The organism is Streptomyces sp. NPDC058000, from assembly GCF_042886435.1.
GTDB lineage: Bacteria > Actinomycetota > Actinomycetes > Streptomycetales > Streptomycetaceae > Streptomyces.
On sequence record NZ_JBHVQS010000013.1, the window covers coordinates 1 to 54403 of the forward strand.

The window sequence follows — 54403 nt, forward strand, 5'->3', positions numbered from 1 at the left end:
ACAAACGCGACTACATCTTCCACGGCACCCTGACCACCGCAGCCATCGTGATCTGGCTCCGTGATCTCGTCAAAGAGCCATCAGACACTGCCTAGGGGGCACTAGCCAGGCACATGAACTGGCCGTTCACCCCTCAGGCGTGCTCAGTCTTCGTCACCCTGGCCCATCTCGTCGTCATCGTCGTCGTCATCCGCAGAGATGACCTGCTTGGAATGGGTCGAGGGAGCGGTGTGCGAAACGGCAGCAGCCGCGCCTGCTCCGTGGAGTACGGCTGTCGTGACCAGGGCTGCGGCAGCAATTGCAGTGCGAATGCGCATGGAAATCTCCAAGGGTCGAAGCGGAACTACGTGCTGGGAACGTCCCCTGGTGGATGTCCTTCGATCCGTTCACGTAAGGCAGTTAACCCAATCAGGCCCCGTTGCTTCACCTAACTGTCCGGCCGGGGCACCTGGGGCCGGACTGCACATCGAATCCTGACAACACCGAGGGGAGGTTCCGCATGGAGACCACCCCCACCACCTCTGAGTCGGCCGACGTTCCGGCCGACGATGGACAGGCCCCGACCGAGGCCGCGAACGGCCCCGAGGAGCCGGCTCGGCCGGAGGAGCAGGGCGACGGCCAGGAGCTGGACGCCGACGCGCTCCGCGCGGAGCTGAAGGCAGTACGGGCGGAAGCCGCCCGCTACCGCACCAAGGCGCGGGAGACGGCGGAGTCCCTGAAGGCGGCTCGTTCGCCGGAGGAGTTCCAGGCCGTGGCGGACCGGGCCACGGAGCTGGAGACGGAACTGCACCGGGAGCGCCTGGCGCGCCGCTACCACCTGCCGAACGCCCTGGCCGCCCGGATCACCGGGGCCGACGAGGACGCCCGAGAGGCGGACGCCAAGGCCCTGGCAGAGCTGTTCCACAGCCGGGCCAACGGGGTGGGCCGGGGCGGCCTGGACCCGTCGACCACGCCGGCTCCCAGCGATCCGGGAGAGCTGGCAGCGAGCATTCCGCGCGCCCGCCGATAGACGGCTTATAGGGCCCTCGTCGTCACCTGCTGGCTTCGAGGGCCGCGTCCGCCGCGCTGTGCGTGAGGCTTGACGGAGCGACGACGCCCCACACATGGCCGACGAGAGCGAAAGCGTGATCGGCGAGGGGGCCAGTCGATGCTTGGGCCGGCGTGGCGAGGACCCCGAAGAGTGCCACGGTCCCGACGATGACAGAAGCGATGCGGCGCATTAACTACTCCTCGTTGTACGACAGTTGGCTAATCTGGCGACAACTTTCCCCGGCTATGAGTCGATAGGCCCAAGGTCCTCTTTGTGGGTGGTGCTGAAACGATCTATCGCTTCCTTGCTCGATGCTTGAGGCTCTGACGCTGGTACCACACACCCCAAACTTCCCCAGGAACACCACCTCATGTTCTTGGGCCTTCAAGCAACACCAAAACCAAGGGTTCCTGTACAAAGCCCTTGGCTGCGCTGCGTGCTAGCCCGGGGCCCAGCCCTGAGCGGAGCACATGGCACACGCATTTCTGAAGTCGGAGACCATCGCGGCCACGGCCCTTGGGCTCCTGGAACGAGAGCTGGTCCTCTCCAACCTGGTCTGGTCGAACGCCGGGTTCGACTTCACCGGAGCCAAGGCCGACTCGGTCACGGTCCGGATTCCGGCCCAGCTCAACGCCCGTGAGTACGACTGGCGAAACGACCGGTCGGAGGACATCGTCCTGGACGAGCTGGTGGAGGACTCCATCACCGTCCACCTCAACAAGGACATCTATTCCGCGGTGGCGGTCACGGACGAGGAGCTGACCCTGGATATCCGGGATTTCGGTTCCCAGGTTCTCCAGCCCCAAGTCAACGCCGTGGCCAAGGCCATTGACGCGGGTGTGGCCAACATGATCGAGACCGCGACCTATAGCTTCCCGACCATCGTGGTTGATGAGAAGGACCCGTTCCCTGCCTTCATCGACGCCCGCGCGGCCCTCAACAAGAACGAGGTGCCGACCAACGACCGGACGCTCCTGATCGGCGCCGACGTGGGAACCGCGCTGCTGAAGTCCGGGCGCCTGAACGACGTGTCCAAGTCCGGTTCGGACTCGGCACTCCGACAGGCCATGGTCGGCAACCTGGCCGGCTTCAACCTCGTGACCTCCAACGCGATCAACCCGCGCGCTGCGTACGCGTTCGTCCCGTCCGCGTTCGTCCTGGCCACCCGCGCACCGGCCATTCCAGCCGGTGTCACCAGCGGCTCCAGCCAGTCTTACAACGGCCTGGCCATGCGCTGGGTGCGCGACTACGACGCAGCCAAGCTGCGCGACCGCTCCATCGTGAACCTGTTTGCCGGGTTCAACGTCATGACGGACCCGGTGGGCGGAGGCAAGAACCCCACCAAGCGCCTGGTACGCGCGGTGAAGCTGGACATGCCCACCGCGACGAAGCCCCCGGCCGACAAGTAGGGGGCCGTGTGAAGCCCCTGGCGGACGTGGCGGCCCTGGAACAGCGTCTGGGCCGTGAGCTGGTCGGGGAGGATCGGGCGCAGGCGGAGGCGGCTCTAGCGGACGCCTCCGCTCTCGTGCGGGCGTACGGGGATGCCTGGCCCGACCCGGGCAGGGCCCCGGCCGTCGCGGTGGCCATCACCCTGGCGGCTGCGGAGCGGCGGGTCCGCAACCCGGAGGGGTACCGGTCGGAGCTGCAAGGCGCCTACCAGTACCAGCTTCCCGCGTCACTCCCGATCGGGGTCGGCCTGACCGATAGCGAAGCGCGGATGATCCGGGCGACCGTCGGGGCCTCCGGCGTGTTCGCGATGCCCGTGGAGTCCCTTGGGGGTTCGCTGTGAGCCTCCTGGACTCCGGACCGGACCTGGTCACGGTCTACCCCACGGTGGACGTGGACGACGGGTACGGCGGCACGAAGCCGGGCCCCGGCGCCCCGGTGACGATCCGGGCTCGCGTTCTTCCGGCGACCGCCGACGAGAGCGGAGAGGCCGGCTACCTGACCGGCACGGAGTACCGCGTGTACGCCCGGTCCCTGCCGGCCGGCCCCTGGTCCCGCGTCGAGTGGGCCGGTCAGGTCTGGGCCGTGGTCGGCGAACCTCAGCGGTTCGGCGGGAGCCAGCGCCTGGCCCACGACGTGGCGACGATCCGGAAGCGGGGATGACGTGGCAGAGGTGAAGCCCAACCTGGACAGCATCGTGGCCCACATGCGCGGCGTGCGTGACACCGTGGCGGACGAACTGGACCATCGGGCGGACCGGGTTCTCGCCGTGGTCGAGGCCCACCGGCACATCGGGGCGTTGGCCGCCCACACCAAGGTCCGCACCAACCGGACGGACTCCACGGTGACCTTGGAGGATCCGGCAGTGTACGCGATCAACTACGGGCATTGGGCCCGTGACGGCCTGACGTGGGTGTCCGGCATCCACGCCATTGAGGCGGGCCTATGAGACCAGTACTACCCGACATGGACGCCCTGGTGACCGACGCGCTCCGCGCCGGACTGAGCGGCGCCACGGTCCGCGTGCTGTGGCCCGACGACTGGGCCGACCGGCTCCCGCTGATCGTGGCTCGCCGGGTGCTCGGCGGCTCCTCGAACCCTCTCGGTATCGACATGGCCCTGATCGACGTGCAGTGCGCGGCACCCGACCGGCGCGACGCGTCCCGCCTGGCCCGCACGGCCCGGGTCGCCCTTGCAGAGGCGTGCAGAGCGCAATTCCGCGGTGCCGACGGTTACCTGATCCGGTTCGAGGACGTGTCGGGGCCGGCGGAGATCCGCGTGGGTCAACCGCAGCCCTGCCCGCACCTGTTCCGGTTCCAGGCCACCTACCGCGTGACCGCGCGGCCCCTCTGACCTACCCCTGGAGAAACAGTTTGGCTCTGATCGACAACGCCGCCATCGTCCCGGCTGGCGGCTATATCTTCATCGCTGACCCCGACACCGTGAAGCCGACCGACTTTGCCGACCCGACCAACCCAGGGAGCGGGTGGGAGAACGTCGGGCACACCAAGCTTGACGCCCTGCCGGAGTTCGGTCGGGACGGCGACGACCCGGAGATCAAAGGGAGCTGGCAGAACGCCAAGCTCCGCGCGACGACGCCGGACGTGACGTACAGCATCACGTTCCAGTCCATCCAGGCCACAGCCCTGACCTACCAGCTCTACTTCGGCGCGGGCCCGGCGGCCGTCCAGGCTGACAAGTGGTTCCGCATCCCGGCTACGCCGACGCCGCAGACCAAAGCGCTCCTGGTGGTCCTGGTGGACGGCACCAGCTATCTGCCGCTGTACCACCCGCGTGTCTCCCTCTTGGGCTCCGACGCGGTGGGCATGTCGTCGGACGACTTCGTGTTCTTCCCGATCAAGGGCACGTTCCTGGGCTCCGGGAAGCTGGGCGGCGCCATTGGTGAGTGGGCCCAGGTCGCGGCTCCGACGCCCCCGCCTCCGCCGCACAGCGGCGACTAGCGAACCCGTCTGCCGACGGGTTCGCGGGCCTCTTCCGCCTGGCCGGTCCCTCCGGGCGAAGGACTCATTCCTGGGACCACCAACACGACTTGTGGGGATGACCCTTGGCACTTTCTTGCGCGGAGATGATGGCGGATGCTGCGGCGGAGTACACCGCTCTGCCGATGGAGACACGGGCCGGCGAAACGGTTCATCTCCGCAACATCCTCATGCTTCCCGACGACGGCCTGAAGGCCGCCCGCGCCATCCTGGCGCGCTTCGGTGAGACCGGGTCGAAGGAGCTGGAGGAGCTGGTCCCGGCGATTCGTGACCTGCTCCTCCTGGTGGCCGACGCCCCGGCCGCGCTGAAGGCGGAGATGGAGGACTGGCCGCTGGCTGTGTTCGTCCGCACCGTCGGTGAGTGGCAGGAGGAGACCCAGGTGGGGGAAGCTCCGCGCTCGGAGAACTGATAGTCCAGGGCCACGGCGGGGCGCTGCGGGCGGACCTCCAGCGGTTCTACGGCCTGGACCTGGCCGACCTGTGGAGGGGCGCGCTTACACCCCGCCGGGCCTGGCAGCTCACCGAGCATCTGCCCCCAGGCTCCGCCCTGGCCGCTTCGCTGGCCGGCGGGGCCGAACATCGCGGTTGGACGGTGCAAACGCATCTGCTGGCTGCCCTGTTGGACGCCGTGCGCTTCGCCGACGCCAACAACGTCCGCGTCTCCGGCGGGCGACTCAAACGGGAACCGGTTCCCGTTCCCGTTCCACAGGTCAAGGCGGACAAGCACGAGCGGCCACGCCTTGACCTGTCCACGCACCCCTTGGCCAAGCCCATTGCACCAGGGGGTAATTCATGGCCGGCCCCGGAGACCGCGAGGTAGGGCGCCTTTCGATCCGTGTCCTTCCCGACACGTCGAACTTCGCCGTCAGCCTCCAGCGCTACCTTGACCGCATCGAGCGGCGGGCCCGCGTCCAGGTCCAGGCCGTCCCGGACCTGGACGGGTTCCGGGAGAGGTTGAACGCCAAGTTGGTGCGGGTCCGCGCTCGGGTCCGCGTGAACGTGGACCCGGACCTGTCCGAGTTCCGTTCCCGACTCCGTGAACGCCTTCAGGGAGCGAACGCCGGCCTCGGCGTCCGTCTGGAGGTCTCCGAACGCGAGATAGCCAGGCTGCGCCGGGAACTGGCGCGCATCCGGCCGCCGATGACGATCCCGGACCGCGTCGAAGCGGACCGGGACCGGCTGGCCACGCTGGCCCGGGACGTATCCAACGTGGGGCACAGCTCCGGCGGCGCCGGCCGCAAGGTGCTGTCCCTGGTAGGGACGTTGGGCAAGTTGTCCACGGCCGCCTCCAGCATCCCGGCGGTGGCGGGACTGTCGTCCTCCATTGCGTCCATGGGCCCCGCGGCTGCGGTTGCTGCCCCGGCCGTCCTGGCCCTGGCGTCGGCGGGCGTGGCCCCCTTGCCCGTTCGCCTGGCACGACATGGAACCCCTTGGCGACCACGCGTTCCGTTGCGACATCCACGGCGCGACTCTGATCGTTCACCCCCCGGGGCCGACGAAACGGAGGCCGTTCCGGTGGGTGGCCGCGACGTGGGACGCCGCGCGGGCATGGACGGCCAGCACATCCGGTAAGCACCGCAGGAGTTACCCATGAAGCGCTCGCGCAACGAGATGGACATGGTGCGGGCCGCTGTACTCGCGGAGCGAGACAGTGTGATCCGGCTGTACCGCGCCGGCTGGTCCATAGCGCGGCTGAACCGGGCCCACGATCACCCCGGCGAGCAGTGGATGGCCGCGCAGCTCGACAAGTGGCACGAACCGCGAGGAGTGGCCGCCGGCCGCTCTGGCGGCTACCGCCCTCGTCGGGTAGCCGGCAGTTCCCCATCGGCCGCCTGACCACCAACTCCCGGCGCTTGTACGAGCGCCGGGCGCGCTCCCCGCGGTTGAGCCCATCACCCCAGCCCATGGGCTCCCGGTCTCCTACCGCCGGAGTCGAAGGGGAGCACGGGGTCCGACTGACCGGGCCTGCGTCCGGCAGTCCGACCTCCACGCCGCCCAGGCCCACCCCCGCCCGGGCCTGGGCGGCCCACCTTCCCTGCCCCGGCACCTCGGTGCACACGTCAGCCGGGGCGGGCCCTACCACCGCAGGAATGACCCATGACCTTGCCGTTCGGGAGATCGTTTACGACGCCACACGAGGACGCGTAGGCCGGATCGCCGCCATCAACGGGGACTGCCTTGTCCTCACCAGGCCGCACCACGCCCCATGGGATGCCCTCACCTCTTGGTGCACGCCTGCGACCCCCGTCGAACGCCAGGACTTCGAAGACCAAGAGCTGGAGGTCGCCGCAGCATGAACAGAGACCAGTTCACCGACCCCGACGGCCGCCGCATCGGGGCGTTGGCGCTCTTCCGCAACGCCGCCGGCTTCCCTCTGCTGCTGCGGAAGCACAACCGGGAGCACCAGCCGTGGTGCCTCCCCGGCGGCTGCGCCATCGGCAACGAGTCACCCACGGCAGCACTCCGCCGCAAGGTGCACGAGGAGACCGGCCTGTTGGCCGTTCCTGGCCTCGTCCTGGCCGTGCACCGGATGCCAGCCAGCCCCAAGACCGTGGAGGGGCACAACCTCGTCTTCGACTGCGGCGAACTCCCTGTGAGTACCCATTTCCTCCTGAAGGACGACGAGTTCGACGCTCACGGCTTCGTCCCTCCAGACCAGATCGCCGTCCATACCCAGCCGCACACAGCCGCGCGCATCCTGTCCGCCCTGCGGACGCTGAACGCCGGCGGTGGCATCGAATTGCTGCAAGGCGTCCCAATCGGCTAGCGCCGATACCCCACAAGCCCCGTCCGGGTGAAGTGAGCGGCACCCGGACGGGTCCGGCTCGGCAGCCGGGAACCGCTCCGCGCATCCTCATCAGTCACGTGCGGGATGCGCGGAGCACAGGGGCCGCCCCGCTGAGAACTGGGGAGTCGGGTAGGGCGGCCCCACCACAATCACCGCTTCCTTGCCGGTGGCTTTGTCCACGAGGCCCCCCGCCATGTGAGATGCCGGCAAGGGAGCGGTCCCTCGATATGCAGGCAAGTTCGGGCAAGTTCCTGTTGCCTGAGGGCAGGACGCGGCAAGCTCGGCCACAGAGGCCGTCAGCTCCAACGAGGAGGACAGCATGGCTCTGCTCAAGCTCGGCAAAGACCCGGAAAGCCCCAGCGGAGGTTCGCCGACGATCTACCTCGACGACGAGAAGGACACCTACCTGGTGCAGGGGCTCAAAGTCCGGGAACCGGAGCGTCTCTCGGAAATGGAAATCCCCAGTCATGAGACGGTAGTTGAGATCCCTCGTCGCATGGTGCAGTTCTTCTTGGAGGTGAAGGATGGCGGAGGCTCCGACGTTTGAAGCGCTGTTCGGGAGCTGCCGACGGTCGGCGGTTCATCTGGAGATGCGGGACGGCTACATGCGGTCAGACCCGGCCTTCATCGACTGGGCCGCAGATAAGGTCATCGACCCGGCCGAACGGTGGCGCGACTGGCTGGACACGGTAAAGCAGGCCACGGAGCGAGGCGTCTCCGTCCGCCGAGCCCGCATCGTCTCCGAACCCGTGTCCGACTACATTCGGTTCGAGCACTCGGTCACCGAAGGACTGAACATCAACGCGGGGGAGATGGTGGGGTGGCTGCCCCGCCGCGAAGCAACGTCCCTGGCACTGCCGGGCAACGACTACTGGGTCTTCGACGACAAGACGGCACTGGTCAACCACTTCGACGGCAACGGCGACTCGCTACATCACGAGTACAGCGAGGACCCACATCTGGTCTCGTTCCTCGCTTCCGCCTTCGAAGCAGTGTGGGAGAAGACCATCCCCCACGCTGAGTACCGGTTGGCCTAGCACCGGGTAGACCTCCAACAGTGTCCACTCCACCTACCTCCTCCGCAGTCAAGGAGGCACGCATTTCCTTCGGCCGGCGCCTGCGCGAGATACGGAAAAACTCCGGACTCACCGCGCGGGCGCTGGCCACGCTCGCAGGCTGGCATGAGTCCAAGTGCTCAAACCTCGAACGCGGCTCCAGGCCCCCATCCTTTGGTGACATCCGCACCTACGCAGAACACTGCGGAGTCCCACACCTTGCCAACGAACTCATCGACACGGCACACGGCATCGATGGGATGTACGTCGAGTGGCGCCAACTCGAACAGTCGGGCCTTTGTCGCGCACAGGAGTCCGTACTACCCATCTGGGAGCGCACACTCCGCTATCGCATTTACTCCTCGTGGCTCATCCCTGGCCCCGTGCAAACCGAGGCATACATTCGAGCGCTCCTGACCTCCATCCGCGATCGACGCAAGCTCGTCGATGACGTGGAGGAAGCCGTGCGCGTCCGCGTTGATAAACAACGCATCGTTCACCAGGGCAACCACAGGTTCGCGATCATCTTGGAAGAGGCCGCGCTTCGGTACCGCATCGGAGGAGAAGAAACGATGGCGGGCCAGCTCGGCCACCTGCTCACGGTCGCGACGCTGCCCTCCGTAAGCCTCGGGATCATCCCCTTGGCTGCTGACCGCTCGGCCCTGTGGCCCGTTGAAGGGTTCTTCCTATTCGACGACGCACAAGCCAACGTCGAACTTGTCTCGGCACACCTAACCGTCGTGCAAAAGCACGAACTCAACCTGTACTCAGATACGTTCGCCCGCCTTGCACAACAGGCCGAATACGGAGCAGGCGCACGCGCACTCATCGCGCGGGCGATTGACGCTCTGGAGTGATCGCGGGCAAGTTCCGGCACACTCGTTGAGCCCCTACAGCCCACCGTCGTTGACTAATCCGACACGAATCGAGGCAACCGCGGAGATGGCATGACGACCCCGAGCCGGTACAGCGCTGAACCCGTCGAACTGACCCTGGACTCCTGGCTCCTGGAAGGAACACCCGCCCCCGGCTGCGCTCCCTGCGCCACGCGAGCCGCGAAACGGGACCAGGCGGCGAAGGCCGGCGACTGGACGACCGCCTGCAACGCCGCCCGCGGAATCCGGAACCACCGCGACGGACACCGGGAGACGGTGTGACCAGCCCCGTGCCTGCCGGCCGTAACGACACGCCGGCCACGACCAGCAGCCCCCTGTGGGGCCGCTCCGGCACCACCGCGATTCCCCGAGGCCAACCGGTACCAGCATGCCCCCACCCGTGCGAAACCTGCCGGGCCAAGGGGCGTCAGTAGGTGCTCTGCCGACACGGACACCCGATGACGGAAGAAGCACCCGGCATATGGGTCTGCCACGCCTGCGCCCAGATAACCGGCACATGAGACTCCCGCCCCGGCGGCGGAAACCTGGACAGTCGAGCAGCCGGGGCGGGTGACCCAACCGCAGAAACCTGCGGACCTTCGGGCCATGCCTTCGACGGTACGGCGGCACGGCCCCTCACGAAAGAGGAGGTTGATAGATGAGCGCTGTAGCAGTCGAGACGTACGAGACGCGCACGCCCGACGCTGAAGGCTGGCGCGGCATCCCGTTCCGGCACCCGGCGGACCTGGTGGTCGTCGCCGAGAACGACGGCGGGAAGCACGACGGCGGCCCCATGCCCCCGGAAGCACCCCGCGACCCCGCCCCACAGGGGGGGCGACGGGGAGTAAACCGCTGACGGCCCTGTGGCCAAGTGGACAGGCCCCGTCCGTGCGCCTCTCCCGGCGCATGGGCGGGGCTTCCCGTTGCTGACCTGCGGAAATGGAGCTTGCCAGGGTGTAGGCTCGGCCTGGACCGAACCCTCTGCCATGGCGGTCTCGTGTCCCCACTTCGTGCGGCGGATGTCGCCCCGGCAGTCGTCCGTCCACGGATGTCCGCTTTGAGGTCTGCGGGGCACCAGCCGAGAGGCTGGATGCACCACCGTAGCGCGCCCGACGGGCGGCAGTTGACACGGTCCGCCGCCTGATCAGCCGCTCCTCAACTCCCGGCGTCGGCCCGGCCCCAGTCCTGTCCGGCGCGGGCCCAGGCCGCGTCCCAGCGGCGGAACCGACGTGCCATCAGCTGCCGGACGGCCAGCCGCCGGCCGCCCTCGACGAGCCCGCCGGCCGCCGCCGCGGAGCCCAGCCCGGCCAGCACCGCGTGCGTCGCCGCGGTGCCCTCGTCCATCGGCCGGGTCGCCGCCCGCCCCTGCTCGTCGGCCCACATGCGGAACCGGTCGCCGGCTTCCACCGGGCGCGGCGCGGTCACCTCCCCGGTCCGCCGGCCGCCGCCCGGCCCCGGCCAGTGGGCGATCACCCGTAGGTGCACATCGTGCTGTGCGGCCGACTCGGGGTTGGGGTCGGCCGGAGTGGCGGCCGCCGGCCGGTCCACGGTCGCCCACACCACGTGGCGTTGTTGCCGCTGGAGCCGTACGGCCTCCAGGAGGGCGCCGTGCGCGGCCCGGCCGGTGAACCAGCCGGCGCAGGGCGCCCCGACGGCGATCAGCAGGGCGGCGGCCAGCGCCAGCCATGCTTCCCACCGGTCGGTCCGGCGTCGGAGCGGATTGTGCCGCCAGTGCCAGATGCCCGCGATCGCCCGCATCGTGCCCCCTCTCGTGGTCCGTGCATACCGCATGGCGGGGTGTCCATGCGCGTGTTCCGGGAAGCGAGAGCAACATCACGCCGCGGGTGCCGCCGGCGGCCGGGCACCTCCCGCCCCAGCCGACCCCACCGGCACCGAACAACCGTGCCTCCGGGATCGGTTGGCGGCATTTCGGGAAGCTTGCGACGCCTCGGGCACTCGACCGGATACCGCTCCGTACGACGGTGCCGTCAGGGCAGCCGGACCGCCACCGTCACCACCGCGCCCCGCGGGCCTGCCGGGTCGGTGCCCGGGGCGACCGCGAACCGGTCCGCCACCAGCCGCGCCAGCCACAGCCCCCGCCCCTTGGGTGCCCCGTCCAGTCCCGGCAGCAGCTCCGGGATCACCGCCTCGCTGAAGCCGGGGCCGGCGTCACTGATCCGGCACTCCAACTCGTCGCCCACCCGCTGGAGTACCAGGCGCCCCGAGCCGCCGGCGTGCTCCACGGCGTTCCCCGCGATCTCGTCCACCGCCAGTACGAACTCCCCGCGCCGCGGCTCGTTCAGCCCCTCGCGGGCGGCGCACTCCTCGACCAACAGCCGCAGTTGCGGCAGCAGCCGCGCGGTGAAGCGCCGCTGCAGCAGTCGGCGTCCGGGCTCCTCCGCCGGCACCTTCGCCTGACCGTGACCGGCCGGTTCCGGGTTCAGCACGGCCGTACCACCTCCCTCGGCGCCAGCCGCGGCACCGCATCGGCGCCCAGCCGGCGCAGCATCCGGTGCTGCCCGCGGTCGCAGCGCACCTCGACCAGATCGTGGCCCGTGGCGCCCCGGACCAGGGTGAGCAGAGCTACCGCACAGCCCACCGAAAGGAAGTGCAGCCGGGTCAGGTCCACGGTGAGTCGTCGGGCCGCCGCCGTCCGGGCCAGTGCGATCTCCAGCGACCGGACGAACCCGGCCTGATTGGCGGTGTCCGCCTCACCGACGAAAGACACCACCTCGTCCGGCCCGCGCACCGTCCGCAAACTGCCCAGCCGCTCCAGCGCGACGCGCGGATGCGCCTGCTCCATCGCGGTCACCACCGCCCGGTCGAACCGCCGGCGGTCGTACGCGCAGACCTCGGTGTACGGCCGCCCGGCGAACAGCGCGTGGGCACCGGTCTCGCGCCGGGCCATCACCGCCACGTCGGCGCCGAGCGCGGCCACCCAACCCATGTCGATGAACGCCCGCAACCCGGTGTACCCCTCGGCCGTCGCCCGGTCGATCGCCGCGTGCAGCTGCCCCATCTGCCGGGCGGCGGTGAACGCGGCGTCCGGCCGGATCAGTTCCTGCATGCTGGTGACCCTCAGCTGGCCGCGTTGGCGCGCCCGGACCGTGCTGCGACTGGGGAAGTCGATCCTGGCCAGTACCTCTTCCTCCGGCACGTCCGGGCACGGCAGGACCAGTACCTTCTCACCGCGGGCCAGCCCGAGCCGGACGAAGGCCGTGATGGCCTCCCACCGCACCTCGTCGTCGCCGTAGCTCACGAAGGCGTGGTCCCCGGGGCGCAGGCGTTGAATGGGAATGAGGCGCTCGCTCAACGCGTCCCTGGCAGGCATCGGCACAACAGCTCTCTGTCTCCCCCCGCGGCCCGTCCCTTCGGCGGCGCTGTGCGCTCACTGTAGGCAGCCGCCGACCGACCCGCAATGAGGGCGGCGGCGGTCGCGTACGGCCGTCAGTCGAGTATCTCGAACGGGTCGCCGACGCGGAGTGTGCCCGCCCCGCGGGGGATCAGATTCTGGCCGAAGAGCAGCCCGTCACCGAAGCGGCGGTGGCGGGCGAGCGTCCGCAGCGGCTCCTTGCCGCGCGCCGCGGTGCGCTGGTCGGTGGTGGTCACCACGCAGCGGCCACTGGGCTTGGCCACGTGGAATTCCACCTCGCCGATCCGCACCCGCCGCCAGTCGTCCTCCGCCCAGGGCGCGGTGCCGTCGATCACCACATTGGGCCGGAAACGGTTCATCGGGAGGGGACCCTCATCGGCATGGTCGCCCTGTGCGATGAGGGAGTTGAGGGCGTCGAGCGACGAGGTGGTGGTCAGCAGCAGCGGAAAACCGTCGGCGAAGCTGACCGTGTCCCCGGGCTCGCTGTACCGCGGGTTCACGGGGCGGCGCTTCTCGGGGGCGTCCATGTGCACCAGGCGGCACGCGAAGCCCAGATAGCCGTGCCACCACGTGGCCGCTTCCGGGCCCGCGGGCACCGCCTCGACCACGTCGCTGAAGACCTCGACCGGGATCGTGCCCACCGGCTCGGGCACCTCGACCACCAGCGCCGGCATCCCGGGGGCGGTCAGCCGCAGGCCGCCGCCGGGCAGCTCCTCGGCCCGGGCCAACGCCAGCCTCGGCTGCTGGCGTTGGGTGATCTGCCGGCCCTCGGCATCGACCACCAGCCACCGTCGGTCCCCGGCGAGCCCCCATGGCTCGACGGCCGCCTCGCCGGGACCGGGCCCCGCAAGGGCCTTGACCGGATAGACGTGGAGCGACTGGACCTGTGGTGTGGGCATGGTCCCATCCTGTCAGCCGCTCCAGGCGTCCGATCGAACGGCCGGATCAGTACCCGCGCGGATACTGGCGGCCGTACCCAGGGTCGTCGAACGGCGAGGCGGGCCGTGGTGCGACCGGGCCGGCCGGACGCATCGACTCGTACCCCGTGCCCGGTGCCGGGCGCTGGTGCTGCTGCGGGGTCTGGTAGCCGCGGTTCCCGGCCTGCTGCGGGATGTACGGGGCCGGGGTGTGCTGCAACGGGGCGACCGGCTGCGCCGCGGCCCCCGGATACCCGCCGCCCGCGGACGGCGCCGCGGGCAATGCGGGCAGTGCCGAGGGCAGCGCCGGCAGCGAGGAGGAACCGGTGTCCCAGGGCGACGGGTTCACCCTGATCGGGGCGATCTGCGGAGTACCCCGCTCTGCGACGAGGCTGTCGTAGATGGGGGTGTCCGGGAAGGAGGGCGATGCGTAATAGCCGCCGCTGTAAGTGGAGCGGGGGGAGGTCATGCCTCATAAGTTAAGCCCACGATGTGTCGAATGGGGAGCCCGACAAGAGGGTTGTTTTACCGGTTCGGAGCGGCCCCGGGTCCCCAAAGTGAGCGAACTTGTGAAAATCGGTCGCGATCGCCCGTAGGGATCGTGTAAAGACCGCGCTTCCCGCAGATGAACAGTGGGCTTTCGGGGCGTTCCCGGCCAAGTAGGTTGGTGGCGGCCACCGCTGACGGGGGCATGAGCACTCCACGACGACAGGGACGACAGGAAGGTGCGGCGATGTCGATGCTCAAGGGCGGCAACGTCCCGGTTCCGGCGCCGACGGTCCGGGTGGAGCTGGGCTGGCAGCCGGCCCCCGGGGCGCCCGACGTGGACGCCTCCGCGCTGCTCCTGCTGTCCGGAAGGGTCCGCGACGACGCCGACTTCGTCTTCTACAACCAACCGGTGCACGCCTCCGGCGCGGTGCGCCACGAGGGCAAGCGGCCGGCCGGCGGGACGATGACCGACACCCTCCACGTCGACCTCGGCGCCGTCGAGCCCGCCGTCGACAGCGTGGTCCTGGCCGCGTCCGCCGACGGCGGCAGCTTCGGCGGCGTACCGGGCCTGTTCGTACGGGTGCTGGACGCCGTCAGCGGCGCCGAGCTGGCTCGTTTCGACAGCCAGGACGCCACCACCGAGACCGCCTTCGTGCTCGGCGAGCTCTACCGCCGGCAGGGCGGCTGGAAGTTCCGCGCGGTGGGGCAGGGGTACGCCACCGGGCTCGCGGGGCTGGCCACGGACTTCGGCATCAGCGTGGCGGACGAGCCCCCGGCCGCCCCGGCACCGCCGGCCGACCCCGCGCCGCCGTTGCCGACCGGTCAACCGGTGGCGTCAATTCCGCCCCCGCCCGGGCGCGGCGCGCCGGCGCCCGCGCCCGGTCCCGTCCGGCTGACGAAAGTCACCCTGACGAAGGACGCCCCGGCCGTTTCGTTGACGAAACAGGGCGGCACCTCCGGAGCGATGCGGGTCAACCTCAACTGGAGCGCGGGCGGCACCGGCAAGCGCTTCACCAAGAAGATCGGCCGCAAGGCGATGGAGGCGCTGGGCGCCCGCGGCGCACTGGCCCTGATCACCCACACCGGCGGCGAACTCGTCGTCCAACGCGAGGCCCGCTACCTCGTCCCCGCGCCCGGCGTCAGCGCCCAGCGCACCGTCGACCACGCCTACGGCTGGGGCCTGAACTGGTCCCCGGCCAGCAAGTGAGCGCTCAGGGCGCGCCGTAGGTACGGCCCTTCCACGCGGCGCCGCGTCCCCGGTAGTGCTGCACGGCCGAGTCCACGGTCATCAGGAGGTAGAGCAGCGCGGTGAACGGGAGCAGCGGTGCCGCCCACGGCGGCTGCCGGTAGTAGCGCAGCATCGGCAGGTACGTTCCGCACATCACCGCCCAGGCCGCGCCGCCCAGCGCCGCCGCCAAGGGGTCGCCGGCCGCGAGCCCGGCCGACAGGGCGGCCGGCGGCGCCAGATAGACCAGCGCCAGCCCGAGGACCGTGCCCAGGAGGAGCAGCGGTTGGTGCCGCAGTTGCGCGTAGGCGCTGCGGGACACCATCCGCCACAGCTCTGCCAGCCGCGGGTACGGGCGCACGCTGGTCACCCGGTCCGCCAGCCCCAGCCAGACGGTCCCGCCGGACCCCTGCACGGCCCGCGCCAGCGACACGTCGTCGATCACCGCCTGCCGGATCGCCTCCGGGACGCCCGCCCGCTCCGCCGCCTCCCGCCGCAGCAGGACGCACCCGCCGGCGGCCGCCGCGGTCCGGGTGCCGCGTCGGTTGACCCACCGGAACGGGTAGAGCTGCCCGAAGAAGTACACGAAGGCCGGCACGATCAGCCGCTCCCAGAAGGTCGCCACCCGCAGCCGGGCCATCTGCGACACCAGGTCCAGCCCAGCGGAACGGGCCGCGGCCACCAACTCCCGCAGGCTGTCCGGCTCGTGCGCGATGTCGGCGTCGGTCAGCAGCAGGTACTCCGGGGCGGTGCGCTCCCGCGCCAGCGCCATGCCGTGCCGCACCGCCCACAGCTTCCCGGTCCAGCCCGGCTCCGGCTCACCGGGCGAGGCGACGGTCAGCGGCAGTCCGCCGCCGGCGGCCGCCAGCTCGCGGGCGAGCGCGCCGGTCCCGTCCGTGCTTCCGTCGTCGATCAGGAAGACCTCGGCCCGGCCCGGGTACTTCTGCGCCAGCAGCGTCGGAAGGCTCGCGGGCAGCACCGTTGCCTCGTCCCGCGCCGGCACCACCACCGCCACCGACGGCCAGCGGTCCGGATCCCGGCGGGCCGGCAGCCGTACGTCGGTCCGCCAGAAGAAGCCCTGTCCCAGCAGCAGCCACAGCCAGGCCAGCAGCGACCCGGCACCGATCCACTCCATCGCTTCCACGGCCGCAGTCTGCCCGACCGGGGCCGCCGCGTACCGGGACCCGACACGCGCTCCGGCCGGCAGCGGAACGGGGCCGTCGCGGCGCCCGCCCATTCCGGCTCCTTCCCGGCCCGGTATGACAAGCGGGACGGACCGTTGAGTAAAGTGTCCGGGTGAAGATCGCGCTGATGGATTCCGGAACGGGCCTGCTCCCGGCGGCCGCCGCGGTACGGCGCCTGCGGCCCGACGCGGATCTGGTCCTCTCCACCGACCCCGACGGCCTGCCGTGGGGCCCGCGCACCCCCGACGACGTCACCGCGCACGCCCTGGCCGTGGCCCGCGCCGCCGCCGCGCACCGCCCGGACGCGCTGATCGTCGCCTGCAACACCGCCTCGGTGCACGCGCTGCCCGCGCTCCGCGCCGCACTGGAACCGGACATCCCGGTCATCGGCACCGTCCCGGCGATCAAGCCCGCCGCGGCCGGCGGCGGCCCGGTCGCCATCTGGGCCACCCCCGCCACCACCGGCAGCCCGTACCAGAAGGACCTGATCGCCCGCTTCGCCCAGGGCGTCACGGTCACCGGAGTGCCCTGCCCGGGCCTCGCCGACGCCGTAGAGCAGGCCGACGACGCCGCGATCGACGCCGCGGTGGCCGCCGCCGCGCAGAACACCCCGCGGGACATCCGCTCCGTCGTCCTGGGCTGCACCCACTACGAACTGGTCGCCGAACGGATCCGCGCCGCCCTCCAGCAGCCCGGCACTCCGCCCCTGGTGCTGCACGGCTCCGCCGAGGCGGTCGCCGCTCAGGCACTCCGCCGGATCGGCGCCGAACCGGCCCCCGCGGCCGCCCCCACCGGCACCCTCGGCATGCTCCTGAGCGGCCGCCCGGGCTCCCTGCCCGAGGTGGTCCTGGCCTACGAGGAGGGCCGGCTGCTCGCCGGCGCCGTTCCGGCCGCACCGCGCACCGCCTGACCCGTCGGCCGGAGCACCGCGGTGCTCCGGCGCACTGCCCCAGCGTGCGAAGGCGCGTACGCTGCGTCTCATGAGGGACCACCCCCACGAGGGGGCCGCAGCCCCCGATCAGCACGGCAGTACGGACGGCGTTCCGGCCGGTGCCCGTCCGGCCGGCGGCTCCCATGCGGAGATTCCCGAGGTCTGGCACGGCAGTGCGTCCAACCGCGTCCAGTGGCTGCTGGCAGCCGCGGGCGCGGCCTGTCTGGCGCTGGGCATCGACCTGGCCGTCAACAGCACCTGGACCTCCGGCCTGGCACCCCTGGTGATGGCCGTGGTCGGCTGTGTCGCGGCCGGTCTGCTGGTGCTCTTCGGCACCCTCGCCTTCGTCCACGTCGCGGTCCGGGTCGACGAGGACGCCTTGGAGGTGCGGTGCGGCCACATAGGAGTACCGCGCCGCCGGATCCCCCTGGACACGGTCGTCGGCGCCGACTTCGCGCCCCGGGTCACCCCGCGCCACTGGGGCGGTTGGGGCTACCGCTGGCGCCCCGAGCAGGGCACGGCCGTGGTCGTCCGCCGTGGTGAGGCGATGGTGCTGCGGCTCGGCGACGGGCGCACCTTCACCGTCACCGTCGACGATGCCGAGGGCGCGGTGCGCTGCGTCCGCGAGCGGCTCCGGCTGCGCCGCCCGGCCTCGACGGCGTAGCGCGGCGGCACCCCGAGGCGGTGCACGGGACCCGTCGAGGGCCGTGGGGGCCGCCCCCTTCCGGCACGTCGCCGCACGACGGGGCTCCGTTCGTCCGGTCCCGTAGGGTCGGGGCATGGCGATCCCCGAATTCATCCGTGACCTCCGGACCGACATCGGCACGAAGCGGCTGTGGCTGCCCGGGGTGAGCGCGGTCGTGTTCGACGACGCGGGCCGGGTGCTGCTGGGCAAGCGGGCGGACACCGGCGGTTGGTCGGTGATCGGCGGTATCCCCGAGCCCGGTGAGCAGCCCGCCGAGACCGCGGTCCGCGAGGTGTACGAGGAGACCGCGGTGCACGTCGTCCCCGAGGGCGTGGTCCTCGTCGAGACCATGCCGCCGACCCACTACCCCAACGGCGACGTGTGCCAGTTCATGGACGTGACGTTGCGCTGCCGGGCGGTCGGCGGCACGGCGCGGGTCAACGACGACGAGTCGCTGGAGGTCGACTGGTTCCCGGTGGACGCCCTCCCGGCGCTGGACGACTACGCGCTGAGCCGGATCAAGAAGGCGCTGGAGGCCGGCCCGACGTGGTTCCAGGGCATGGCGGAGGCGGCCGGCTAGGACCTGCCGCGGCGGCCGGGCCTACAGCTCGGTGGTCGACGGTTGTCCCATCGGGAGCGAGGACTCGTCGGGCAGGCCCGGCATCTCGGACGCGCCCGGCGGGCCGCTGGGGCCGGCGCCCTGACCGGTGTCCTCGGTGTGCATCGCGCGCTCGCCCCGGCGGCACTCGGTGACCCAGGTGCCGGTCGGGCCGCCGTCGTACTGACAGGACCAGCCCCGTACGGCCAGCGCTCCCGGCGGGCCGCCCGACTGCGGCGGTGCCCGTAGGAAGAACTCCTTCATCACCGCCCGCGCCTCCGTGCAGCCCACCGTGCCGGCGGCGCCGGGGTCCGCGAACAGTGCGACACCGTGCGCCTGCCCCAGTACGCCGGCGATCTCGCCGCAGCTCACCGGCTGGCCCGGGATGGTGGGGGAGTCCTGCGGGGCCGGGGTGCCGTCAGGGGCCGCGGCCGGGTCGGACGCGGACGAGGTGGCCGGTGCGTCCCCGGCGCCGTCGCCGGTCCCGCAGCCGGCGGCGGCCAGGGCGAGCAGCACGGTCGGCACGGCGATGAGCCTGTGCATGTCGGCCTCCTTGTGGCGGCGGTGCGGGGGCGGCGTCCCGCGTCGTTCGACGCTAGGAGGCCCGTTGCGGTGGGGCGATCCGGGGCGGCCGTTCGGGTGACCACAGGACCCCGGTCGGCGACCGGCTGGCCCCTGTCGTGGTGCGGACTTCGCTGCGATCATGCGCAGATGACCGCGATCCGCAATCCCGGTGGGCCGGACGGCCCCGGCGCCTCTCCCGTGCCGGTCGCCCCGGGCCCGGTTTCCCTCGATCTGCGCGGCCGGACCGCCCTGGTCACCGGCGCCGCCAGCGGTATCGGACGGGCCTGTGCCCGCCGGCTGGCGGCCGCCGGGGCCACCGTGCGGGCGGTGGACCGGGACGCCGCCGGGCTCACCGGGCTGGCGGCCGGGCTGCCCGCCGGCACCCCCGGTGCGATCGAGCCGCACCCGCTGGACCTCACCGACCTGGACGCCGCGGAGCGGGCCGCGGCCGGCAGTGACGTGCTGGTCAACAACGCCGGCATCCAACTCGTCCGGCCCATCGAGGACTTTCCGCCCGAGGTGTTCCACGAGGTGCTGACCGTCATGCTGGAGGCGCCCTTCCGGCTGCTGCGCGGGGCGCTGCCGCACATGTACGGGCAGGGTTGGGGCCGCGTCGTGAACATCTCGTCCGTGCACGGGCTGCGCGCCTCGCCGTTCAAGTCCGCGTACGTCGCCGCCAGGCACGGTCTGGAGGGGCTGTCGAAGACGGCCGCGCTGGAGGGTGCCGCGCACGGGGTGACCAGCAACTGCGTCAATCCCGGCTACGTCCGCACGCCCCTGGTGGAGCGGCAGATCGCCGATCAGGCCGCGGCGCACGGCATCCCGCAGGAGCGGGTGCTGACCGAGGTCCTGTTGGCCGATTCGGCGCTCAAACGGCTGATCGAGCCCGAGGAGGTCGCCGAGGCGGTGGCGTTCCTGTGCACCCCGCAGGCGTCCTTCATGACCGGGGCGTCGCTGGCGTTGGACGGGGGCTGGACCGCGCACTGAGCGGCGGCGGGGCCGGGCTCCGGATGCGGCCCGCGGTGGGCTGCGGCAGCGTGGTGGCGGAGCCTCACACCCCGCCGAGGCTTCGCATCCTCCCCACCGAAAGAAGGAGTTCGCCATGGCCGACAAGGGCTCGACGGACAAGATGAAGGGCAAGGCCAAGGAGATGGCCGGCAAGGCCACCGGCAACGAGCGGATGGCCGCCGAGGGCCGCACCGACCAGGCCAAGGGCAAGGCCAAGGGCGCCATGCGCAACGCCAAGGAGAACGTCCAGGGCATGAAGGACTCCCTCAAGGACCGCGACGACGCCTCCTGAGCCGCCGCGGCGCACGCGCGCCGGCCCCGGGCCCCTGTGGATACGCGTCACATACGCGTCACAGGGGCCCGCGGCCGTCCCGGGGGGCTCCCGGGTGCGGTGGGGCGGGGAGTTACGTACGGATATGGCGGCAGCGGTGCGGGATTGCGCGGGGGTCGGGCAGTGCCGGGAACCGGGGTGCCGGGCGCATGGTGTCGGCCGACCGCCATACTGCGAGCGATCTTCCGCTCGGCCCGAAGGGAACCGCCCGCCGTGTCCTCACCCTCCCCCTCTCCCGCCACCCCGCCCCCCTCCCGTACCGCCGTCGTCATCATCGGGGCCGGACCCGCGGGGCTCACCGTGGCCAATGTGCTGCGGGCCGCCGGTGTCGACTGCGTCGTACTGGAGGCGGAGAGCCGGGAGTTCATCGAGCGGCGGCCGCGGGCCGGGTTCGTCGAGGAGTGGGCGGTGCGGGCGCTCGCCCGGCACGGCCTCGCCGACCGGCTGCTGGAACGGGCCCAGACCCAGGGGGAGTTCGAGTTCCGCTGCGAGGGGGCCCGGCACACCGTGCGGACCGCCCGACTGTCGGGGCGGCGGCATTTCGTCTATCCACAGCCCCTGTTGGTCGGTGACCTCCTCGCCTCGTACGCGGACCGCGCGGGCGGCGCGGTGCACTTCGAGGTGCGGGACGTGCAACTGCACGACGTCGAGGGGCCGCAGACCGCGGTCTCGTACCGCGATCCGCGGACCGGCGAACGGCACCGGATCGCCTGTGACCACATCGTCGGCGCCGACGGGGCACGCGGGGTGAGCCGGGCCGCGATACCGGACGGGCGGGTGCGGCTCACCCGCTACGACCACGGGGTCGCCTGGCTCGCGGTGCTGGCCGAGGCGCCGCCGTCCGCGGACGGTGTGGTCTTCGGCATCCACCCGCGCGGATTCGGCGCGCACATGGCGCGCAGCGCCCAGGTCACGCGGTACTACCTGGAGGTACCGGCCGAGGACGACGCGGCGGACTGGCCCGACGACCGGGTGTGGGCCGAGCTGCACCTCCGGCTCGCCGCGGACGGCGCCCGGCCGCTGCACGAAGGGCCGTTGAGCGAGAAGACCGTACTGGCGATGCACAACTACGTGGTGGAGCCGATGGCGTACGGCCGGCTGTACCTGGCCGGTGACGCGGCGCACCTGCTCGCGCCGATCGCGGCGAAGGGCATGAACCTCGCGGTCAATGACGCGCTGCTGCTCGGCGAGGCGCTGATCGCCCACTACAAGGGCGACGACCGCGGACTGGCCGGGTACTCGGCGGCGGCGCTGCGGCGGGCCTGGCAGTACCTGGAGTTCTCGCAGTGGCTCTCGGAGCTGCTGCACGGCGCCTCGTCCGGCGACCGGTTCCGGGCCGGGACGGCCTCGGCCCGGCTGCGGCGGCTGCTCGGCTCGGAGGCCGCGGCCAAGTCGTTCGCCGGGCTCTACCTCGGTGAGGAGGCGGATCTGTAGGACCTGGTGGCGGGCGTCGAGAGGGTCCGCCAGCGGCCGGGCGCGGGAAGGGGGGCGCGCTCGGCCGCCGTGCGGGGGCGTCAGGCGGTCGCGTAGACGCGGGTGGCGAATTCGGCGACCTGGGCGTCGGTGAGGTTCTTGGCCAGGTTGGCCTCGGTGATCATGCCCACCAGTTGGTGTCCGCCCTTGACGTCGATCACCGGGAGGCGCTTGATCTGGTGCTGCTCCATGGTGCGCAGGACCTCAGTGGCGTCCGCTTCGGCGTCGATCCAGTGGATCTTGCTCTGCAGGGAACCGGCCTGCACCGTCGACGGGTCGATGCCCTCGGCACAACACTTGACGACGATGTCACGGTCGGTGATCATCCCCGTCAGCTTGTTGTTGTCACCGCAGATCGGCAGTGCGCCGACCTTCAGGTCGCGCATCATCTTCGCCGCGTCCTGCAACGACTGGTGCGCGCCGACGCATTGCACTCCGCCGGTCATGATGTCCCGGGCTCGCAGCTTGCCGGCCATGATTCCTCCCGCTGTCACAGCGTGCTTCTCGATGGCGTGCTTCTTGATGGTGTGCTTCTCGATGGTCCGCGTGGCGGTCTCCGGCGCGTCCTCCCCGCCGGCCCGTCCGGTGTGCTCCGCCGCGACCTTCCCGGCGTTCTCCGCGGGCTCGTGCGGAGCGTCGGCCGTGCCCGTCGCCTGGCGTCTGCGCGGTGCGCACGGCGTCTTCCCTTCGATGACACCACGGATGGCGCAAGGTCGCTTCCGGGGCCGGGGCGCCGTTGACCGGGCCGAAGTCCCGCTGCCGTACGGGCCGGAGCGCGCTGCCCGGGCACCTGCTGCCCCACCGGAGAAACGGGCATATCGTTCATAGTGTGGTAGGGCGCCGGGGGCGGACGGAGTACCGGCAGCCGGGAGTCCGTTCCCGACGTGCTCCGTGAGGTCGTGCCAGCCGATCCGCTCACCGAAAGCTCCGTGAATCCGCTCGTCGAAAGAAGGGTTCCGATGCATGCTGCGCTCAGCTCTGCTGACCTCGCCAAGCTTCGCCGGCAGCGGCCCTATCCGGCCGTGTCGGTGCTGATGCCCACGCATCGCCGTGAGCCGGACAACGCACAGGACCCGGTCCTGCTGCGGAACATGCTCGCCGAGGCGAAGGAGCGGCTCCAGGCCGATCCGGACGTCTCCAGGGAGCGACGGATCGACGTCATCGAGCAGTTGGACAAGGCGGCGTCTGAGGTCGACCTGACGCACGCGGAGGAGGGCCTGGCCCTCTTCGCCGCGCCGGGGGAGTACCAGATCTGGTCGTTGGGCTGCACGGTTCCGGCCCGGGTGGTGCTCTCGGACACCTTCCTGACCCGCAACCTCGTCGCCGCGCACGCCGCCGAGCACCCCTTCTGGGTGTTGGCCCTCTCCGCCGACCACGTCAGCCTGTGGAGCGGTGCGGTGGACCGCCTGACCGAGGTGCGGCGCGGCGGCCTCCCACTGACCCGCAGCCTGGTCGATCCCGACCCCGAGGACCAGTTGCAGGTGGGCGACGTGCCCAGCACCTTCCGCGACGAACACACCCGCAGGTTCCTGCGGGAGGCGGACACCGAGCTCGCCGCGGTCCTCAGGGCCGATCCCCGGCCCCTGTACGTGGTCGGCGAGGCGGTGGCGCTCTCCCTCTTCGACGAGGCGGGGACGGTCATGCGGGGCGGCATCGGCACCAAGGTCACCGTGACGCAGGTACCGCAGGCCGGGCTGGCCGCCGGACCGCCCGAGCCCCTCTGGCAGGCCGTCCGCCCGTACGCGGAAAAGCGTGCGGAGGCCGAAATCGCCGACGTGCTGGCTGAACTGGACCGGGCGCGCGGGCGGCGGACCTTCGCGGCCGGATTGGACGAGATCCGGCAGAGCGCCGAGATCGGCCGGGTCGCCCTGCTGGCCGTGGAGGAGAACTACCGGGAGACCGTACGGGAGACCGGCGGCCATCTGGTGCCGGCCGAGCCCGGTGAGCGGGACGCCATCGACGACATCGTGGACTCGATCGTGGAGCGGTCCCTGGACACCGGCGCGGAGGTCCGGTTCGTACCGGACGGTGTGCTCGCCGAGGTGGGCGGGATCGCGGGAACGCTGCGGTACTAGCCGCCCGTCTCAGCCCAGCACGGCATACGACAGTGGCCAACGGGCTTTCCGTTGGCCACTGTCGTGGGCGCCCGCTACCTGTGGGCCACGGCTACGCCGGAAGCAGGCGGAAGTGGCGGGTGAACCAGTCGCGGGCGAGCGCGGACACCGTGTCCAGGGCTCCCCGCTCCTCGAAGAGATGGGTCGCGCCGGGGACGATTTCGAGCTTGTTCTCGCAGGTCAGCGCGGATTGGGCCTGGCGGTTGAGGTCCAGGACCAGGGTGTCGGCGCCGCCGACGATCAGGAGCGTCGGGGCCTGGACGGCGGAGAGCAGCGAGTGGCCCGCGAGGTCGGGCCGGCCGCCGCGGGAGACCACGGCGCCGATGCCCGCGTCGGGGTAGGCGGCGGCTCGTAGGGCGGCCGCGGCCCCGGTGCTGGCACCGAAGTAGCCGAGCGGGACGGACTCGCGGGCGCGCAGCCAGCGGGTGGCGTCGGCCAGCCGCCGGGCCAGGGTGTCGATGTCGAAGACCTTGGCCCGGTCGGACTCCTCGGCCGGGGTGAGCAGGTCGAAGAGCAGGGTGCCCAGGCCCGCGCGGTTCAGGGTCGCGGCCACCGCGCGGTTCCGCGGGCTGTGCCGGCTGCTGCCGGAGCCGTGGGCGAACATCACGATCGGGCAGCCCGCAACGGGCCGGGTGAGATCACCGGTCAGCCGGACCGGTCCGGCCTCGATCCGCACCTCCTCCGTGTCGCCCGCGCCGTGCGCCGCCCGCTTACGGGTGCCGGCGGCCGCTCCGGCGCCGGCAGCGGTACCGGTCGCCGCCTGGGCCAGGAGCGAGACCACCTCGTCGTCCGACGTCTGGGAGAAGTCCTCGTACCACTCGCCCACCGCGGAGAACGCGTAGGGCGTGGACAGGCAGACGAACTCGTCGGCAGCGGTGCGCAGGCGCTCGGCGGCGTCCGGTGGGGCCACCGGTGCGGCCAGGACGACCCGGGCGGCACCCTGGGCGCGGACCACCTGGCAGGCGGCCGCCGCGGTCGCCCCGGTGGCGATGCCGTCGTCGATCACGATCGCGGTCCGGCCGTCGAGCGGCAGCCGCTGTCGGCCGGCCCGGAACCGCTCGGCCTGCCGGGCCAGTTCCGCCTCCTCGGTGCGCTGCACCGCGTCGACGTCCGCCGGACCGACCCGGCCCCGGCGGATGATGTCCTCGCTGAGGACCCGCACGCCGCCCTCGCCGATCGCACCGAAACCCAGCTCCCGCTGGTACGGGACGCCGAGCTTGCGGACCACGATCACGTCGAGGGGGGCGTCGAGTGCCTGGGCCACCTGATAGGCCACCGGCACCCCGCCGCGGGGCAGGCCCAGCACAACGGGTTCGTCCTTCTCCAAGTGGCGCAACGCCTCGGCCAGTCGCCGTCCGGCGTCCGCGCGGTCAGTGAACAGCACAGTGTGCACCCCCTACCCAGGGGAGACGGAAGCTACGTCCACACCTAAATCCGGAATAACCCCATCTGTGGCCATTGCGCAAGTCAGGGCGGTCCCGTCGGGCCGGCCCCGGGCCGGTCCGGGGCCAAGAGGTCCACGATCTCGGGGACCGACCACCGAGGGTGTGCTCCTGGGCACGAGGCGAGATAGGTCGCGGTCCGGTGTGCGGTCCAGCCGTGCGCGGTGCTGAGGCCCGCGGCGATGTGGTGCAGGTAGGCGGCGGAGGGCGGGTTCGGGGGGACCTCCGTGCTGCGCCAGGGGGCGGTGAAGGTCAGCACCGGGTGGTCGTCGAGCCATCCGGCGCAGACCAGTGTCTCGTAGCGGCCGGGGCCCAGTCGGTCGCGCCCGCGGGTGAGGACCTGCGTCAGGTCGAGGTCCTCGCCCGGGTCCCGGTACATCTCCTGCGCCGCGATATCGGAGAACTGAGACAGTGTCAGAAGATAGGCGTGGCAGGGGAGTTCGCCTTCGACGTCGGGGTCGTAGAAGGCTCGGCCGCCGGTCCACACCGCGGACTCGGTGGCGAAGTACAGCCGTCCGTGCAGCAGGAGCGGCAGGCTGTGCCGGGGGCGGCGGGGATCGCGGCACCCCGGGAAATCCCGTCGCCCGCCCGGCGGGCGGCCTCCGGAGAGGTAATGGCCGAGCCTTTCCGGGTGCGTGTTGGAGCCGTACGCGGCGTACCAGACGTGCGTGACGGCGACCGGACGGGAGGTGCTCCCACCGACGTCGAAGGGCTCCGGTGCGCGGGGCGCGGTCACTCCCTCACGGTATCCGGTTCCAACCGGGGTCGGGGGGTGGGGCTGGTGTCGGCTGGTTGTCGGTGGTGGGCGGTGACCTGTCGGTGACGTGTCGGTGAGTTGTCGATGGCTGCCGGGACCTTGGGGTTGGTCGGCGTCGGCCTCAACGGCACCGGCCACCGTCGTCGCGTCGTCGCACCGTCGCGACGGGCTGGAACGGCGCTCCAGGAGTGATCTGCCGGACGTCCGCCCAGCCGCCCGCGATCAGGAAGGAACCACCATGACCACTGACGTCACGATCATCGGCGCCGGACTCGGCGGACTCACCCTCGCCCGTGTCCTGCACGTCCACGGAATACCCGCCACGGTCTACGAGGCGGAGTCCTCCCCGACGGTGCGTTCGCAGGGCGGGATGCTCGACATCCACGACTACAACGGGCAACTCGCCCTTGAGGCAGCCGACTTGATGGAAGAGTTCCGTGGCCTCATCCTGGAGGGCCGCCAGGCGATGCGGATCCTCGACCCGGACGGGACGGTCCTGTTCGACAAGGCCGACGACGGCACGGGGGGCCGCCCCGAGGTGCAGCGCGGCGAACTGCGAGAGATCCTGCTCGACTCGCTCCCGGCCGGCACCGTCCGGTGGGGGCACAAGGTCAGCGGTACCCGTGCCCTCGGCGAGGGCCGCTACGAGGTGACGTTCGCCGGCGGCGGCACCGTCGCCACGAGCCTGTTGGTCGGCGCGGACGGCGCGTGGTCCAGGGTCCGGCCGCTGCTCTCCACCGCCACGCCCGAGTACATCGGCAAGTCGGTCGTCGAGACCTACCTGTTCGACGCCGACACCCGGCACCCCGCCGCCGCGAAAGCGGTCGGCGGCGGGTCGATGATCGCGCCCACGCCGCGCAGAGAGATCTTCGCCCACCGGGAAAGCGGTGACACCCTGCACGCCTACGTGGGGCTGTCCGAGCCGCAGGACTGGTTCGCCGCCATCGATTTCACCGATGCCGCCGTGGCCACCGCGCGGATCGCGGCGGAGTTCGACGGCTGGGCGCCGGAGCTCACCGCGCTGATCACCGACGGCGACATCGCGCCGGTCCTGCGCCCCCTCTACGCGCTGCCGGCCGGGCACCGGTGGGACCGGGTGCCAGGGGTGACCCTGCTCGGCGACGCCGCCCACCTCGCGGCCCCGAACGGCGAAGGCGCCAACCTGGCCATGCTCGACGGCGCCGAACTCGGCAAGGCCCTCGCCGCACACCCCGATGATGTCGAGGCCGCGCTCACCGCATACGAGCAGGCCATGTTCCCCCGCAGCGCCGAGGCTGCCGCTTTCGAAGGTGCCGAGGCCCACGGGGCCGACTCCGACAACAACACGGCCCACGACCTGATCGCCGCGTTCACCCGACACGAGCAGGCCCAATGAGGCATGGGTCCATGGCGTTCGTCTAAGGCACGCATGTAACGCGCACATGTAAGGCACGTGTGTGAGGCGTTCGTCCCAGGCGTTTGCCGTCGTGTGGGCCTCGGGGTCGCGATGAACCGGTCACGACGGTGCGCGGTCTTGGTCCGCCTCGCGTCCGAGGCCGGAGGAACCAGGAGCCTGGAGTCGATACGCCGCCGTCGACCTCACACGGTCACCGGCAGGCTGTACTGCACGAGAACCGGCGACAGTTGAAGAGGCGAACCTCCGGCCGGACCGGGCGGCCCGGTCCGGTCACTCCGGCCGGGCGATCAGTCGGCGGGCCGCCGAGCGGACCACGACCAGTGCCCGGTCGTGGTCCGTACCGCGTGCCTCGACCCCGCGGACACCCCGCGCTTCGCCGAGCTGGGCGTGGTCGCCTGCATGCAGCCCCGGCACTGCGCCCCGGAGATCGCCGGACCCGGCCAGGACTGGGCCGAGAACGTCGGCCCGGAGCGCTGGCACAAGGCGTGGCCGATGCGCAGCCTGCACTCCGCCGGCGCCGTGCTGGCCTTCTCCAGCGACTGGAACGTCGCCGAGATGGACCCCATGATCGGCATCTACAGCGCCCTCACCCGGCGGCCACTGGCCGGCGGCGCGCCCTGGCAGCCCGAGGAGACGGTGAGCGTGGAAACCGCCGTGCACGCCTACACCATGGGCTCCGCGTACGCCAACTTCCTTGAGGAGGAACGGGGTTCGCTGACCGTCGGCAAGCTCGCCGACTTCGTGGTGCTGTCCCGGGACATCCTGCGGGCCGCACCCGAGGACATCCCCGGCACGGTGGCGGAGACGGTCGTGGTCGGCGGCGAGATCGTCCACGAGAGCGGCCGGTAGGCGGCGGGGCGAGACGGGCACCCCGGCAATCGACCGCGCGTTCGATGCGGGGTGTGGTGCGGGAGCGGCGACGCCGCCGCGGGGGCAGGATGACCGTATGCTGCTCGCCGCTCTCGCGCAGGTGTCGGCGGAGGTCGCCGCCACCTCGGCCCGGTCACGCAAGACCGCGCTGCTGGCCGAGCTGTTCCGGGCCGCCGACCCGGAGGACGCCCCGGTGGTCATCCCGTACCTGGCAGGGCGGCTGCCCCAGGGCCGGATCGGCGTCGGCTGGAGCGCCCTGCGCGACCCACCGCCGCCCGCCGACCGGCCCACCCTCACCGTCCGCGACGTGCACGCCGCACTGACCGCCCTGGCCCGGGTCGCCGGACCCGGCGCCCAGGCCGAGCGGCGGCGGCTGGTCCGGGAACTGTTCGCCGCCGCCACCGGCCAGGAGCAGCGTTTCCTGTACGGGCTGCTGACCGGCGAGGTCCGCCAGGGCGCCCTGGACGCGCTCGCCGTCGAAGGACTGGCCGCCGCCACCGGCGCGCCGCCGGACGCGGTCCGGCGCGCCGTGATGCTCGCCGGGTCGCTCCCCGAGGTCGCCCGGGCGCTGCTCTCCACCGGCCCGACGGCGCTGGCAGGCTTCCGGCTCACCGTCGGCCGGCCCGTCGGACCGATGCTCGCGCAGACCGCCGCCTCCGTCGACGAGGCGATCGGCCGGCTCGGCCGCTGCGCCGTGGAGGAGAAGCTCGACGGCATCCGGGTGCAGGTGCACCGGGACGGCCCGGACGTGCGGATCCACACCCGCACCCTGGACGAGGTCACCGACCGGCTGCCCGAGGTCACCGCCCTCGTCCGGACCCTGCCCGCCACGCGCTTCATCCTCGACGGCGAGGTGATCGCCCTGGACGCGGACGGCCGCCCGGTGCCGTTCCAGCGGGTCGCCGGCCGGTTCGGCTCCCGGACGGACGTCGCCGCGGCCCACGCCGCCCTCCCGTTGACCCCGGTCTTCTTCGACCTGCTCGCGCTCGGTGAGCGCGCCCTGCTGGACCTCCCCGGCGACCACCGGCACGCCGAACTCGCCTCGTTCGTACCGGAGTCGGCGCGGGTACGACGCTGCGTCGTGGCGGACCCGGACGACCCCGGCGCCCGTGCCGCCGCCGCGGACTTCTTCGACCGCACCCTGCACCGCGGCCACGAGGGCGTCGTGGTCAAGGCCCTCGACGCGCCCTACAGCGCCGGCCGCCGGGGCGCCGCCTGGCTGAAGGTGAAGCCGGTGCACACCCTGGACCTGGTGGTCCTGGCGGCGGAGTGGGGCCACGGCCGCCGCACCGGCAAGCTCTCCAACCTGCACCTGGGGGCGCGGGCCGCGGACGGCGGATTCGTCATGCTGGGCAAGACCTTCAAGGGGCTCACCGACGCCACCCTCGACTGGCAGACCGCACGGCTGCGGGAGTTGGCGGTGGCGGACGACGGCCAGGTGGTGACGGTCCGACCGGAACTCGTCGTGGAGATCGCCTACGACGGACTCCAGACCTCGCCCCGCTATCCGGCCGGCGTCACCCTGCGGTTCGCCCGCGTGGTGCGCTACCGGGAGGACAAGACCGCCGCGGAGGCCGACACCATCGACACCGTGCTCGCCGCGCACGCATGACGAGGCGCCCACGCATGACGAGCCGCGTATGTATGGCAAGCCGTGCATGTATGGCGAGCCGCCCACGTATGACGAGGTGACGCGGAGGGACCGGTGACGCGGCGGGACCTGCGAGTGGGAAGGGAGCAGTGGAGCGGATGGCCGGGAGACGCAGTGCCGGACTGTTGCTGCACCGCAGCGGCCCGGACGGCGGCACCGAGGTGCTGCTGGCGCACATGGGCGGCCCGTTGTGGGCCCGCCGGGACGCCGGCGCCTGGTCGGTGCCCAAGGGGGAGTACGTACCGCCGGAGGAGCCGCTGGCCGCGGCCCGCCGGGAGTTCGCCGAGGAGTTGGGCGTGCCGCCGCCGGACGGGCGGTACGTGCCCCTGGGGGACGTCCGACAGTCCGGCGGGAAGGTGGTGACGGTCTGGGCCGTCGCGGCCGACCTCGACCCGGAGGGCATCGAGCCCGGCACGTTCGAAATGGAGTGGCCGCGCAGCTCCGGGGTGCTCCGGAGCTTCCCGGAGATCGACCGGGTGGCGTGGTGGCCCCCGGAGCAGGCGCGTGCACGGCTGGTCGCGGCCCAGCGGGAATTCCTGGACCGGCTGGCGGACGCCCTCACCGGTGGGCCCGGCGAGGGCGTCCGCTGACCGCTCAGGACGCCCCACCCCGGCCGCCCGGGCCGCTCAGTCCGGCTCAGCCGTCACTTCACCGCGCCCAGCGACAGGCCCTGCACCAGCTTGTCCTGGGCGGCGAACCCGGCGACCAGCACCGGCAGCGACACCACGGTGGCCGCCGCGCACACCTTCGCCAGGAACAGCCCCTGGCTGGTGACCAGCCCGGTCAGGAACACCGGCGAGGTCCCGGCCACGATGCCGGTCAGCACCCGCGCGAACAGCAACTCGTTCCAGCTGAAGAGGAAGGAGATCAACGCGGTCGCGGCGATGCCCGGCAGCGCGACCGGCGCCACGATCCGCACCAGCGTGGTGGGCAGCCCGGCCCCGTCGATCGAGGCGGCCTCCAGGATCTCCACCGGCACCTCGGCCAGGAACGACCGCATCATCCACACCGCGATCGGCAGGTTCATCGAGGTGTAGAGGACGACCAGCAGCCAGATGCTGTCCAGCATCCGGGTGTTCTGGGCGACCAGGTAGACCGGCAGCAGCCCGGCCACCAGCGGCAGCATCTTCGTGGAGAGGAAGAAGAACAGCACATCGCGCCACTTGCGCACCGGCCGGATGGACAGCGCGTACGCCGCCGGCACCGCCAGCACCAGCACCAGCAGCGTCGAAGCGATCGACGCGGTGAGGGAGTTGAGCAACGGCGGCCAGGGACTCACCCCCGCGCCACCGAGGCCGAAGAACTCCCGGTACCCGTGCAGGGTGAGCGGTGCGAACAGGCTCGGCGGATTGGTCGCGGCGTCCGGCTCGCGGTGGAAGGAGGTCAGCACCATCCACGCCACCGGTAGGAAGAAGGCGATCCCGCACAGCCAGGCCACCAGGCCCAGCGCCGCTCCACGGACCCGCCGTCCGCTCCTGAGGTCTCCTCGCGTCATCGGGTGATCTCCTCGCGCAGCAGGGACGACACGGTACGCAGGGCGAAGTTCGCCACCAGCAGCGAGCACAGCACCACCACGACGCCCTGCGCGGACGCCCGGCCGTAGTCGTGGGCCTGGTAGAAGGTCTGGTAGATGGTGTACGGCAGGTTGGCGGTGCCCAGCCCGCCCGAGGTGAGGGTGAACACCGCGTCGAAGTTCTGCACGATGTACACCGTCCCCAGCAGCGCCGCCAGTTCGAGGTAGCGCCGCAGATGCGGCAGGGTGAGGTAGCGGAAGACGTCGAAGGGCGAGGCCCCGTCCATCCGGGCCGCCTCCACCGCGTCCGCCGGCCGGCTCTGCAACCCCGCCAGCAGGATCAGCATCATGAACGGTGTCCACTGCCAGATGAGCGACAACTCCACTGCGAGAAGCGGGGAGTTGGTCATCCAGTCCGGCTGCGGCGGGTCGCCGGCGCCGAACAGGTGCCAGAGCCAGGTCAGCACGCCGTTGAACAGCCCGTACGAGGCGTTGTACAGCGCGTGCTTCCACAGCAGCGCGGCGGCCACCGGCACCACCAGGAACGGGGTGATCAGCAGGGTGCGGACGACGCCCCGGCCGCGGAAGCCGCGGTCCAGCAGCAGTGCCAGGCCCAACCCCAGTCCCAGGCTGACCAGCACCACCGTCACCGTCAGCAGCACCGTCGTCCCCACCGAGGACCGCAGCGCCGGATCGGTGACCACCGCCCGGTAGTTGTCGAAGGCGGCGAATCCGCGGCGGTCGGGGGCCAGTGCGTTCCAGCGCATGAAGGAGATCGCCACCGTTGCCACGAACGGGAGTTGGGTGACGGCGATCAGGAAGACCAGTGCGGGCAGCAGCGGGGCCCGCCGGGCCCACGCCTTCGCCCGCTCAGCGACCGGTGTACGCATCGGACACCTCCCGCGCCAGCCGCTGGCCCGCCCGCAGCGCCTCGTCGACGCTCTGCTTGCCGGCGATCGCCGAACTGATCTCCTGCGACACCTTCGTCCCCAGGTCCGAGAACTCCGGTATGTCCACGAACTGGATCCCGGGCGCCGGCCGCGGCTGCACCCCCGGATCGTCCGGCCGGGCCGAGGTGATCGCCCGCTCGGTCGCCGCCGCGAACGTTCCGGCCTCCTTGAGGTAGTCCGGATCGCGGTAGGTCGAGGCCCGCTTCCCGGCCGGCACCCGCGACCAGCCCAGTTCGCGGCCCACCAGCCGCTCGTACGACTTTCCGGACGCCCAGCGGACGAACTCCCAGGCCGCCTTCTGGTGGGTACTGGCCTTCTGGATGCCCCAGGCCCAGGTGTAGAGCCAGCCCGCGCTGCCGGTCCGCTCGACCGGTGCCGGGGCGTACCCGATCCGGCCGGCGACCGGTGAGTCCGCGCTCTCCAACGACCCGGCCCCCGCGGTCGCGTCGTACCACATGGCGACCTTGCCCTGCTGCATGTCGTTGAGGCACTCGGTGTACCCGGCCTGTGGCGCGCCGGGCTCCCCGTGCGCGCGGACCAGCCCGACGTAGAAGCGGGTCGCCCGGGCGAACTCCGGGGTGTCCAGCCGAGCCCGCCAGTCCTTGTCGAACCACGTCCCGCCGAAGGTGTTGACCACCGTCGTCAGTGGCGCCGTCAGCTGCCCCCAGCCGGGCTGCCCGCGCAGGCAGATGCCCTTCAGTCCCTGCCGCGAACCGTCCAACTTGGCTGCCATGGCGGCCACTTGGGTCCAGGTGGGGCGGGCGGGCATGGTCAGTCCGGCCGCCTTCAGCAGGTCCTTGCGGTACATCAGGAACGACGACTCGCCGTAGAACGGCTCCGCGTAGACCTCGCCGTCGGCCGCGGTGAGCGAGGAACGTACCGGCGCGAGCAGGTCCTTCTGGTCGAACTCCCGGTCCTTACCGGCCAGTTGGCCCAGCGGGGTGAGCCAGCCGTTGCGGGCGTAGAGCGGCGTCTCGTAGTTGCTCAGACTGGCCACGTCGTACTGCCCGGCCTGGCTGGAGAAGTCCTGGCTCATCTTGTCGCGGAGATCGTCCTCCGGCAGCACGGTGAAGTTGACCCGGATGCCGGTCTCCTTGGTGAAGTGTTCGGCGGTGAGCCGCTGGAGATCCACCATCTGCGGGTTGTTCACCATCAGCACGTTGAGGGTGTGCGGGCCGTCGTTGCCGGTGTCGCCGGCGCCGCGGTAGCAGCCGGCGGTGGTCAGTGAGAGGGCGGCCGCGAGGGCGGCCAGCCATCGCACGCGGCGGCCCGCGCCGCCGACAGCTCCGGGGGATCGTGCGCGCACGGCTCCTGCCTTTCCAAGGTGACTCGGCCCGGGGATTCGGGCATGGGCATGTCAGGTACGCCATCGGCCGGACCGGCGGCGACGGACGGGGGGAGGGCGGTCAGACCCGGAGCACCTGCGGCCCCAGGAGGGAGTAACGGTGCGCCTCCGGCGCGGACAGTCCGGTGTCGGTGACGATCACGTCGAGGTCACCGATCCCGGCGAACCGGCAGAAACTGCTGGCCCCGAACTTGCTGTGCACCCCGACCAGCACCCGCCGCCGCGACGACCGCACCGCCTGCGCCTTCACATCGGCGACCGCCGGATCGGGCGTGGTCAGCCCGTGCTCCCGGGAGATCCCGTTGGCGCCCACGAACGCCAGGTCGACCACGAAACCGGCGAGCATGTCCCGGCACCACGGCCCCACCGTCGCCTGGGTCCCGGCCCGCACCCGCCCACCGGCCAGCAGCACGGTCGTCGAGTCGGACGCCGCGACCAGCGAGGCGGTCCGCAGCGACGCGGTCAGCACGGTCAGCGGCCGGTCCGTCGGCAGCAGCATCGCGACCAGCTCGGGCGTGTACCCCTCGTCGACGAAGACCGTCTCCGCCTCGCCGACCAGCTGCGCCGCGGCCGCCGCGATCCGCCGCTTCTCCGGCACCTGCTGGGTCTCCCGCCGCGCCAGCGTGGTCTCGTACCCCGCGCTCTCGACCGGGTACGCCGCCCCGTGCGTCCGCCGGACCAGCCCTCGGCGCTCCAGCTCCCGCAGATCGCGCCGCACGGTCTCGCGGGCCACTCCGAATTCGGTGGCCGCCTCGGCGACCTCGACGCGTCCGGACTGCCGGGCGAGCAGCAGGAGGCGACTCTGGCGTTCCTCGGCCCTCATAGCTCTCTCCTGCCCCGGCGGGATGTGCCCGCCGCGTTCCCTCCGCCGACTTCCGTTCGGTCGCGTTCCCCGCGGATCGCTTTCCGTTCGGTCACGGCAGTGCCCGTTTCTGCCCGCAGCCAGGTTTATAGCAACAGTTCATGTGCCCGCAGTGGCCCGCAACGGCACCAAACCTGCCCGCTTCTGACCGCTTCCGGGCGCTGTTCTCCGGTGCCCCGGCCCCGGGCCGAGTCCGTTCCGGGCCGTGCGCGCGCCCGCGGCGGCCGCCCGGGCTCACCGGTGTACGCCGGTGACACCCCGGTGGTGCGGGGTCCGACGGCGCTTAGGCTGGACGGCATGAGCTCGGAGATGCGGTCGTTGGCGGTCACCGCACTCGTCCAGGAGGACGAGTGCGCGGTGCTGCGGGTCAGCGGAGAGCTCGACCTCCGCACCGAGCAGGCGTTCCTTGCCGAGGCGCGGGCCATCGTCTCGGCCGGTCACCGCTTCCTCGTACTCGATCTGACCGCCCTGCGGTTCTGCGACTCCCGGGGCCTGAGCTGCCTGCTCGCCCTGGAATGGCTCTGCCGCCGCCTGGAAGGCCGGCTGCTGCTGGCGTCCCTGGGCGTCCGGATGCTCAAGCTCCTGGTCGGGACGCAGTCCCTGGGGGTCTTCTCCTGCTACCCGACGGTCGGCCATGCCCTGGCCGCGGTCCCCGCCGGCAGCCGCCCGACCTGGCCGCCGCCCGCCGACGAGGCCACCGCGGGCTGACCGCGGCCGGACTCGGCCATGTGGGGGAGTCCGTCACGCCTGCGAGCGACGCCCCGCCGCCGGGCCGGTCTGACTCCTGAGTGTGACGTTCCGCGCACCCGACACCGGACCGGGCGTCCTGCCACCGCCGGTCACGGCTCCACCGCCGGTCACGGCCCTACCGCCGGCTCCGGCCCCGCCACTGGTCACGGCTCCACCACCGGTCACGGCCCTACCGCCGGCTCCGGCCCCAACTCCGCGCCCACTTCCGCCCCCGCCCGCAGCGCCGCGATCAGCGCCGCCACCGAGGGCCGGGCCCGGGCCGTCCTCCCCACCGCGACCACGACGTGCCGCTCGACGGTCTCCCGCAACGGCACCGCCACGATCCCCTCCGACCGCAGCCGCAGCATCAGCCCGGTCAGCGGCGCCACCCCCAGCCCCGCCCCCACCATCGCCAGCGACGTCGCGGTGTCCGTCACCTCGTGGACCACCCGCGGCTCGCAGCCGGCCCGCCGACAGGCGGTCCGGATCGCCCGCCCGTAATACGAGCCGGCCGCCGGCAGGATCCACTCGTACGCCGCGGCCTCCGCCAGCGACAGCGGCGCCCGCGCCACCCCGCCGGGTGCCCGCCCGGCCGGCACCGCCAACGCGAACCGCTCCGAGCGCAGCCGCACAAGCTCCACCGCCCCGTCCCGGTCCAGCGGCGCGTCCGGATAGTCCAGGCCCAGCGCCAGATCCACCCGCCCGGCCAGCACCTCCGCGTACGCCTGGTCCACGTCCACCTCGCGGCTCACCACCCGCACCCCGGGATGCCGGGCCGCCAACCGGCGCAGGGCCGGCGGCAACAACACCGCCGCGGCGGTCCCGAACACCCCCAGCCGCAGCCGCCCGCTCACCTCCCCGCGGGCCCGCTCCAGGGCCGCTACCGCCTCGGCCTGGGCGCCCAGGATCCGCTCGGCGTGCGCCGCCAGGATCCGCCCGGCGTCCGTCAGCTCCACCCGGCGCCCGGCCCGCCGGACCAGTTCGGTGCCGGTGGTCCGCTCCAGCGCTGCGATGTGCTGGGAGACCGCGCCCGGCGTGTAGCCCAGCGCCGCGGCCGCCGCGGTCATGGTGCGGCTCCGGGTCAGCTCCAGCAGCGTCCTGAGCTGCACCCCCGGCAATTCCACGGCGGGACCCTACCCACCGGCCACCGGCACCACCCGCGTCCCGCCAAACCCTCCGGACCTCCACACCTGCTCATAGATCACCTCCAACGACTCTGCATGGACGGGCGACCACCCGCCCGGCACCATCGAAGGGCACCGGCCCCGCAGCCCTCTGCCGGCGGCCGGACGACCCACGCGACGACTGACGACCCGACACCCCGACATCCCGACGACCCGATGACGCGACGACGGGAAGGCGCCCCGGATGGCCCACCCCACGGCTTCGGCTCCCTCACCCCCCGACCCGCAGCCCGCCCCGCTCCCCACCGCCGCCGACGTCGTGATCATCGGCGGCGGGGTGATCGGCGCGAGCATCGCCTTCCATCTGGCCGAGGCGGACGCCGGCCGGGTACTGCTGCTCGAACGCGACCTGCCCGCCGCCGGCTCGTCCGGCAAACCACTGGGCGGGGTCCGCGCACAGTTCTCCGACCCGCTCAACATCCGGCTCGGCCTGCGCAGCCTGGACGCCTGGCGGGACTTCGCCCGCCGCCCCGGCGCCGACGTCGGACTGGACACCGTCGGCTACCTCTTCCTCCTCGGCAGCGAAGCCGAACGGGACACCTTCACCGCGGGCGTCGAGATCCAGAACGCGCACGGCGTACCCAGCCGCATCATCACCCCGCGCGCCGCCCGGGACCTCTGCCCCTACATCGACCCCGGCACCCTCATCGCCGCCGCCTTCTCACCCACCGACGGCTACGCCACGCCCAGGGCCGCCGTCACCGGCTACCTCCGCGCGGCCCGCCGGCTCGGCGCCACCGTCCGCACCCGCTGCCCGGTCACCGCCATCGACACCGCCGACGGCCACATCCAGACGGTCCGCACCCCGCACGGCACCGTCCACACCCCCACCGTGATCTGCTGCGCCGGCGCCTGGTCCGCCGAGGTCGGCGCACTCGCCGGCGTCACCCTGCCGGTCACCCCGCTACGCCGCCAGATCGCCTTCACCGGACCGCTGCGCCCCCGACCGCCCCGCATCCCCTTCACCCTCGACTACGCCTCCACCCTCTACTTCCACAACGACGGCGCCGACGGCCTGCTCCTCGGCCTCTCCGACCCAGCCCAACAACCCGGCTACGAGCGGGAGTTCAGCCGCGAGTGGCTGACCCCGTTCCGCGCCGCCGCGGCCCGCCGGGCCCCGGAACTCGCCGACGCACCGATCACCGGCGGCTGGGCCGGCCTCTACGAGATGACCCCCGACCGCAACGCCCTCATCGGCGAGGCCCCGCACCCCGGCCGCTTCCTCTACGCCACCGGCTTCTCCGGCCACGGCTTCCTCCAGGCGCCCGCCGTCGGCGAACTCGTCCGCGACCTGTACCTGCGCCGCGAACCCTTCCTCGACGTCGGCCCGCTCGCCGCCACCCGCTTCGACGGCCACCACGCCACCCGCCCTGAGGCCCACATCATCTGACCCCACCGATCCGGGAGAGGAGACCCCATGGCCCTGATCCCCACCTGGCGCCTGCGCGCCGCGTTCGCCCGCCGGCTCTCCGCCATGTACGGCACCGAAGTCCCCGCCTACACCACCCTCCTGGAGGTCACCGGGCAGATCAACGACGAGGTCGCCGGCCGCGATCCGCACGCCGGCCGGCTCGGCAGCATCGACCGGGTCACCGCCGAACGCCACGGCGCCATCCGCGTCGGCACCCCCACCGAACTCCGCCAGGCCGCCCAGGTCTTCGCCGCGCTCGGGATGCACCCGGTCGGCTTCTACGACCTCCGGGACGGCGACATCGGCGCGGTCCCCGTCGTCTCCACCGCGTTCCGCCCCCTGGACACCGTCGAACTCGACCGCAACCCCTTCCGGGTCTTCACCTCCCTCCTCACCACCGGCGACCGCCGCTTCTTCGACCCCGACCTGGAATCCCGCCTGGACGCCTTCCTCGCCGGCCGCCGCCTCTTCCCGCCCGACCTCCTCCACCTCGCCGAGCGGGCGGAACGCGAACACGGCCTGGACGAGCCCGCCGCGGAACGCCTCCTCACCCTCGCCGTCGACGCGTTCACCCTCTCCACCGAACCCGTCGACCGCGCCTGGTACGCCGAACTGGAACGGATCTCCGCGGTCGCCGCCGACATCGGCGGGGTCACCACCACCCACGTCAACCACCTCACCCCGCGCGTCCTGGACATCGACGCCCTCTACCGGCGGATGGGGGAGCGCGGCATCACCATGATCGACCGCATCCAGGGACCTCCGCGCTGGGCCGGCCCCGACGTCCTGCTACGCCAGACCTCCTTCCGCGCGCTCGCCGAACCCCGCACCTTCCGCGACCCCGACGGCCGGGTCACCCGCGGCGCCCTGCGGGTCCGCTTCGGCGAGGTCGAGGCCCGCGGCATCGCCCTGACCCGCACCGGCCGGGCCCGCTACGACACCCTCACGGCCGAGACCGAACGCCGCACCGCCGGCCGCCCCGACGCCGACCGACAAGCCGCCGCCCGCACCCTGTGGGAGCGCGGCTTCCCCCGCACCGAGGCCCAACTCGCCGCCGAACGGCTGGCGTTCTTCACCTACCGCCCGGTGGCCGACCGCCCCCGCGACGGCCACCGCCCACCCGCCGACCTCGCCGCCCTGCTCGCCGACGGCTGGCTCACCGCCGACCCCCTCGTCTACGAGGACTTCCTGCCCCGCTCCGCCGCCGGCATCTTCCACTCCAACCTCACCGGCGACGGCACCCGCGACCCCCACCGCGACGGCACCCCCTTCGACGCCCACCGCCTCTCCGAAGCCCTCGGCCGCCCGGTGCTCGACCCGTTCACCGGCTACGCCGCACAACAGGACCGCTCCCTGCGCGCGGCCCTGACCGCCCTGCGCGCCGACGCGGCCCTCCACGCCCTGGACACCCCGACGCCCACCACCGCATCTGACAACTAGTCACCATCCTTCGCCCACACAGGAGTTACCGATGACCGTCAGCGCGCACCCCGCCACCCTCGGCCTCCCCGACACCGACGCCCTGCGGGCCCGCGCCACCACCGCGCTGCGCCGCTGCGGCGCCGCCGGACTCGACGCGTACCCGGAGCGGGCCCCCGGAACCGGCGCCACGGTCGCCGCCCGCACCCCCCTCACCGGCGCCGTCCTCGCCCACCTGCCCGCCACCACCCCCGACCAGGCCGAGGCCGCCCTCGCCGACGCCCACCGCACCTTCCTCACCTGGCGCACCGTCCCGGCCCCGGTCCGCGGCGCCCTGGTCAAACGGCTCGGCGAACTCCTCACCACCCACCAGGAGGACCTCGCCGACCTGGTCACCCTCGAAGCCGGCAAGATCCACTCCGAGGCGCTCGGCGAGGTCCGGGAGATGATCGACATCTGCGACTTCGCGGTCGGCCTCTCCCGACAGCTCTACGGCCGGACCATCGCCGGCGAACGCCCCGGCCACCGGCTCTCCGAGAGCTGGCACCCGCTCGGCGTCGCCGGGGTGATCTCCGCCTTCAACTTCCCCGTCGCCGTCTGGTCCTGGAACACCGCCCTCGCCCTGGTCTGCGGCGACCCGGTGGTCTGGAAACCGTCCGAACTCACCCCCCTCACCGCGCTGGCCTGCACCGCCCTGCTCGCCCGCGCCGCCACCGACACCGGCGCCCCACCCGGCGTCCACCACCTGCTGCTCGGCGGACCGGAACACGGCGAACGGCTCGCCGACGACCCCCGGGTGGCCCTGGTCAGTGCGACCGGCTCGGTGCGGATGGGGCGCCGGGTGGCGCCGCGGGTCGCCGCCCGGTTCGGCCGCTGCCTACTGGAACTCGGCGGCAACAACGCCGCCGTCGTCGCCTCCTCCGCCGACCTCGACCTCACCGTCCGCGGCGCGGTCTTCGCCGCCGCCGGCACCGCCGGCCAGCGCTGCACCACGCTGCGCCGACTGATCGTCCACGAGGAACTCGCCGACCGCCTCGTCGAGCGCATCGCCCACGCCTACGAGCAACTCCCGCTCGGCGACCCCTACCACCCGGCCACCCTCGTCGGCCCCCTGATCAGCACCGCCGCACACGCCACCATGACCGAGGCGCTGGCCGCCGCGCGGCGGGACGGCGGCACCGTGCTCACCGGCGGCGACCGCCGCTTCGCCACCGAGGCCCCGGACGCCGCCTACGTCCGGCCCGCCCTCGTCCGGATGCCCGACCAGACCGACATCGTCCGCACCGAGACCTTCGCCCCGATCCTCTACGTCCTGACCTACCGCACCCTCGACCAGGCCATCGCCCTGCAGAACGGCGTCCCGCAGGGCCTGTCCTCCAGCATCTTCACCCGCGACCAGCGGGAAGCCGAACGGTTCCTGGCCGCCGACGGCTCCGACTGCGGCATCGCCAACGTGAACCTCGGCACCTCAGGGGCGGAGATCGGCGGCGCGTTCGGCGGCGAGAAGGACACCGGTGGCGGCCGGGAGTCCGGCTCCGACGCCTGGCGCTCCTATATGCGCCGGGCCACCAACACCGTCAACTACTCCGCCGACCTCCCGCTCGCCCAAGGTGTCGACTTCCTCTGAAACCGGGCGTGTTGACGTCAGTGGAGGGCCCGCCCCAGGTCCGCCACCAGTGTCGGTGACGGGCGGGGGATGACCCCGAAGTCCTCGTCGTCCCCCTCCACCACCAGTCGGTTGATCACGTTCTCCAGTGCGGTCGGCAGCGTCGGCGCCAGCCCGCTGTGCCACTGGACGAGCAGGTTGTGCCGGGCCTCGTCCGGCAGCAACTGCTTCTCGTCGAACGCCGCCACCGCCCGGGGCTCCTCGTCGGGCGCGTGCGCGGCCTGCTCGCGCCAGTAGGCGGCATCGCGGAACTCGCCGTCCCGACGGTGCGCCAGGTACAGGCAGTACGCCGCGGTCCGGCTGCCGGCCCCGGCGCCGAAGTGCCACCAGAAGTGCGCCGCCGCTGACCGCCCGGTGATGTGCAGCAGGCACCCGAAGACCAGCGCCCCCTCCGGGTCGATGTGGTGATCGTTCACCAGCCGCTCCAGGCTCGCCGCGGCCGCCGCCGCATTGACCACCAGCGCGCACGCCAACTGGAGTTCCTGGGTGGCCTCGTCCCGCGCGGTGGGATACCCGCTGGGGGCGGCCCGCCCGGGCCGGACCGCCGGCGGCACCACCGCGGGCGGCAGCTCCGCCGCCCGTCCCGCCGCGGCCGGCGCCAGACAGCCCAGCCCGTCGAGCGCCCCCGCGTCGTCCAGCGCGCCGAAGTCCGCCAGCCCGTCGATCCCGGCCACCGCCGCGGCGGCGCTGAGCAGCGTCTCGACGGTCTCCCGCCGCTCACCCGGATCCCGGTACGCCCTCGTCATCTTCCGTTCCCCCATGTTCGACTCCCGCTGATCCCGCTGAGCTGTCCGGCCACCCGGCCGGCTATCCCTGATCGATGCCGAGCGCGGCGGCCAGCTTCCGCTTGCCCCGGCTCGCGTACGAACGCACGGTGACCTCGTCCACCCCGAGCAGCGCGGCGATCTCCCCGTCGCGGTACCCGATGACATGCCGGAGCACGATCACGTCGCACTGCCGTTCCGGCAGCCGCGAGATCGCCGCATAGAGCCCCAACTGGCTCTCCAACATGGCGAACTGCTGCTGGCACTCACGCAGCAGGGCATGGGCGACGACGGCGAAGGCGGCGGTCTCGGTGAGCGCGGTCGGCTGCCGACGGTCGTAGAGCCACTCCATGACCCGCTCCTTGAGCACCGCCCAGGCGTACGCCTCCACCGACGCCTGTCGCAGCGCGTGCGGCCACACCCGACCGAGCCGCTCGTACGCCGCCAAGGTCACCTCGCGGGCGGCGGCCTCGCTGCCGGTGTGCAGATAGGCGTAGGCCAGCCACTTCCGGGCGTGGGTCGTCAAGAACGCCTGGAAGGTGAGCGTCAACTCGCCGCCCGCCTCCTGCGGGACGGCTATCTCCGGCAGGGCAACACGGTCCGGCCTCCTGGCCGGCAGAAGTCGGTCCCGGTGTGTGCTCACGCGCCGTCCTCGTTCCGATCGCCGTGCACCGCCGCGGCGCCACCGAGGACCGGGGACCGCGCCGGGAGGGCGGTTGCCCTCACCCTCCAATCAACAGGAAACCTCGCTGATTTGTGGCACCGGACGACAAATAATCCTGCGCTCCGTATGCACATGACTACTCGTGACCGAGAACGATCAGAACCCGCGCACCGACGTCCACGACGCGACCACCGGCACCCCGGCGCACGACGACCGGCACCCGGCGCACGGACCCGCCCCGGCGCATGAACGCGCGCACACCGGGCAGTGCTCTCCGCGACGGCGCGCCCACCGGGGAACGACCGGCCGGCGAGGCATCCGGCGACGGGGAGGCAGCACGCGATGAAGGACCACGAGCCCGTGGTGGACCTGCAACTGGACCGGGCGCACTCGGCCCGCATCTACGACTACCTCCTGGGCGGCAAGACCAACTTCCTGGCCGACCGGATGGCCGCCGGCCGCGTCCTGGGCGTCTTCCCCGCCGCCCTGGTGGCCGCCCGCATCAACCGCGAGTTCATGCACCGGGCCACCCGGCACCTCGCCGCCGCCGGCCTCCGCCAGTTCCTGGACATCGGCACCGGCATCCCCACCCCGCCCAACCTCCACGAGATCGCCCAACACGCCGCCCCCGACGCCCGCATCGTCTACACCGACAACGACCCCATCGTCCTCGCCCACGCCGCCGCCCTGCTGCGCGGCACCCCCGAGGGCCGCACCGCCTACGTACCGGCCGACGTCACCGACCCCGGCAGCATCCTGACCGCCCCGCAACTCCGCGCCACCCTCGATCTGACCCGGCCGGTCGCGCTGAGCCTCAACGCCCTGATGCACTTCGTCACCGACGACGGCCACGACCGCGCGCACACCGTCGTGGAAACCCTCAAGGCGGCCCTCCCCAGCGGCAGCACGCTGGCCATGACCCACGCCACCCCGGACTACAGCCCCGACATGATGGCCCGGATCATCGGGATCTACCGCGACGCGGGCACCGAGCTACAGTTCCGCACCCGCGCCGAGTTCCTCCGCTTCTTCGACGGCTGGGACCTGCTCGACCCCGGCGTCACCCTCTCCCACCAGTGGCGCCCCGACCGCCCCGAGGACGCCACCCACGTCACCGACGCCGAGGCCGCCTGCTACGCCGCGGTCGCCCGCAAACCCTGACCCCACACCCCGGGGACCGGGCCGTCACTCCTTGCGGTACCCGTGCGCCTCTTCGGCCGACGCCACCACCGCGGCCAGATCCGCCCCGGCCGACGCGCTGACCACGGCGGCCACCGCACCCTCGACGAACGGCGCATCCACCAGCCGGGCGTCCGCCGGGAGTTCGTCGCCCTCCGCGATCATCGCCTTCACCGTCAGTACCGCGCTGCCGAGGTCCACCAGCACTGCCACCCCCGCGCCGTGGTCCACCTTCCGCGCCGCCGCCGCGATCAGCTCGGAGCTCGTCCCCAGCCCGCCGTCCGGCGTCCCGCCGGCCGCGGCCACCGGCACCTTCGCGCCCTGGCCGGCCAGCCCCACCGTCAGCTCCGCGACCGCCTCCGCGACCGCCTTGCTGTGCGACACCAGCACCACGCCCACCAGGGCGTCCGCGCCGCTCATCGCGCCACCTCCGCGAGGGCTGCGAACAGCAGCGCCGAGGACGTCGCGCCCGGGTCCTGGTGTCCGATGCTGCGTTCCCCCAGATAACTCGCCCGCCCCTTCTTCGCGAGCATCGGCACGGTCGCCCGCGCCCCCTCCTCGGCCGCCGCGGCCGCCGCGTCCAGCGAGGTCTCCAACGCCGCCACGCCCGGCTCCAGCGCATCGATCATGGTCTTGTCCCCGGGCGCGGCGCCCCCGAGCTCGCGCACCGACGTCACGCCGGCCCGCAGCCCCGCCCGGAGCTCCGCCACCGTCACCTCGGGCGCCTCGCCGAGGCTCTTCCCGGCGCGCCGCAGCAGCGTCCCGTACAGCGGCCCCGACGCACCGCCCACCGTCGAGATCAGCTGCCGCCCCGCGGCGACCAGCACCGCCCCCGGCGCACCGGGCGGTTCGGTCTCCACGGTCTTCACCACGGCCGCGAACCCGCGCTGCATATTGGCTCCGTGATCGGCATCGCCGATGGCCGAGTCCAGCTCGGTGAGCCGCTCGGCCTCCCGGTCGATCAGACCGGCCGCCGCGGCCATCCACCGCACGAAGAACGCACCGTCAAGCGTTGTGTCCACCACACCATCACCCCTCTGCACGAGCGACACCCACCAGCGTCCACCACTCCACCGCCTACCGCCCCCACCGCAGTCCGGCCGTCACCACCGGCGCGTCCCACAGTCGCAGCAGTTCCCCGTCGACCTGACACAACGTCACCGAGGCCCCGGCCATGTCCAGTGACGTCACATAGTTCCCCACCAACGTACGGGCCACCGTCACCCCGCGCTCGTCGAGCACCCGGCGCACCTCCGCGCTGAAGCCGTACAGCTCCAGCAGCGGCGTCGCCCCCATCCCGTTCACCAGCACCAGCACCGGCAACTGCGGCTGCAGATCCGTCAGGACCGCATCCACCGCGACGTCCGCGATCTCGTGCGAGGTCATCATCGCCCGCCGCTCCCGCCCCGGCTCGCCGTGGATTCCGACCCCCAACTCCAGCTCACCGGGCGGTAGTTCAAATGTCGGGCCGCCCTTGGCGGGTGTCGAGCACGGACTCAGTGCCACCCCGAAACTCCGTGACGACGCCACGACCCGGCGGGCCACCGCCTCCACCCGCTCCAGCGGCATCCCTTCCTCGGCCGCGGCCCCCGCGATCTTCTCCACGAACAGCGTCGCCCCGGTCCCGCGCCGCCCCGCGGTGAAGGTCGAGTCGCGCACCGCGACATCGTCATCGACCAGCACGCTGGCGACCTGCACCCCCTCGTCCTCCGCCAGCTCCGCCGCCATCTGGAAATTCAGCACGTCACCGGTGTAGTTCTTCACCACGAAGAGCACCCCGCGCCCGGAGTCCACCGCCGCCGCGGCCCGCACCATCTGATCCGGCACCGGCGAGGTGAACACCTCGCCCGGACACGCCGCATCCAGCATCCCCGGCCCCACGAACCCCCCGTGCAACGGCTCGTGCCCGCTCCCCCCGCCGGAGACCAGCGCCACCTTCCCGGCCACCGGCGCGTCCCGCCGCACGACCACCCGGTTCGCCACGTCCACCACCAGCTCCGGGTGCGCCGTGGCCATCCCCCGCAGGGCATCCGCCACCACGGTCTCGGCGACGTTGATCAACATCTTCACGGGTACCTCCCAGGGCGCTTGGCAAGCATGACCGCGACCCGGGCCTTCCCAGGTCATACGAGGTTTCGCTGGTTCCCGATCCGGTCGCTCCAGGGCGCCCGGACGCGGGGGCTGACGGGACAGATACTGAACCCCATGTCGACCTTCCTGATGAGTTATCAGCCAATCGGGTGACCTTCCTATGGGACTGCCTCGACGGATCAAGTATCGGGCCGAGAGGTGCCCGCTGCACCGTCGTTCACGAGGTTTCTCCATCGCGATGGACGGTCCTCGGGCGATGTCCCCGCCGCTCGGGGCGCAGGGCTCCGCAATCCGTAAGCGATCCACCGACGGCCGCAAGGACCCGCGACTCCGCGGGCAGTGCCGTGGCGCCGCCCACCCGAACGGAGTATCCGCCCCGCCGACGGCGGCCCCGCCGCGCCACCCCGGCCACGAAGTTCGGAGACCGGGGTGCGTTCTTGGAGACCGCCGGCACCTGGCCGACCTCGTCACCGGCCCTACGGCGACGCGCCGGCGCCTCGCACTCCGACGCGGACCTCCTCGCCCGGCGCAGCGGTCCGGCCAGCCGCAGTATCACCCGACGTCGACCCGTGCCATCGGCGCGGTGGTCGACGCCGCACCGCGCCTGTCCGACGCGACGGGTCTGCGGGTCGTCGATGCCTCGGTGTTCCCGACGGTGACGCGCGGGAACACCAACGCGCCCACGACCACGGCCGCGGAGAAGGCGGCCGACCTCACCAAGGCAAGCAACGGCGGCCAGTCGGCGGGTGCCGGCTGCTGCTCACGCACCTCGACCACGCGGAGCCCGAACCGGCCCTGACCGCCGAGGACTTCGCCCCGGTCCTTACGGTTCTCGAACTACCCGGCGCACCACGGCAGTTCCTCGACCGAGCCGTCCGCACCGCGCACGAGAAGTGCACCGGCACACTCGGCGCGAACCTGCCCACGCCCCCCGTACCCCGCACCATCGCCGCACTCGGACCCGCACTCGACGCCCTCCACCTGGACGGTCCGAAGCGCGCGGTCGTACGGGGCCCCTTCCGCCCGGTGCGCCGAGCGGTCCTGCACGGGGAGATGGCCCTTTCGCCCAAGCCCCCGTGGTGCGTCACCAACCGCACCGCAGCCACCACGGGCCGTCTCCGTCTCCTCGCCGACTTCGCCGCCGCACCCCGCTGGTCCGCCCTGCCGAGGCCGGCATGGCGAGCGTTAGCGGTGCGGACCATGATGGAACGGAGGGGGCGAGCGACGGAGGGAGCGGTGGGGATGCAAATAGTTGTGGATCTCACGCGCTGTCAGGGCTACGCGCAGTGTGTGTTCCTCGCACCCGACGTGTTCCAGCTGCACGGGGAGGAGGGGCTGCTCTACGCCCCGGCCGTACCCGACGATCAGTTGGAGCGGGTGCGCCAGGCCGCGGCTGCCTGCCCCGTCCAGGCCATCCTCATCGGCAGGGAGGTGAGCGCCGGTGCCGAATGATCTGCGGTCCGGTCGCATCGTCATCGTGGGTGCGTCGCTGGCAGGGCTGAGAGCCGCGGAGACACTGCGCGAGGAGGGGTTCGCCGGCTCACTCACCGTGGTGGGCGACGAGCCCCGTCCTCCCTACGACCGGCCTCCGCTCTCCAAGCAGGTGCTGCTCGGCCCTGTGCCGGCGGACACCACGGGGCTGCCGATGCGCCGGGACCCGGACGCCGAGTGGCGGCTGGGAGTAGCCGCCACCGGCCTGAACCTGCTCGCGAAACAGGTGCTGCTCGCCGACGGCGAGTCACTGTCGTACGACCGGGTGCTGATCGCCACCGGGACCCGGGCGCGTCCCTGGCCCAACCCGGAGGAGGGCGCCCTGCAAGGGGTCTTCACCCTGCGCACCATCGACGAAGCCGAGGGGCTGGCCGAGGCGCTGGCCGCCGGGCCGCGGCGGGTGCTGGTGATCGGCGCCGGGTTCACCGGCTCGGAGATCGCCTCGGCCTGCCGGGAACGCGGACTGGACGTCACCGTCGCCGAACGCGGCCCCGCCCCTCTGGTGGGTGCGCTCGGCGGGACGCTGTCGAGGCTTGCGGCCCTGATGCATCGCGAGCACGGCGTGGACCTGCGTTGCGGGGTGACGGTCACCGCCCTGCACGGGGACGGGAGCGGCCGCTTCACCGGCGCCGACCTGTCCGACGGCACCCGGGTCGAGGCGGACGTCTGCGTCGTGGCCTTGGGAGCGGTCCGCAACGTCGAGTGGCTGGCGGAGTCCGGGCTGGCGGCGGGCCCGCGCGGGATCGCCTGCGACGCCGGCTGCCGGGCGTTCAACATGTACGGGATCGTCACCGACGACGTCTTCGTGGCCGGTGACGTCTCCCGGTTCCCCCATCCGTTGTTCGGGTACGAGATGCTGTCCCTGGAGCACTGGGGCAACGCCGTCGCACAGGCCGAGGTGGCGGCCCACAACATGGTCAGTCCGGGGCCCCTCCAGCGCCCTCACCTCACCATTCCGACGTTCTGGTCGACCCAGTTCGGGCTCAACATCAAGTCGGTGGGCGTGCCCACCTACTCCGACCACGTGGTCATCGCCCAGGGCTCCCTGGAGGCGAGCCGCCTGGCAATGGTGTACGGCTACCGAGGACGGGTCACCGCGGCCGTCACCGTCGACATGGCCAAGGCACTCGACTACTACCGCCATCTGATCGAGACGGCGGCCCCGTTCCCGCCCCCACCGGGCGCGGCGGACCGTGCACTCACGGCCGACATCCCGATTCCGTCCGACGTGCCGGACCCCAAAGGGCTGTCTCACGAGCCCGTCGTGGCGCTCACCGGTCATCTGCCCGATCGCCGGCTGATGGTGGTGCAGCCCACCCGCTGAGCCACCTCCCGTCCCACCACCAGGAGCCACCATGGACTCCGAGACCCTGCTGTCCCGCATCACCGACTACGCGAACCGCCCTGATCCCTACCCGCTGTACACGGAGCTCCGCGAGGCCGGTCCCGCGGTGCGGCAGGCGGACGGCAGCTATCTGGTCGGCACCTACCATCACCTCGCCGCTCTGCTCCACGACCCGCGGATGAGTGCCGATGAGCGCTCTCGTACCGCCTCGTCGCCGTCCAAGGAGACGAAGGACCCGTCGTTCCTGCGGCTCGACGACCCCGAGCACCACAGGTTGCGCAGGCTGGCCATGCGGCCGTTCGGCCCGCCGCACAGCCCGGGCCGGGTCAATGCCATGCGCGAGGAGATCGCCCGGATCACGACGGAACTGGTGGAGGCGCTCCCGACCGGTCGGCAGATCGACATCGTGGACGATTTCGCCTACCCGCTGCCGGTCACCGTGATCTGCCGTCTGCTCGGCGTACCGCGCGAGGACGAACCGTTGTTCCGGGGATGGGCCGACGCACTGGTCGCATCCGCCGACATGCGGCCGGACGAGGACACCACGGAGCAGGACCAGGCGGGTAATCAGGCCCGGATCGACATGAACCAGTACCTGCTGGACCTCGCCGGGCGGCGCCATGGCAACCCGACCGGCGACATGCTCTCCGCCTTCGTCAACGAGCCGGATCCGTCCCTACGGCTCACCCCCGAGGAACTCGCGGCAACCGCCACGCTGTTGCTCATCGCGGGGCACGAGACCACGGTCAACCTGATCACCAACGGGGTGCTCACACTGCTGCGCCAGCCCGAGCACCTGAACCGGCTGCACGGCGAACCCGCCCTGCTGCCAAGAGCCGTGGAGGAACTGCTGCGTTATGAACCCCCGGTACAGATGCGGGAGCGAGTCCCCCTGGCGGACATCGAGGTCGCCGGCACCACGATCCCCGCAGGCACGTCCGTCATCCTGGTATTGGCCTCAGGCAATCGCGATCCCAGGCGGTTCCACGAGCCCGACCGTTTCGACCCCACCCGCCCGGACAACGAGCACCTCGCCTTCGGCAGCGGTATCCACCTGTGCTACGGCGCACCACTCGCCCGCATCGAAGCCGATACCGCACTCGGCGCGCTGATGCCCCGCCTGACCACGGCACGCCTGGTCCAGGACCCGCCCCCCTACCGGCAGAACGCCATGCTGCGCGGCCCTCGTCACGTGCCCGTCCAATGGTGAGGGGCGCCGAGTTGTGAGGGTGACCGAGTTGTGGGGGTGACCGAGTTGTGGGGGTGACTGGTGTGTGAGGGGGGCTGAGCTGGATGCGCGTGCTGCCCGGTCCCTTGCCCAACTGCGGGCGTAGGACCGGGCTTGCTGGCCCCGGCCGGGCTCGGCCCCGCCCGGCCCGGCTCGGCCCCGCCAACGGCTCCGTCCCGGCCCGCCGTTCGGGTAGCATCGACGGCTCCAAATGGGCTGCGTGGGGGAAGTCGAGATGGTCGCGAGGTACGTCGTATCGCCGCGGGGCGGTCGTCGCGCCTACCCCGACATCGCCTCCGCCCTCGCCGCCGCGGCCGGACGGGGCCGACCGGCGCGCGTCGAGATCCCGCCGGGCCGCTACGAGGAGGCGCTCACCGTCCGGGGCGAGGTCGAGTTGGTCGCGATCGACGGTCCGGGCTCCGTGGTGGTGCGTCGGCCTCGCGGGGCCGTCCTCGACGCCTTCGGGTCGGTTCGCGTCCATGGCCTCGTGCTGATCGGCCGCGACGCCGACGTCGTCAGCTGCCAGGCGGGAACGCTCACGTTGGAACACACGGAGGTCCAGGCACCCAACGGCATCAGCGTGCGGGCGCGGCCGAACACCACCGTGACGCTGCGGGACAGCAAGATCAGGCACGGCCGGACGCTGTTCGTCGGCGCCGACGGACTCATCGAACGGTGCCGGTTCAGCGATGCCGCCGACAATGCCGTCGCGGTGATCGAAGGCGCCCACGTCGTGGTCCGCGACAGCTGGATCGGCGGCAGCCGCATCCACGGCGTACGCGTCAGCGATGCGCGGGCCGAGGTCACCGGGTGCGAGCTGACCGGCACCGGGAAGGCGGCCATCGTGGCGGACACACAGGCCGAACTCACCGTGACCGACTGCGCGATCCACGCCGTGGACGCCGAGGCGATCCTGTTCATCGAGCAGTCCAGGGGCTCCGTGGACGGCACGCGCGTCACCGACGCACAACACGGCATCGCGGTGGCGAGTGGCGCCGACCCGGTGGTGCGCGGTTGTACGTTCACCGCGTGCCGCGACACCGGCATCAACGTCCAGACGTCGGGCCGCGGCAGGTTCGAGGAGTGCGAGGTCTTCGCCGCGGGGAACGTCGCGGTCTTCTCGACCCAGGGCGGGGCCCCTGAGGTCCACGGCTGCCGCATCTCGGGAGGCAACGTCGGCATCGCCGTCACCGACGCCGCCAGGGGCCGCTTCGCCCGGGTCGAGATCGGTGACCTGACGAGCGTCGCGCTGCGGGTCTGCGACGAGGCCAAGGCCGTGTTCGAGCACGTCCTCGTGGAGCGCTGCCCGTCGGGCCTGGAGACCCGGGGTGGCGTGGGCACCACGGCCGAGGTCTCCGACTCCGGATTCCGGGACTTCGACATGTCCGCGGCGGAGGTGCTCGGTCACTCCCGGGTCACGCTCAAGGGCGTGGTGGCGGAGCGCGGGCGCCTGGGCTTCGGCGTCGGCGAGGACGCCCAGTTGTTCGCGTACGGCTGTGACGTCAAAGAGGTGAGCGCCGGTGGGGCCATCGGGTTCGGCGCGGCGCGGTTCGTCGCGCGGAACCTCACCGTGACCGGCTCGGAGGCGTTCGGCCTCTGCGGGCTGGGCTCCGCCTATCTGGACGTCGCGAACAGTGAGTTCGTCGACTGTGCGGCCGCGGGGGCGAGCTTCGACGAGAGGTGTGCCGGCCGGCTGGCGGACTGTTCCGTGGACGGCACACAGGGGGTGGCTGTGCAGGACAACGGCCGCGTCGAACTGGTCTCGCTCCGCACGTCACTGGCGGTCGTCACGCAGCAGACGAAGCCCGCCGAGCCCCCGCCGACGACCGTCAACAACTTCCACGGCCCGGTCTTCAACGCCGCAGTCAACGGCGCTCAGCTGGCGTGGAACAACCACCACGTCATCCAGCAGCAGACCGACGAGGACGGATCCCGCACATGAACGATCCACAGACCCCCAACAACCCCAACAACCCCAACAACCCCAACAACCCCAACAACCCCAACAACGCCGCCGGGCCGGTGTTCCACGCCGCGGTTTCCGGCGCCCAGTTCGCCTGGAACAACCACACGGTCACCCAGCGCCAACAGAACGACAGCACGGCCGCGCCGGGCTTCGAGGCGCTCGCCGCCCTGGTCACCGACCTGCTCCGGGAGCTGCCCCGGGCCGGCCTCGCCGATCAGGACCGCGAGGACACCGAGGCCGCGGCCAGAGAGGTGCTCGCGACGATCACCGAGCCGACGCCTCCCGAACAAGGCCGGCTCCGCCGCGCACTCGCCACGCTCAGGGGAACGCTGGCCCCGGTCGCCACCGGCGTGGTGGCCGGTACGGCGGCGGGGGCGCAGGAGTGGGCCCGGACGGCGATCGAGGGCCTGACCGGTACTTTCTGAACGCCCGAGGTGCCCAGAGGGCCTGTCCGGCGGATTTTCGTGGCGCCGCGGGACCGCCGGAAACGTGCCAGCTGCCGCGCTTACGGTGCGCTCTGTCCGCTCGTCCCGGCATGTACGCCCACCGCCGGGCGTATCCGGGGAACAGCTGTGGACACGAGCCTCGAAGCGTAAGGTCGCGGGCGTCGCATCGCCTCGCATCGCGTCGCTCCAGGGGGTAGGGAAATGCATAATCGCCGCATCGGCAGTGCCACGGTCAGCGCCATCGGGCTCGGTGGGATGCCGCTCTCCATCGAGGGCCGGCCGGATGAGGAGCGCGCCGTCGCGACTGTCCATGCCGCGCTCGACGCCGGGATCTCGTTCATCGACACGGCCGTCTCGTACTGCCTGAACTCCTCTGAGGCCGGCCACAACGAGTCGCTGATCGCCCGCGCACTCGCCGCGTACGGCGGTGACACCTCCGAGGTGCTGGTCGGTACGAAGGGCGGGGCGGCACGCGGAGCCGACGGCTCGTGGTCCTTCAACGGGGATCCCGCGACGCTGCGGAAGGCGTGCGAGGACTCGCTCAAGAGGTTGGGCGGGGACTCCATCGGCCTCTACCAGCTGCATGTGCCGGACCCGAATGTCCCCTACGCCGACTCGGTGGGGGCGATGCGCGACTTGTACGACGCGGGCAAGATCCGTGCGGTCGGCATCTCGAATGTGAGCTCCGACCAACTCCGCGAAGCCCATGGGATCCTCGGCGAGCGGCTGGTGTCCGTACAGAACAACTTCTCGCCGGCTGCGCGCGACAGCGAGCCGCAGTTGCGACTGTGCACTGAGCTGGGGATCGCCTTCCTGCCGTACAGCCCGCTGGGCGGGATCTCCCGTGCGGCCGACCTGGGTTCATCGGACGCCGCGTTCGCGCGGATCGCCGAGGAGCGCGGGGTCAGTCCCCAACAGGTGTGCCTGACATGGGAGTTGGCCATGTCCCCTGTCGTCATCCCGATCCCCGGATCGACCCGGCCGGCGACCATCCGCGACTCGGCCGCAGCGGCCGATCTGAAGCTCACCGCAGCGGAGTTGGCCGAACTCGACGCCGTTTAGGTGTCCCGTGGTCGGCTGAGTGGTAGGTCGCTCGACGAAACGACCGGCAGGCAAGCACCCTCGGCCGGCCGTTCGTTGGCCGACGGGGCCGGGCGGGCCGCTGGTTGTCGTCGGTCTCGTCGCTTCTGGGGGCAACCGTGTGGCGCGAGGCGAGTGGAGGCCGGTTTGTGCAGCTCAGCGCCGGTGTCAGCGGCACTGTCGCGTGCGATGCAGAGGGCGCCCCGGTCGCTTCGAGTAGTCGCCAGTGGGGCTTGTCCGATGGTTGGCCGTCAGCGTTGGGAAGGCTCTAGTGTCCTCGCTTGTGACTGAACTCTCCTCGCATCACCGTGCGACAGCGGATGCCTACGATGCCGTCGCCGTCCTCTATGACGAGCTCTCCCGCAATGCACTCGACGGTCTTCCGCTGGATCGCGCGGTGCTCGCCGCGTTCGCCGAGATAGTGCGGGCCGCCGGCTCCGGTCCCGTCGCCGAGCTGGGCTGCGGCCCTGGACGTACCACTGCACACCTGCGGGATCTGGGGCTGGACGTCTTCGGCCTCGACCTGTCGCCCGTGATGATCGATCTCGCCCGTGGGACATACCCGGACCTGCGGTTCGAGGTCGGTTCCATGGACGCCCTGGACATGGCCGATGGCCAGTTGCAGGGCATCGTGTCCTGGTATTCGGTGATTCACACCCCACCGCAGGACGTGCCCCCGTACTTCGCCGAGTTCCGTCGGGTGCTCGCGCCCGGCGGAACTCTTCTGCTCGCCTTCTTCGAGTCGGAAGGTGAGCCGACCACGGCGTTCGACCACAAGGTGGCGACAGCCTACCGATGGCCGATCGACGAGCTCGCGGGGCTGGCGGGTGAGGTCGGCTTCACCGAGGTCGGCCGGATGCTGCGTGAG

The 54403-nt window shown here is 72.1% G+C and carries 63 protein-coding genes (1 of these 63 cut by a window edge); 42 read left to right on the top strand and 21 right to left on the bottom strand.

What is annotated here, in order from left to right; translation table 11 throughout:
• Positions 1-143: 143 nt before the first annotated feature.
• A complete protein-coding gene (locus tag ACFVT2_RS15945; RefSeq protein WP_390017492.1) occupies positions 144-317 on the bottom strand; it encodes a hypothetical protein in 174 nt (57 codons plus the stop codon).
• Between the two features lie 182 nt (positions 318-499).
• On the opposite strand from ACFVT2_RS15945, the gene ACFVT2_RS15950 reads away from it, so the two are divergent.
• The 17 genes from ACFVT2_RS15950 to ACFVT2_RS16030 all read left to right on the top strand — a co-directional run bounded on the left by ACFVT2_RS15950 (position 500) and on the right by ACFVT2_RS16030 (position 10050).
• Positions 500-1009, top strand: a complete 510-nt coding sequence (locus ACFVT2_RS15950) for a hypothetical protein (RefSeq protein ID WP_390017495.1) — start codon at positions 500-502, stop codon at positions 1007-1009.
• Between the two features lie 491 nt (positions 1010-1500).
• Positions 1501-2439 (top strand): P22 phage major capsid protein family protein, encoded by a 939-nt coding sequence (locus ACFVT2_RS15955; RefSeq protein ID WP_390017497.1) that lies wholly within the window; start codon positions 1501-1503, stop codon positions 2437-2439.
• 8 nt (positions 2440-2447) lie between these two features.
• The gene (locus tag ACFVT2_RS15960; RefSeq protein ID WP_390017500.1) at positions 2448-2819 is read left to right on the top strand and encodes a hypothetical protein; all 372 of its coding nucleotides are present in this window, start codon (positions 2448-2450) and stop codon (positions 2817-2819) included.
• Complete coding sequence (locus tag ACFVT2_RS15965) at positions 2816-3139, top strand: hypothetical protein (RefSeq protein WP_390017503.1); 324 nt, start codon at positions 2816-2818, stop codon at positions 3137-3139. The genes ACFVT2_RS15960 and ACFVT2_RS15965 overlap by 4 nt, the downstream gene beginning before the upstream one ends.
• A gap of 1 nt (position 3140) precedes the next feature.
• Entirely contained in the window at positions 3141-3425 is a 285-nt protein-coding gene (locus ACFVT2_RS15970; RefSeq protein WP_390017506.1) for a DUF5403 family protein, read from the top strand.
• Positions 3422-3829 carry a hypothetical protein gene (locus tag ACFVT2_RS15975; RefSeq protein ID WP_390017509.1) on the top strand — a complete coding sequence of 136 codons (408 nt, stop codon included), beginning with the start codon at positions 3422-3424 and terminating at the stop codon, positions 3827-3829. The genes ACFVT2_RS15970 and ACFVT2_RS15975 overlap by 4 nt, the downstream gene beginning before the upstream one ends.
• Before the next feature lie 20 nt (positions 3830-3849).
• Positions 3850-4437, top strand: a complete 588-nt coding sequence (locus tag ACFVT2_RS15980) for a hypothetical protein (protein ID WP_390017511.1) — start codon at positions 3850-3852, stop codon at positions 4435-4437.
• A 104-nt stretch (positions 4438-4541) separates the two neighbouring features.
• Complete coding sequence (locus tag ACFVT2_RS15985; protein WP_390017513.1) at positions 4542-4886, top strand: phage tail assembly protein; 345 nt, start codon at positions 4542-4544, stop codon at positions 4884-4886.
• Positions 4838-5296, top strand: a complete 459-nt coding sequence (locus tag ACFVT2_RS15990) for a hypothetical protein (protein WP_390017516.1) — start codon at positions 4838-4840, stop codon at positions 5294-5296. Before ACFVT2_RS15985 ends, ACFVT2_RS15990 begins: the two co-directional genes overlap by 49 nt.
• The gene (locus ACFVT2_RS15995) at positions 5269-6048 is read left to right on the top strand and encodes a hypothetical protein (RefSeq protein WP_390017518.1); all 780 of its coding nucleotides are present in this window, start codon (positions 5269-5271) and stop codon (positions 6046-6048) included. The genes ACFVT2_RS15990 and ACFVT2_RS15995 overlap by 28 nt, the downstream gene beginning before the upstream one ends.
• Before the next feature lie 18 nt (positions 6049-6066).
• A complete protein-coding gene (locus ACFVT2_RS16000; protein ID WP_390017521.1) occupies positions 6067-6312 on the top strand; it encodes a hypothetical protein in 246 nt (81 codons plus the stop codon).
• 457 nt (positions 6313-6769) lie between these two features.
• Positions 6770-7243, top strand: a complete 474-nt coding sequence (locus ACFVT2_RS16005; RefSeq protein WP_390017524.1) for an NUDIX domain-containing protein — start codon at positions 6770-6772, stop codon at positions 7241-7243.
• A 340-nt stretch (positions 7244-7583) separates the two neighbouring features.
• Positions 7584-7811: a hypothetical protein gene (locus ACFVT2_RS16010; RefSeq protein WP_390017527.1), complete on the top strand. Its 228-nt coding sequence runs from the start codon at positions 7584-7586 to the stop codon at positions 7809-7811.
• Positions 7789-8301: a DUF6879 family protein gene (locus ACFVT2_RS16015; RefSeq protein ID WP_390017529.1), complete on the top strand. Its 513-nt coding sequence runs from the start codon at positions 7789-7791 to the stop codon at positions 8299-8301. The genes ACFVT2_RS16010 and ACFVT2_RS16015 overlap by 23 nt, the downstream gene beginning before the upstream one ends.
• A gap of 20 nt (positions 8302-8321) precedes the next feature.
• The gene (locus ACFVT2_RS16020) at positions 8322-9176 is read left to right on the top strand and encodes a helix-turn-helix domain-containing protein (RefSeq protein WP_390017532.1); all 855 of its coding nucleotides are present in this window, start codon (positions 8322-8324) and stop codon (positions 9174-9176) included.
• 90 nt (positions 9177-9266) lie between these two features.
• On the top strand, positions 9267-9476 hold the full coding sequence (locus ACFVT2_RS16025) for a hypothetical protein (RefSeq protein ID WP_390017535.1): 210 nt from the start codon (positions 9267-9269) through the stop codon (positions 9474-9476).
• Positions 9477-9852: 376 nt separating this feature from the next.
• Positions 9853-10050, top strand: a complete 198-nt coding sequence (locus ACFVT2_RS16030; protein ID WP_390017537.1) for a hypothetical protein — start codon at positions 9853-9855, stop codon at positions 10048-10050.
• 299 nt (positions 10051-10349) lie between these two features.
• On the opposite strand, the gene ACFVT2_RS16035 is transcribed toward ACFVT2_RS16030, so the two are convergent.
• The 5 genes from ACFVT2_RS16035 to ACFVT2_RS16055 all read right to left on the bottom strand — a co-directional run bounded on the left by ACFVT2_RS16035 (position 10350) and on the right by ACFVT2_RS16055 (position 13953).
• Positions 10350-10952 (bottom strand): hypothetical protein, encoded by a 603-nt coding sequence (locus ACFVT2_RS16035; protein ID WP_390017540.1) that lies wholly within the window; start codon positions 10950-10952, stop codon positions 10350-10352.
• Between the two features lie 230 nt (positions 10953-11182).
• The gene (locus ACFVT2_RS16040; RefSeq protein WP_362298106.1) at positions 11183-11641 is read right to left on the bottom strand and encodes an ATP-binding protein; all 459 of its coding nucleotides are present in this window, start codon (positions 11639-11641) and stop codon (positions 11183-11185) included.
• Positions 11635-12525 carry an MEDS domain-containing protein gene (locus tag ACFVT2_RS16045; protein WP_390017542.1) on the bottom strand — a complete coding sequence of 297 codons (891 nt, stop codon included), beginning with the start codon at positions 12523-12525 and terminating at the stop codon, positions 11635-11637. The genes ACFVT2_RS16040 and ACFVT2_RS16045 overlap by 7 nt, the downstream gene beginning before the upstream one ends.
• Before the next feature lie 116 nt (positions 12526-12641).
• Positions 12642-13466 (bottom strand): MOSC domain-containing protein, encoded by an 825-nt coding sequence (locus ACFVT2_RS16050; RefSeq protein ID WP_390017545.1) that lies wholly within the window; start codon positions 13464-13466, stop codon positions 12642-12644.
• A gap of 46 nt (positions 13467-13512) precedes the next feature.
• A complete protein-coding gene (locus ACFVT2_RS16055) occupies positions 13513-13953 on the bottom strand; it encodes a DUF6643 family protein (RefSeq protein ID WP_390017548.1) in 441 nt (146 codons plus the stop codon).
• A gap of 264 nt (positions 13954-14217) precedes the next feature.
• Between ACFVT2_RS16055 and ACFVT2_RS16060 the strand changes: the two genes are divergently transcribed.
• Positions 14218-15180, top strand: coding sequence for a TerD family protein (locus tag ACFVT2_RS16060; RefSeq protein WP_390017551.1), 963 nt, complete (start codon positions 14218-14220; stop codon positions 15178-15180).
• A gap of 4 nt (positions 15181-15184) precedes the next feature.
• On the opposite strand, the gene ACFVT2_RS16065 is transcribed toward ACFVT2_RS16060, so the two are convergent.
• Positions 15185-16333 (bottom strand): glycosyltransferase, encoded by a 1149-nt coding sequence (locus tag ACFVT2_RS16065; protein ID WP_390017837.1) that lies wholly within the window; start codon positions 16331-16333, stop codon positions 15185-15187.
• Between the two features lie 161 nt (positions 16334-16494).
• Here ACFVT2_RS16065 and ACFVT2_RS16070 point away from each other — a divergent pair, with 161 nt between their 5' ends.
• The 3 genes from ACFVT2_RS16070 (at position 16495) to ACFVT2_RS16080 (ending at position 18578) form a co-directional block, all read left to right on the top strand.
• Complete coding sequence (locus tag ACFVT2_RS16070; protein ID WP_390017554.1) at positions 16495-17292, top strand: glutamate racemase; 798 nt, start codon at positions 16495-16497, stop codon at positions 17290-17292.
• Between the two features lie 70 nt (positions 17293-17362).
• Positions 17363-17977, top strand: a complete 615-nt coding sequence (locus tag ACFVT2_RS16075; protein WP_390017557.1) for a hypothetical protein — start codon at positions 17363-17365, stop codon at positions 17975-17977.
• A 115-nt stretch (positions 17978-18092) separates the two neighbouring features.
• Positions 18093-18578 (top strand): NUDIX domain-containing protein, encoded by a 486-nt coding sequence (locus tag ACFVT2_RS16080; protein WP_390017560.1) that lies wholly within the window; start codon positions 18093-18095, stop codon positions 18576-18578.
• Between the two features lie 21 nt (positions 18579-18599).
• Here ACFVT2_RS16080 and ACFVT2_RS16085 read toward each other — a convergent pair whose 3' ends face one another.
• Entirely contained in the window at positions 18600-19139 is a 540-nt protein-coding gene (locus ACFVT2_RS16085) for a hypothetical protein (protein ID WP_390017563.1), read from the bottom strand.
• Between the two features lie 168 nt (positions 19140-19307).
• Here ACFVT2_RS16085 and ACFVT2_RS16090 point away from each other — a divergent pair, with 168 nt between their 5' ends.
• The 3 genes from ACFVT2_RS16090 (at position 19308) to ACFVT2_RS16100 (ending at position 21933) form a co-directional block, all read left to right on the top strand.
• Positions 19308-20147 carry a 3-hydroxybutyrate dehydrogenase gene (locus ACFVT2_RS16090; RefSeq protein ID WP_390017566.1) on the top strand — a complete coding sequence of 280 codons (840 nt, stop codon included), beginning with the start codon at positions 19308-19310 and terminating at the stop codon, positions 20145-20147.
• A gap of 115 nt (positions 20148-20262) precedes the next feature.
• Positions 20263-20460, top strand: coding sequence for a CsbD family protein (locus tag ACFVT2_RS16095; RefSeq protein ID WP_390017569.1), 198 nt, complete (start codon positions 20263-20265; stop codon positions 20458-20460).
• Positions 20461-20712: 252 nt separating this feature from the next.
• Complete coding sequence (locus ACFVT2_RS16100; RefSeq protein ID WP_390017572.1) at positions 20713-21933, top strand: 4-hydroxybenzoate 3-monooxygenase; 1221 nt, start codon at positions 20713-20715, stop codon at positions 21931-21933.
• A gap of 80 nt (positions 21934-22013) precedes the next feature.
• Here the strand turns inward: ACFVT2_RS16100 and ACFVT2_RS16105 are convergent, their stop codons facing one another.
• Positions 22014-22448 (bottom strand): CBS domain-containing protein, encoded by a 435-nt coding sequence (locus ACFVT2_RS16105; protein WP_390017575.1) that lies wholly within the window; start codon positions 22446-22448, stop codon positions 22014-22016.
• A 483-nt stretch (positions 22449-22931) separates the two neighbouring features.
• On the opposite strand from ACFVT2_RS16105, the gene ACFVT2_RS16110 reads away from it, so the two are divergent.
• Complete coding sequence (locus ACFVT2_RS16110; RefSeq protein ID WP_390017578.1) at positions 22932-24047, top strand: chemotaxis protein; 1116 nt, start codon at positions 22932-22934, stop codon at positions 24045-24047.
• A gap of 91 nt (positions 24048-24138) precedes the next feature.
• Here the strand turns inward: ACFVT2_RS16110 and ACFVT2_RS16115 are convergent, their stop codons facing one another.
• Both ACFVT2_RS16115 and ACFVT2_RS16120 read right to left on the bottom strand, forming a co-directional pair.
• Complete coding sequence (locus ACFVT2_RS16115) at positions 24139-25470, bottom strand: phosphoribosyltransferase family protein (RefSeq protein ID WP_390017581.1); 1332 nt, start codon at positions 25468-25470, stop codon at positions 24139-24141.
• Between the two features lie 83 nt (positions 25471-25553).
• Complete coding sequence (locus ACFVT2_RS16120; protein ID WP_390017584.1) at positions 25554-26264, bottom strand: histone deacetylase; 711 nt, start codon at positions 26262-26264, stop codon at positions 25554-25556.
• A gap of 259 nt (positions 26265-26523) precedes the next feature.
• Between ACFVT2_RS16120 and ACFVT2_RS16125 the strand changes: the two genes are divergently transcribed.
• The 4 genes from ACFVT2_RS16125 to ACFVT2_RS16140 all read left to right on the top strand — a co-directional run bounded on the left by ACFVT2_RS16125 (position 26524) and on the right by ACFVT2_RS16140 (position 30792).
• Positions 26524-27660, top strand: coding sequence for an FAD-dependent oxidoreductase (locus ACFVT2_RS16125; RefSeq protein WP_390017587.1), 1137 nt, complete (start codon positions 26524-26526; stop codon positions 27658-27660).
• A 351-nt stretch (positions 27661-28011) separates the two neighbouring features.
• The gene (locus ACFVT2_RS16130; protein WP_390017590.1) at positions 28012-28530 is read left to right on the top strand and encodes an amidohydrolase family protein; all 519 of its coding nucleotides are present in this window, start codon (positions 28012-28014) and stop codon (positions 28528-28530) included.
• A 97-nt stretch (positions 28531-28627) separates the two neighbouring features.
• Positions 28628-30163 (top strand): ATP-dependent DNA ligase, encoded by a 1536-nt coding sequence (locus tag ACFVT2_RS16135; RefSeq protein WP_390017593.1) that lies wholly within the window; start codon positions 28628-28630, stop codon positions 30161-30163.
• Positions 30164-30300: 137 nt separating this feature from the next.
• Positions 30301-30792 (top strand): NUDIX domain-containing protein, encoded by a 492-nt coding sequence (locus ACFVT2_RS16140; RefSeq protein ID WP_390017596.1) that lies wholly within the window; start codon positions 30301-30303, stop codon positions 30790-30792.
• Positions 30793-30845: 53 nt separating this feature from the next.
• Here ACFVT2_RS16140 and ACFVT2_RS16145 read toward each other — a convergent pair whose 3' ends face one another.
• The 4 genes from ACFVT2_RS16145 to ACFVT2_RS16160 all read right to left on the bottom strand — a co-directional run bounded on the left by ACFVT2_RS16145 (position 30846) and on the right by ACFVT2_RS16160 (position 34833).
• Positions 30846-31697, bottom strand: coding sequence for a carbohydrate ABC transporter permease (locus ACFVT2_RS16145; RefSeq protein ID WP_390017599.1), 852 nt, complete (start codon positions 31695-31697; stop codon positions 30846-30848).
• Entirely contained in the window at positions 31694-32605 is a 912-nt protein-coding gene (locus tag ACFVT2_RS16150; RefSeq protein WP_390017602.1) for a carbohydrate ABC transporter permease, read from the bottom strand. Before ACFVT2_RS16150 ends, ACFVT2_RS16145 begins: the two co-directional genes overlap by 4 nt.
• Complete coding sequence (locus ACFVT2_RS16155; protein WP_390017605.1) at positions 32586-33971, bottom strand: ABC transporter substrate-binding protein; 1386 nt, start codon at positions 33969-33971, stop codon at positions 32586-32588. The genes ACFVT2_RS16150 and ACFVT2_RS16155 overlap by 20 nt, the downstream gene beginning before the upstream one ends.
• Before the next feature lie 100 nt (positions 33972-34071).
• Positions 34072-34833, bottom strand: coding sequence for a DeoR/GlpR family DNA-binding transcription regulator (locus ACFVT2_RS16160; protein WP_390017608.1), 762 nt, complete (start codon positions 34831-34833; stop codon positions 34072-34074).
• Between the two features lie 336 nt (positions 34834-35169).
• Between ACFVT2_RS16160 and ACFVT2_RS16165 the strand changes: the two genes are divergently transcribed.
• A complete protein-coding gene (locus ACFVT2_RS16165; RefSeq protein WP_390017611.1) occupies positions 35170-35580 on the top strand; it encodes an STAS domain-containing protein in 411 nt (136 codons plus the stop codon).
• Between the two features lie 203 nt (positions 35581-35783).
• Here the strand turns inward: ACFVT2_RS16165 and ACFVT2_RS16170 are convergent, their stop codons facing one another.
• A complete protein-coding gene (locus ACFVT2_RS16170) occupies positions 35784-36725 on the bottom strand; it encodes a LysR family transcriptional regulator (protein ID WP_390017613.1) in 942 nt (313 codons plus the stop codon).
• A gap of 244 nt (positions 36726-36969) precedes the next feature.
• Here ACFVT2_RS16170 and ACFVT2_RS16175 point away from each other — a divergent pair, with 244 nt between their 5' ends.
• The 3 genes from ACFVT2_RS16175 to ACFVT2_RS16185 are packed head-to-tail and all read left to right on the top strand — an operon-like array spanning position 36970 to position 41242.
• Positions 36970-38175, top strand: coding sequence for an NAD(P)/FAD-dependent oxidoreductase (locus tag ACFVT2_RS16175; protein WP_390017615.1), 1206 nt, complete (start codon positions 36970-36972; stop codon positions 38173-38175).
• Positions 38176-38202: 27 nt separating this feature from the next.
• The gene (locus ACFVT2_RS16180; RefSeq protein ID WP_390017617.1) at positions 38203-39636 is read left to right on the top strand and encodes a 2-oxoadipate dioxygenase/decarboxylase family protein; all 1434 of its coding nucleotides are present in this window, start codon (positions 38203-38205) and stop codon (positions 39634-39636) included.
• A gap of 31 nt (positions 39637-39667) precedes the next feature.
• Positions 39668-41242, top strand: a complete 1575-nt coding sequence (locus ACFVT2_RS16185; RefSeq protein WP_390017619.1) for an aldehyde dehydrogenase family protein — start codon at positions 39668-39670, stop codon at positions 41240-41242.
• A gap of 17 nt (positions 41243-41259) precedes the next feature.
• On the opposite strand, the gene ACFVT2_RS16190 is transcribed toward ACFVT2_RS16185, so the two are convergent.
• Positions 41260-42027, bottom strand: coding sequence for a hypothetical protein (locus ACFVT2_RS16190; protein WP_390017621.1), 768 nt, complete (start codon positions 42025-42027; stop codon positions 41260-41262).
• A 61-nt stretch (positions 42028-42088) separates the two neighbouring features.
• Entirely contained in the window at positions 42089-42688 is a 600-nt protein-coding gene (locus tag ACFVT2_RS16195) for an RNA polymerase sigma factor (protein ID WP_390017623.1), read from the bottom strand.
• Between the two features lie 363 nt (positions 42689-43051).
• Between ACFVT2_RS16195 and ACFVT2_RS16200 the strand changes: the two genes are divergently transcribed.
• Positions 43052-43870: an SAM-dependent methyltransferase gene (locus ACFVT2_RS16200; RefSeq protein ID WP_390017625.1), complete on the top strand. Its 819-nt coding sequence runs from the start codon at positions 43052-43054 to the stop codon at positions 43868-43870.
• Positions 43871-43894: 24 nt separating this feature from the next.
• On the opposite strand, the gene dhaM is transcribed toward ACFVT2_RS16200, so the two are convergent.
• Genes dhaM through dhaK form a run of 3 tightly spaced genes read right to left on the bottom strand, consistent with a single transcriptional unit; the run spans position 43895 to position 45958 of the window.
• The gene (gene dhaM, locus ACFVT2_RS16205; protein ID WP_390017626.1) at positions 43895-44308 is read right to left on the bottom strand and encodes a dihydroxyacetone kinase phosphoryl donor subunit DhaM; all 414 of its coding nucleotides are present in this window, start codon (positions 44306-44308) and stop codon (positions 43895-43897) included.
• Positions 44305-44913, bottom strand: coding sequence for a dihydroxyacetone kinase subunit DhaL (gene dhaL, locus ACFVT2_RS16210; protein WP_390017627.1), 609 nt, complete (start codon positions 44911-44913; stop codon positions 44305-44307). The genes dhaM and dhaL overlap by 4 nt, the downstream gene beginning before the upstream one ends.
• Before the next feature lie 52 nt (positions 44914-44965).
• A complete protein-coding gene (gene dhaK, locus ACFVT2_RS16215) occupies positions 44966-45958 on the bottom strand; it encodes a dihydroxyacetone kinase subunit DhaK (RefSeq protein WP_390017628.1) in 993 nt (330 codons plus the stop codon).
• Positions 45959-46562: 604 nt separating this feature from the next.
• On the opposite strand from dhaK, the gene ACFVT2_RS16220 reads away from it, so the two are divergent.
• From ACFVT2_RS16220 to ACFVT2_RS16255, 8 genes are all read left to right on the top strand, one after another.
• Positions 46563-46778: a GMC oxidoreductase gene (locus ACFVT2_RS16220; protein ID WP_390017630.1), complete on the top strand. Its 216-nt coding sequence runs from the start codon at positions 46563-46565 to the stop codon at positions 46776-46778.
• A gap of 443 nt (positions 46779-47221) precedes the next feature.
• Positions 47222-47431 carry a ferredoxin gene (locus ACFVT2_RS16225; RefSeq protein ID WP_390017632.1) on the top strand — a complete coding sequence of 70 codons (210 nt, stop codon included), beginning with the start codon at positions 47222-47224 and terminating at the stop codon, positions 47429-47431.
• Entirely contained in the window at positions 47421-48794 is a 1374-nt protein-coding gene (locus ACFVT2_RS16230; protein ID WP_390017634.1) for an NAD(P)/FAD-dependent oxidoreductase, read from the top strand. Before ACFVT2_RS16225 ends, ACFVT2_RS16230 begins: the two co-directional genes overlap by 11 nt.
• A 31-nt stretch (positions 48795-48825) precedes the next feature.
• On the top strand, positions 48826-50025 hold the full coding sequence (locus tag ACFVT2_RS16235) for a cytochrome P450 (protein ID WP_390017636.1): 1200 nt from the start codon (positions 48826-48828) through the stop codon (positions 50023-50025).
• A 253-nt stretch (positions 50026-50278) separates the two neighbouring features.
• Positions 50279-51985 (top strand): right-handed parallel beta-helix repeat-containing protein, encoded by a 1707-nt coding sequence (locus tag ACFVT2_RS16240; protein ID WP_390017638.1) that lies wholly within the window; start codon positions 50279-50281, stop codon positions 51983-51985.
• Positions 51982-52434: a hypothetical protein gene (locus ACFVT2_RS16245; protein WP_390017641.1), complete on the top strand. Its 453-nt coding sequence runs from the start codon at positions 51982-51984 to the stop codon at positions 52432-52434. Before ACFVT2_RS16240 ends, ACFVT2_RS16245 begins: the two co-directional genes overlap by 4 nt.
• 222 nt (positions 52435-52656) lie before the next feature.
• Entirely contained in the window at positions 52657-53517 is an 861-nt protein-coding gene (locus tag ACFVT2_RS16250) for an aldo/keto reductase (protein WP_390017643.1), read from the top strand.
• 301 nt (positions 53518-53818) lie between these two features.
• Positions 53819-54403, top strand: partial view of a class I SAM-dependent DNA methyltransferase gene (locus tag ACFVT2_RS16255; RefSeq protein ID WP_390017646.1) — the 5' portion only. It continues 57 nt past the right edge of the window; 585 of the gene's 642 nt are visible here — the first part of the coding sequence; its start codon is at positions 53819-53821; its stop codon lies off the right edge, out of view.

Coding starts and splice junctions, on each gene's coding strand:
- ACFVT2_RS16095 (WP_390017569.1), top strand. CDS start 20,263: ATGGCCGACAAGGGCTCGACGGACAAGATGAAGGGCAAGGCCAAGGAG.
- ACFVT2_RS16000 (WP_390017521.1), top strand. CDS start 6,067: ATGAAGCGCTCGCGCAACGAGATGGACATGGTGCGGGCCGCTGTACTC.
- ACFVT2_RS16135 (WP_390017593.1), top strand. CDS start 28,628: ATGCTGCTCGCCGCTCTCGCGCAGGTGTCGGCGGAGGTCGCCGCCACC.
- ACFVT2_RS16190 (WP_390017621.1), bottom strand. CDS start 42,027: ATGACGAGGGCGTACCGGGATCCGGGTGAGCGGCGGGAGACCGTCGAG.
- ACFVT2_RS16050 (WP_390017545.1), bottom strand. CDS start 13,466: ATGCCCACACCACAGGTCCAGTCGCTCCACGTCTATCCGGTCAAGGCC.
- ACFVT2_RS16105 (WP_390017575.1), bottom strand. CDS start 22,448: ATGGCCGGCAAGCTGCGAGCCCGGGACATCATGACCGGCGGAGTGCAA.
- ACFVT2_RS16005 (WP_390017524.1), top strand. CDS start 6,770: ATGAACAGAGACCAGTTCACCGACCCCGACGGCCGCCGCATCGGGGCG.
- ACFVT2_RS16245 (WP_390017641.1), top strand. CDS start 51,982: ATGAACGATCCACAGACCCCCAACAACCCCAACAACCCCAACAACCCC.
- ACFVT2_RS15955 (WP_390017497.1), top strand. CDS start 1,501: ATGGCACACGCATTTCTGAAGTCGGAGACCATCGCGGCCACGGCCCTT.
- ACFVT2_RS16250 (WP_390017643.1), top strand. CDS start 52,657: ATGCATAATCGCCGCATCGGCAGTGCCACGGTCAGCGCCATCGGGCTC.
- ACFVT2_RS16085 (WP_390017563.1), bottom strand. CDS start 19,139: ATGCACAGGCTCATCGCCGTGCCGACCGTGCTGCTCGCCCTGGCCGCC.
- dhaM (WP_390017626.1), bottom strand. CDS start 44,308: ATGAGCGGCGCGGACGCCCTGGTGGGCGTGGTGCTGGTGTCGCACAGC.
- ACFVT2_RS15945 (WP_390017492.1), bottom strand. CDS start 317: ATGCGCATTCGCACTGCAATTGCTGCCGCAGCCCTGGTCACGACAGCC.
- ACFVT2_RS16065 (WP_390017837.1), bottom strand. CDS start 16,333: ATGGAGTGGATCGGTGCCGGGTCGCTGCTGGCCTGGCTGTGGCTGCTG.
- ACFVT2_RS16060 (WP_390017551.1), top strand. CDS start 14,218: ATGTCGATGCTCAAGGGCGGCAACGTCCCGGTTCCGGCGCCGACGGTC.
- ACFVT2_RS16180 (WP_390017617.1), top strand. CDS start 38,203: ATGGCCCTGATCCCCACCTGGCGCCTGCGCGCCGCGTTCGCCCGCCGG.
- ACFVT2_RS15950 (WP_390017495.1), top strand. CDS start 500: ATGGAGACCACCCCCACCACCTCTGAGTCGGCCGACGTTCCGGCCGAC.
- ACFVT2_RS16110 (WP_390017578.1), top strand. CDS start 22,932: ATGCATGCTGCGCTCAGCTCTGCTGACCTCGCCAAGCTTCGCCGGCAG.
- ACFVT2_RS16010 (WP_390017527.1), top strand. CDS start 7,584: ATGGCTCTGCTCAAGCTCGGCAAAGACCCGGAAAGCCCCAGCGGAGGT.
- ACFVT2_RS16240 (WP_390017638.1), top strand. CDS start 50,279: ATGGTCGCGAGGTACGTCGTATCGCCGCGGGGCGGTCGTCGCGCCTAC.
- ACFVT2_RS16145 (WP_390017599.1), bottom strand. CDS start 31,697: ATGACGCGAGGAGACCTCAGGAGCGGACGGCGGGTCCGTGGAGCGGCG.
- ACFVT2_RS16030 (WP_390017537.1), top strand. CDS start 9,853: ATGAGCGCTGTAGCAGTCGAGACGTACGAGACGCGCACGCCCGACGCT.
- ACFVT2_RS16045 (WP_390017542.1), bottom strand. CDS start 12,525: ATGCCTGCCAGGGACGCGTTGAGCGAGCGCCTCATTCCCATTCAACGC.
- ACFVT2_RS16140 (WP_390017596.1), top strand. CDS start 30,301: ATGGCCGGGAGACGCAGTGCCGGACTGTTGCTGCACCGCAGCGGCCCG.
- ACFVT2_RS15995 (WP_390017518.1), top strand. CDS start 5,269: ATGGCCGGCCCCGGAGACCGCGAGGTAGGGCGCCTTTCGATCCGTGTC.
- ACFVT2_RS16160 (WP_390017608.1), bottom strand. CDS start 34,833: ATGAGGGCCGAGGAACGCCAGAGTCGCCTCCTGCTGCTCGCCCGGCAG.
- ACFVT2_RS16090 (WP_390017566.1), top strand. CDS start 19,308: ATGACCGCGATCCGCAATCCCGGTGGGCCGGACGGCCCCGGCGCCTCT.
- ACFVT2_RS16150 (WP_390017602.1), bottom strand. CDS start 32,605: ATGCGTACACCGGTCGCTGAGCGGGCGAAGGCGTGGGCCCGGCGGGCC.
- ACFVT2_RS16025 (WP_390017535.1), top strand. CDS start 9,267: ATGACGACCCCGAGCCGGTACAGCGCTGAACCCGTCGAACTGACCCTG.
- ACFVT2_RS16055 (WP_390017548.1), bottom strand. CDS start 13,953: ATGACCTCCCCCCGCTCCACTTACAGCGGCGGCTATTACGCATCGCCC.
- ACFVT2_RS16165 (WP_390017611.1), top strand. CDS start 35,170: ATGAGCTCGGAGATGCGGTCGTTGGCGGTCACCGCACTCGTCCAGGAG.
- ACFVT2_RS16075 (WP_390017557.1), top strand. CDS start 17,363: ATGAGGGACCACCCCCACGAGGGGGCCGCAGCCCCCGATCAGCACGGC.
- ACFVT2_RS16080 (WP_390017560.1), top strand. CDS start 18,093: ATGGCGATCCCCGAATTCATCCGTGACCTCCGGACCGACATCGGCACG.
- ACFVT2_RS16175 (WP_390017615.1), top strand. CDS start 36,970: ATGGCCCACCCCACGGCTTCGGCTCCCTCACCCCCCGACCCGCAGCCC.
- ACFVT2_RS16185 (WP_390017619.1), top strand. CDS start 39,668: ATGACCGTCAGCGCGCACCCCGCCACCCTCGGCCTCCCCGACACCGAC.
- ACFVT2_RS16125 (WP_390017587.1), top strand. CDS start 26,524: ATGACCACTGACGTCACGATCATCGGCGCCGGACTCGGCGGACTCACC.
- ACFVT2_RS16200 (WP_390017625.1), top strand. CDS start 43,052: ATGAAGGACCACGAGCCCGTGGTGGACCTGCAACTGGACCGGGCGCAC.
- ACFVT2_RS15975 (WP_390017509.1), top strand. CDS start 3,422: ATGAGACCAGTACTACCCGACATGGACGCCCTGGTGACCGACGCGCTC.
- ACFVT2_RS16225 (WP_390017632.1), top strand. CDS start 47,222: ATGCAAATAGTTGTGGATCTCACGCGCTGTCAGGGCTACGCGCAGTGT.
- ACFVT2_RS16235 (WP_390017636.1), top strand. CDS start 48,826: ATGGACTCCGAGACCCTGCTGTCCCGCATCACCGACTACGCGAACCGC.
- ACFVT2_RS16035 (WP_390017540.1), bottom strand. CDS start 10,952: ATGCGGGCGATCGCGGGCATCTGGCACTGGCGGCACAATCCGCTCCGA.
- ACFVT2_RS16015 (WP_390017529.1), top strand. CDS start 7,789: ATGGCGGAGGCTCCGACGTTTGAAGCGCTGTTCGGGAGCTGCCGACGG.